General features: G+C 62.9%; 58 protein-coding genes (2 of these 58 running past the window's edge). 18 read left to right on the forward strand and 40 right to left on the reverse strand.

The genetic code is table 11. The features are described 5' to 3' along the window. The 8 genes from AC07UC_RS25555 to AC07UC_RS25590 form a co-directional block, all read right to left on the reverse strand. Window positions 1–23 carry the 5' portion of an ABC transporter substrate-binding protein gene (locus tag AC07UC_RS25555; protein ID WP_494907802.1) on the reverse strand. The gene continues 931 nt to the left of window position 1, outside the view, so only the first 23 of its 954 coding nucleotides appear in the window; the start codon lies at window positions 21–23; the stop codon falls past the left edge of the window. Between the two features lie 170 nt (window positions 24–193). After that, the gene (gene dapB, locus AC07UC_RS25560) at window positions 194–973 is read right to left on the reverse strand and encodes a 4-hydroxy-tetrahydrodipicolinate reductase (protein ID WP_494907803.1); all 780 of its coding nucleotides are present in this window, start codon (window positions 971–973) and stop codon (window positions 194–196) included. A gap of 8 nt (window positions 974–981) precedes the next feature. Further along, entirely contained in the window at window positions 982–3,075 is a 2,094-nt protein-coding gene (locus AC07UC_RS25565) for an ATP-dependent helicase (RefSeq protein ID WP_494907804.1), read from the reverse strand. A gap of 54 nt (window positions 3,076–3,129) precedes the next feature. After that, window positions 3,130–3,303: a hypothetical protein gene (locus AC07UC_RS25570; protein WP_494907805.1), complete on the reverse strand. Its 174-nt coding sequence runs from the start codon at window positions 3,301–3,303 to the stop codon at window positions 3,130–3,132. Window positions 3,304–3,381: 78 nt separating this feature from the next. Then, window positions 3,382–3,531: a hypothetical protein gene (locus tag AC07UC_RS25575; RefSeq protein WP_494907806.1), complete on the reverse strand. Its 150-nt coding sequence runs from the start codon at window positions 3,529–3,531 to the stop codon at window positions 3,382–3,384. Between the two features lie 332 nt (window positions 3,532–3,863). Next, a complete protein-coding gene (locus tag AC07UC_RS25580) occupies window positions 3,864–5,024 on the reverse strand; it encodes a M20 aminoacylase family protein (protein ID WP_494907807.1) in 1,161 nt (386 codons plus the stop codon). A 4-nt stretch (window positions 5,025–5,028) separates the two neighbouring features. Beyond that, a complete protein-coding gene (locus AC07UC_RS25585; RefSeq protein WP_494907808.1) occupies window positions 5,029–6,261 on the reverse strand; it encodes a Zn-dependent hydrolase in 1,233 nt (410 codons plus the stop codon). Next, window positions 6,258–7,466, reverse strand: coding sequence for a diaminopropionate ammonia-lyase (locus AC07UC_RS25590; protein WP_494907809.1), 1,209 nt, complete (start codon window positions 7,464–7,466; stop codon window positions 6,258–6,260). Before AC07UC_RS25590 ends, AC07UC_RS25585 begins: the two co-directional genes overlap by 4 nt. Window positions 7,467–7,570: 104 nt before the next feature. Between AC07UC_RS25590 and AC07UC_RS25595 the strand changes: the two genes are divergently transcribed. Together AC07UC_RS25595 and AC07UC_RS25600 are read left to right on the forward strand one after the other, a co-directional pair. Next, on the forward strand, window positions 7,571–8,050 hold the full coding sequence (locus AC07UC_RS25595; RefSeq protein ID WP_494907810.1) for an Lrp/AsnC family transcriptional regulator: 480 nt from the start codon (window positions 7,571–7,573) through the stop codon (window positions 8,048–8,050). An 82-nt stretch (window positions 8,051–8,132) separates the two neighbouring features. Next, window positions 8,133–9,275, forward strand: coding sequence for a flavin-containing monooxygenase (locus AC07UC_RS25600; RefSeq protein WP_494907811.1), 1,143 nt, complete (start codon window positions 8,133–8,135; stop codon window positions 9,273–9,275). 22 nt (window positions 9,276–9,297) lie between these two features. Here the strand turns inward: AC07UC_RS25600 and AC07UC_RS25605 are convergent, their stop codons facing one another. From AC07UC_RS25605 to AC07UC_RS25630, 6 genes are all read right to left on the reverse strand, one after another. Further along, on the reverse strand, window positions 9,298–11,406 hold the full coding sequence (locus AC07UC_RS25605; RefSeq protein WP_494907812.1) for a molybdopterin-containing oxidoreductase family protein: 2,109 nt from the start codon (window positions 11,404–11,406) through the stop codon (window positions 9,298–9,300). Window positions 11,407–11,618: 212 nt separating this feature from the next. Further along, a complete protein-coding gene (locus tag AC07UC_RS25610) occupies window positions 11,619–13,496 on the reverse strand; it encodes an ABC-F family ATP-binding cassette domain-containing protein (protein ID WP_140768333.1) in 1,878 nt (625 codons plus the stop codon). 137 nt (window positions 13,497–13,633) lie between these two features. Then, window positions 13,634–14,092 carry a Ros/MucR family transcriptional regulator gene (locus AC07UC_RS25615; RefSeq protein WP_181179516.1) on the reverse strand — a complete coding sequence of 153 codons (459 nt, stop codon included), beginning with the start codon at window positions 14,090–14,092 and terminating at the stop codon, window positions 13,634–13,636. Window positions 14,093–14,244: 152 nt separating this feature from the next. Continuing rightward, a complete protein-coding gene (locus tag AC07UC_RS25620; RefSeq protein WP_140768334.1) occupies window positions 14,245–14,448 on the reverse strand; it encodes a hypothetical protein in 204 nt (67 codons plus the stop codon). Then, window positions 14,441–15,367, reverse strand: coding sequence for a DMT family transporter (locus AC07UC_RS25625; RefSeq protein ID WP_494907813.1), 927 nt, complete (start codon window positions 15,365–15,367; stop codon window positions 14,441–14,443). Before AC07UC_RS25625 ends, AC07UC_RS25620 begins: the two co-directional genes overlap by 8 nt. A 45-nt stretch (window positions 15,368–15,412) precedes the next feature. Further along, entirely contained in the window at window positions 15,413–16,249 is an 837-nt protein-coding gene (locus AC07UC_RS25630) for a hypothetical protein (protein WP_202323135.1), read from the reverse strand. A gap of 111 nt (window positions 16,250–16,360) precedes the next feature. Between AC07UC_RS25630 and AC07UC_RS25635 the strand changes: the two genes are divergently transcribed. Beyond that, entirely contained in the window at window positions 16,361–17,320 is a 960-nt protein-coding gene (locus AC07UC_RS25635; RefSeq protein ID WP_202323136.1) for a LysR substrate-binding domain-containing protein, read from the forward strand. A gap of 62 nt (window positions 17,321–17,382) precedes the next feature. On the opposite strand, the gene AC07UC_RS25640 is transcribed toward AC07UC_RS25635, so the two are convergent. Next, a complete protein-coding gene (locus AC07UC_RS25640; RefSeq protein WP_140768339.1) occupies window positions 17,383–17,895 on the reverse strand; it encodes a DinB family protein in 513 nt (170 codons plus the stop codon). 166 nt (window positions 17,896–18,061) lie between these two features. Here AC07UC_RS25640 and AC07UC_RS25645 point away from each other — a divergent pair, with 166 nt between their 5' ends. Continuing rightward, window positions 18,062–18,754 (forward strand): glutathione S-transferase family protein, encoded by a 693-nt coding sequence (locus AC07UC_RS25645; RefSeq protein ID WP_494907814.1) that lies wholly within the window; start codon window positions 18,062–18,064, stop codon window positions 18,752–18,754. 82 nt (window positions 18,755–18,836) lie between these two features. Here AC07UC_RS25645 and AC07UC_RS25650 read toward each other — a convergent pair whose 3' ends face one another. Beyond that, window positions 18,837–19,232, reverse strand: coding sequence for a DUF2934 domain-containing protein (locus AC07UC_RS25650; protein ID WP_244735173.1), 396 nt, complete (start codon window positions 19,230–19,232; stop codon window positions 18,837–18,839). A gap of 174 nt (window positions 19,233–19,406) precedes the next feature. Between AC07UC_RS25650 and ndk the strand changes: the two genes are divergently transcribed. Next, the gene (gene ndk, locus AC07UC_RS25655) at window positions 19,407–19,829 is read left to right on the forward strand and encodes a nucleoside-diphosphate kinase (RefSeq protein ID WP_010915217.1); all 423 of its coding nucleotides are present in this window, start codon (window positions 19,407–19,409) and stop codon (window positions 19,827–19,829) included. Window positions 19,830–19,890: 61 nt separating this feature from the next. Here the strand turns inward: ndk and AC07UC_RS25660 are convergent, their stop codons facing one another. From AC07UC_RS25660 to AC07UC_RS25685, 6 genes are all read right to left on the reverse strand, one after another. Continuing rightward, a complete protein-coding gene (locus AC07UC_RS25660) occupies window positions 19,891–20,655 on the reverse strand; it encodes a YbaY family lipoprotein (RefSeq protein ID WP_494907815.1) in 765 nt (254 codons plus the stop codon). A 105-nt stretch (window positions 20,656–20,760) separates the two neighbouring features. Next, window positions 20,761–21,240 (reverse strand): molybdenum cofactor biosynthesis protein MoaE, encoded by a 480-nt coding sequence (locus AC07UC_RS25665; RefSeq protein ID WP_494907816.1) that lies wholly within the window; start codon window positions 21,238–21,240, stop codon window positions 20,761–20,763. Between the two features lie 5 nt (window positions 21,241–21,245). After that, window positions 21,246–21,503, reverse strand: coding sequence for a molybdopterin converting factor subunit 1 (gene moaD, locus AC07UC_RS25670; RefSeq protein WP_494907817.1), 258 nt, complete (start codon window positions 21,501–21,503; stop codon window positions 21,246–21,248). A gap of 1 nt (window position 21,504) precedes the next feature. Further along, window positions 21,505–22,101 (reverse strand): CDP-diacylglycerol--glycerol-3-phosphate 3-phosphatidyltransferase, encoded by a 597-nt coding sequence (gene pgsA / locus AC07UC_RS25675; protein WP_140768350.1) that lies wholly within the window; start codon window positions 22,099–22,101, stop codon window positions 21,505–21,507. A gap of 97 nt (window positions 22,102–22,198) precedes the next feature. Further along, window positions 22,199–24,268, reverse strand: a complete 2,070-nt coding sequence (uvrC, locus tag AC07UC_RS25680) for an excinuclease ABC subunit UvrC (RefSeq protein ID WP_494907818.1) — start codon at window positions 24,266–24,268, stop codon at window positions 22,199–22,201. Further along, entirely contained in the window at window positions 24,265–25,026 is a 762-nt protein-coding gene (locus tag AC07UC_RS25685) for an SDR family oxidoreductase (protein ID WP_494907819.1), read from the reverse strand. The genes uvrC and AC07UC_RS25685 overlap by 4 nt, the downstream gene beginning before the upstream one ends. A gap of 413 nt (window positions 25,027–25,439) precedes the next feature. Between AC07UC_RS25685 and AC07UC_RS25690 the strand changes: the two genes are divergently transcribed. Beyond that, complete coding sequence (locus tag AC07UC_RS25690) at window positions 25,440–26,096, forward strand: outer membrane protein (protein WP_140768356.1); 657 nt, start codon at window positions 25,440–25,442, stop codon at window positions 26,094–26,096. Window positions 26,097–26,158: 62 nt separating this feature from the next. On the opposite strand, the gene AC07UC_RS25695 is transcribed toward AC07UC_RS25690, so the two are convergent. Then, window positions 26,159–26,755: a glutathione S-transferase gene (locus tag AC07UC_RS25695; RefSeq protein WP_140768358.1), complete on the reverse strand. Its 597-nt coding sequence runs from the start codon at window positions 26,753–26,755 to the stop codon at window positions 26,159–26,161. A gap of 450 nt (window positions 26,756–27,205) precedes the next feature. Between AC07UC_RS25695 and AC07UC_RS25700 the strand changes: the two genes are divergently transcribed. Together AC07UC_RS25700 and AC07UC_RS25705 are read left to right on the forward strand one after the other, a co-directional pair. Beyond that, window positions 27,206–27,664 carry a hypothetical protein gene (locus AC07UC_RS25700; RefSeq protein WP_494907820.1) on the forward strand — a complete coding sequence of 153 codons (459 nt, stop codon included), beginning with the start codon at window positions 27,206–27,208 and terminating at the stop codon, window positions 27,662–27,664. Between the two features lie 502 nt (window positions 27,665–28,166). Then, window positions 28,167–28,478 carry a transcriptional regulator gene (locus AC07UC_RS25705; protein WP_202323144.1) on the forward strand — a complete coding sequence of 104 codons (312 nt, stop codon included), beginning with the start codon at window positions 28,167–28,169 and terminating at the stop codon, window positions 28,476–28,478. Between the two features lie 78 nt (window positions 28,479–28,556). Here AC07UC_RS25705 and AC07UC_RS25710 read toward each other — a convergent pair whose 3' ends face one another. From AC07UC_RS25710 to AC07UC_RS25725, 4 genes are all read right to left on the reverse strand, one after another. Continuing rightward, entirely contained in the window at window positions 28,557–29,393 is an 837-nt protein-coding gene (locus AC07UC_RS25710) for an EamA family transporter (RefSeq protein WP_494907821.1), read from the reverse strand. Further along, window positions 29,390–29,971 carry a TetR/AcrR family transcriptional regulator gene (locus AC07UC_RS25715; protein ID WP_494907822.1) on the reverse strand — a complete coding sequence of 194 codons (582 nt, stop codon included), beginning with the start codon at window positions 29,969–29,971 and terminating at the stop codon, window positions 29,390–29,392. Before AC07UC_RS25715 ends, AC07UC_RS25710 begins: the two co-directional genes overlap by 4 nt. A 283-nt stretch (window positions 29,972–30,254) precedes the next feature. After that, the gene (locus tag AC07UC_RS25720) at window positions 30,255–30,707 is read right to left on the reverse strand and encodes a hypothetical protein (RefSeq protein ID WP_494907823.1); all 453 of its coding nucleotides are present in this window, start codon (window positions 30,705–30,707) and stop codon (window positions 30,255–30,257) included. A 137-nt stretch (window positions 30,708–30,844) separates the two neighbouring features. Further along, entirely contained in the window at window positions 30,845–31,267 is a 423-nt protein-coding gene (locus AC07UC_RS25725) for a VOC family protein (RefSeq protein ID WP_494907824.1), read from the reverse strand. A 187-nt stretch (window positions 31,268–31,454) separates the two neighbouring features. Here AC07UC_RS25725 and AC07UC_RS25730 point away from each other — a divergent pair, with 187 nt between their 5' ends. Next, complete coding sequence (locus AC07UC_RS25730) at window positions 31,455–32,234, forward strand: helix-turn-helix domain-containing protein (protein WP_494907825.1); 780 nt, start codon at window positions 31,455–31,457, stop codon at window positions 32,232–32,234. A gap of 21 nt (window positions 32,235–32,255) precedes the next feature. Here the strand turns inward: AC07UC_RS25730 and AC07UC_RS25735 are convergent, their stop codons facing one another. Genes AC07UC_RS25735 through AC07UC_RS25745 form a run of 3 tightly spaced genes read right to left on the reverse strand, consistent with a single transcriptional unit; the run spans window position 32,256 to window position 34,435 of the window. After that, window positions 32,256–33,119 carry a 23S rRNA (adenine(2030)-N(6))-methyltransferase RlmJ gene (locus AC07UC_RS25735; RefSeq protein WP_140768373.1) on the reverse strand — a complete coding sequence of 288 codons (864 nt, stop codon included), beginning with the start codon at window positions 33,117–33,119 and terminating at the stop codon, window positions 32,256–32,258. Then, window positions 33,116–33,724, reverse strand: coding sequence for a hypothetical protein (locus AC07UC_RS25740; RefSeq protein ID WP_494907826.1), 609 nt, complete (start codon window positions 33,722–33,724; stop codon window positions 33,116–33,118). The genes AC07UC_RS25735 and AC07UC_RS25740 overlap by 4 nt, the downstream gene beginning before the upstream one ends. Window positions 33,725–33,757: 33 nt before the next feature. Next, window positions 33,758–34,435 (reverse strand): TetR/AcrR family transcriptional regulator, encoded by a 678-nt coding sequence (locus AC07UC_RS25745; RefSeq protein WP_494907827.1) that lies wholly within the window; start codon window positions 34,433–34,435, stop codon window positions 33,758–33,760. Window positions 34,436–34,520: 85 nt separating this feature from the next. On the opposite strand from AC07UC_RS25745, the gene AC07UC_RS25750 reads away from it, so the two are divergent. After that, window positions 34,521–34,991, forward strand: a complete 471-nt coding sequence (locus AC07UC_RS25750) for a carboxymuconolactone decarboxylase family protein (RefSeq protein ID WP_494907828.1) — start codon at window positions 34,521–34,523, stop codon at window positions 34,989–34,991. 189 nt (window positions 34,992–35,180) lie between these two features. On the opposite strand, the gene AC07UC_RS25755 is transcribed toward AC07UC_RS25750, so the two are convergent. Together AC07UC_RS25755 and AC07UC_RS25760 are read right to left on the reverse strand one after the other, a co-directional pair. Then, the gene (locus AC07UC_RS25755; RefSeq protein WP_494907829.1) at window positions 35,181–35,630 is read right to left on the reverse strand and encodes a DNA polymerase III subunit chi; all 450 of its coding nucleotides are present in this window, start codon (window positions 35,628–35,630) and stop codon (window positions 35,181–35,183) included. 9 nt (window positions 35,631–35,639) lie between these two features. Continuing rightward, window positions 35,640–37,151: a leucyl aminopeptidase gene (locus AC07UC_RS25760; protein WP_494908989.1), complete on the reverse strand. Its 1,512-nt coding sequence runs from the start codon at window positions 37,149–37,151 to the stop codon at window positions 35,640–35,642. A 364-nt stretch (window positions 37,152–37,515) separates the two neighbouring features. Here AC07UC_RS25760 and lptF point away from each other — a divergent pair, with 364 nt between their 5' ends. From lptF to rsmA, 6 genes are all read left to right on the forward strand, one after another. Then, window positions 37,516–38,718: an LPS export ABC transporter permease LptF gene (lptF, locus tag AC07UC_RS25765; protein WP_140768396.1), complete on the forward strand. Its 1,203-nt coding sequence runs from the start codon at window positions 37,516–37,518 to the stop codon at window positions 38,716–38,718. Then, entirely contained in the window at window positions 38,715–39,800 is a 1,086-nt protein-coding gene (gene lptG / locus AC07UC_RS25770) for an LPS export ABC transporter permease LptG (protein ID WP_181179651.1), read from the forward strand. The genes lptF and lptG overlap by 4 nt, the downstream gene beginning before the upstream one ends. Then, window positions 39,800–42,220 (forward strand): LPS-assembly protein LptD, encoded by a 2,421-nt coding sequence (locus AC07UC_RS25775; RefSeq protein WP_494907830.1) that lies wholly within the window; start codon window positions 39,800–39,802, stop codon window positions 42,218–42,220. Before lptG ends, AC07UC_RS25775 begins: the two co-directional genes overlap by 1 nt. Window positions 42,221–42,308: 88 nt before the next feature. Then, window positions 42,309–43,244: a peptidylprolyl isomerase gene (locus AC07UC_RS25780; RefSeq protein ID WP_181179536.1), complete on the forward strand. Its 936-nt coding sequence runs from the start codon at window positions 42,309–42,311 to the stop codon at window positions 43,242–43,244. 13 nt (window positions 43,245–43,257) lie between these two features. Further along, the gene (gene pdxA / locus AC07UC_RS25785) at window positions 43,258–44,274 is read left to right on the forward strand and encodes a 4-hydroxythreonine-4-phosphate dehydrogenase PdxA (RefSeq protein ID WP_494908990.1); all 1,017 of its coding nucleotides are present in this window, start codon (window positions 43,258–43,260) and stop codon (window positions 44,272–44,274) included. A gap of 25 nt (window positions 44,275–44,299) precedes the next feature. After that, the gene (gene rsmA, locus AC07UC_RS25790) at window positions 44,300–45,139 is read left to right on the forward strand and encodes a 16S rRNA (adenine(1518)-N(6)/adenine(1519)-N(6))-dimethyltransferase RsmA (RefSeq protein WP_494907831.1); all 840 of its coding nucleotides are present in this window, start codon (window positions 44,300–44,302) and stop codon (window positions 45,137–45,139) included. A 140-nt stretch (window positions 45,140–45,279) separates the two neighbouring features. Here the strand turns inward: rsmA and gmk are convergent, their stop codons facing one another. The 3 genes from gmk to mltG form a co-directional block, all read right to left on the reverse strand. Beyond that, window positions 45,280–45,936 carry a guanylate kinase gene (gmk, locus tag AC07UC_RS25795; protein ID WP_140769699.1) on the reverse strand — a complete coding sequence of 219 codons (657 nt, stop codon included), beginning with the start codon at window positions 45,934–45,936 and terminating at the stop codon, window positions 45,280–45,282. 21 nt (window positions 45,937–45,957) lie between these two features. Further along, window positions 45,958–46,848, reverse strand: a complete 891-nt coding sequence (locus tag AC07UC_RS25800) for a YicC/YloC family endoribonuclease (protein WP_494907832.1) — start codon at window positions 46,846–46,848, stop codon at window positions 45,958–45,960. A 157-nt stretch (window positions 46,849–47,005) separates the two neighbouring features. Next, window positions 47,006–48,115 carry an endolytic transglycosylase MltG gene (gene mltG / locus AC07UC_RS25805; RefSeq protein ID WP_494907833.1) on the reverse strand — a complete coding sequence of 370 codons (1,110 nt, stop codon included), beginning with the start codon at window positions 48,113–48,115 and terminating at the stop codon, window positions 47,006–47,008. Here mltG and AC07UC_RS25810 point away from each other — a divergent pair. Beyond that, window positions 48,114–48,386, forward strand: a complete 273-nt coding sequence (locus AC07UC_RS25810; RefSeq protein WP_483124240.1) for a hypothetical protein — start codon at window positions 48,114–48,116, stop codon at window positions 48,384–48,386. The genes mltG and AC07UC_RS25810 overlap by 2 nt on opposite strands. Here the strand turns inward: AC07UC_RS25810 and fabF are convergent. From fabF to fabD, 4 genes are all read right to left on the reverse strand, one after another. Next, entirely contained in the window at window positions 48,374–49,636 is a 1,263-nt protein-coding gene (fabF, locus tag AC07UC_RS25815; RefSeq protein WP_140768412.1) for a beta-ketoacyl-ACP synthase II, read from the reverse strand. The genes AC07UC_RS25810 and fabF overlap by 13 nt on opposite strands. A gap of 34 nt (window positions 49,637–49,670) precedes the next feature. Continuing rightward, window positions 49,671–49,907, reverse strand: coding sequence for an acyl carrier protein (locus tag AC07UC_RS25820; protein WP_006203723.1), 237 nt, complete (start codon window positions 49,905–49,907; stop codon window positions 49,671–49,673). Window positions 49,908–50,106: 199 nt separating this feature from the next. Then, entirely contained in the window at window positions 50,107–50,844 is a 738-nt protein-coding gene (gene fabG / locus AC07UC_RS25825) for a 3-oxoacyl-[acyl-carrier-protein] reductase (RefSeq protein ID WP_140768414.1), read from the reverse strand. A 59-nt stretch (window positions 50,845–50,903) separates the two neighbouring features. Beyond that, the gene (gene fabD / locus AC07UC_RS25830) at window positions 50,904–51,851 is read right to left on the reverse strand and encodes an ACP S-malonyltransferase (RefSeq protein WP_494907834.1); all 948 of its coding nucleotides are present in this window, start codon (window positions 51,849–51,851) and stop codon (window positions 50,904–50,906) included. A 279-nt stretch (window positions 51,852–52,130) separates the two neighbouring features. On the opposite strand from fabD, the gene AC07UC_RS25835 reads away from it, so the two are divergent. Further along, window positions 52,131–54,059, forward strand: coding sequence for an LTA synthase family protein (locus tag AC07UC_RS25835; protein WP_446720262.1), 1,929 nt, complete (start codon window positions 52,131–52,133; stop codon window positions 54,057–54,059). Window positions 54,060–54,104: 45 nt separating this feature from the next. Here AC07UC_RS25835 and AC07UC_RS25840 read toward each other — a convergent pair whose 3' ends face one another. Next, window positions 54,105–55,064 carry the 3' portion of a pilus assembly protein gene (locus tag AC07UC_RS25840; protein WP_202323157.1) on the reverse strand. Its footprint extends 678 nt past the window's final position, so 960 of the gene's 1,638 nt are visible here — the last part of the coding sequence; its start codon lies beyond the right edge, outside the window; its stop codon occupies window positions 54,105–54,107.

Raw genomic sequence — 55,064 nt, forward strand, 5'->3', positions numbered from 1 at the left:
CGTTTCGAGATGAAACCGGTCACTTTATTTCCTCCACCTGGGCGGCGCGCCATCCCGGCTGTGCCGCATTCCTCCTTGCCGGCCGCTCCCGCACCGGTCACACGGCGAACGCCGCAATGCCGTCATTGCACGCCCAAGCTTTCAGCTGGCTTTCAGTCGTTTTGACGGTTGTTGAAAGGGAAGCCGCCGTGGGTCACGAGGCGGCAAAACCAAGCACGTCGCGCATATCGTATTCGCCGGGTGACCGATCGGCGACCCAAAGTGCCGCGGCGATCGCGCCACGGGCGAACATGACGCGGTCGCCGGCCGCATGCGACAAGGTAACGAGTTCACCCTCGGTACAGAAGCTGACGCTGTGCTCGCCGATTATGCTGCCGCCACGTGCCACCGCAAAACCGATCTCGCCGGCCGGACGTGCGCCGATGAGCCCGTCGCGAACGCGCCTTGCGACCGCGTCCAGTTCGACGCCGCGTCCACCGGCAACGGCCTGGCCCAGCATCAGTGCGGTGCCCGACGGCGCATCGACCTTGTGGCGATGATGCGCCTCGAAAATCTCGGCATCCCAGTCATCGGCATCGAGCGCTCTCGCCGCCTGTTCCACCAATCCGACCAGCATATTGAGCCCGAGCGAAAAACTGCCGGAGCGGACAATGGGAATCGTTTTCGCGGCGTCGGCGATATCAGCCAGTTCGGCGGCATCGAAACCCGTCGAACCAACCACCAAAGCGGGGCCGCCCCCGTTCGCGCAAAACCGCGCCAGGTCGGCCGAAGCCGCCGGCGTGGTGAAATCAATCACCACGTCGGCCATGGCAAGCGCGTCGTCGCGGCTCACCAGCCCGTCGCCGACACTATCCGGGCGATGAAAGCGTGCAACGAGCGCCAGCCGCGGATCGGCCTGCACGGCCTCCACCATCTGGCGGCCCATGCGGCCCAACGCGCCGGCGATGGCGATCCTGACCGGTGGCCGCGCCATGATTTCAGCTATTTCCACATGCCGCGCATGCGCGCGCCGATGTCGACGCGCACTTCCGGTCGGGGTGCCCTGCCCTGCGCCGCTTGCACGCCAGGCCACGACATCTGCTGGAACGCGGCGAGGATCGAGGCCGGGATAAAACGCGTGCGCGAGGCGTAGAGATGGTGGTCGCCGCGCGCCGCCTGGCCATGCGGAAAGAAGCGCTGCGGCATGACCAGGTTGAGGCTGTCCTTGGCCCGCGTCATTGCCACGTAGAGCAGCCGGCGCTCCTCCTCGATATCCTCCTTTGTGCCGACACCGAGATCGGCCGGAATGCAGCCATCAACCGTGTTGAGCACGAAGACGTTCTTCCATTCCTGGCCCTTGGCCGAATGGATGGTTGACAGGATCAGATAGTCCTCGTCGCGATGTGGCGGTCCGGCCTGGTCGCTGGTGGCGTCCGGCGGATCGAGGGTCAGCTCAGTCAGGAACCGTTCGCGCGAGGCGTAGCCCGAGCCGATCTGCTCGAGCTGCAGCAGGTCGGCACGGCGCGTGATGACATCCTCATGGATGCGCTCCAGATGCGGCTCGTACCAGAGCCTGACCTGTTCGAGATCCGCAGGCCATTTGGCGCCGGCCCGCAGGCCGGAATAGAGCGCGACGAAGCTCGGCCAGTCATCCGCCGCGCGTTGTGGCGGCCGCCAGCCGGCCAGCCCCATCGCCTCATCAAGTGCTGTCGTCATCGTCTCGACGATCTGTGCCGCGGCTGAAGGGCCGATCCCCGGCATCAGCTGCAGCACGCGGAAGCCGGCGACGCGGTCGCGCGGATTTTCGGCGAAGCGCAACACCGCCAGCACGTCCTTGACATGGGCGGCATCGAGGAATTTCAGCCCGCCGAACTTGACGAAGGGAATGTTGCGCCGCGTCAGCTCGATCTCCAGCGGCCCGCTATGGTGCGAGGCGCGAAACAGTACCGCCTGCGATTTCAGTGCCGTGCCGGCCTCACGCTCGGCAAGGATCGTATCGCAGACGAAGTTCGCCTGCTCGACCTCGTCGCGCACGGTGACCAGCCTTGGCTTGTCGGTGGATTTGCGCTCCGACCACAGGTTCTTGGTGAAGCGCTCCGAAGCCTCGCCGATCACCGCATTGGCGGCCGCCAGAATGGTCTCGGTCGAGCGGTAGTTGCGCTCCAGCATCACCACATCGGCGGCCTGCGCGAACTGTTTTGGAAAATCGAGGATATTACGCACCTCCGCGGCGCGGAAGGAATAGATCGACTGCGCATCGTCGCCGACCACCGTCAGCCCGGCACCGTCGGGTTTCAACGCCATGAGGATCGACGCCTGCAGCCGGTTGGTATCCTGGTATTCGTCGACCAGCACATGGTCGAAACGCCCGCCCAGATGCGCCGCGATTTCCGGCTCGGCCGCCATCTGCGCCCAGTAGAGCAGCAGATCGTCGTAATCGAGCACGTTCTGCGCCTGCTTGGCCTCGACATAACCGGCGAACAGCTGCTTCAGTTCTCCCGCCCAGCCGGCGCACCAGGGGAAGGCCGCCCCCAACACTTCGCCGAGCGGCGCCTGCGCGTTGACGGCGCGCGAGTAGATGGCAAGGCAGGTGCCCTTGGTCGGGAAGCGAGCCTCGGTCTTGGAGAAGCCGAGCTCGTGACGCACGAGATTCATCAGGTCGGCGGAATCCTCGCGATCATGGATGGTGAAGGCCGGGTCGAGGCCGATCTCCAGCGCATAGTCGCGCAACAGCCGCGCGCCGATGCCGTGAAAGGTCCCGGCCCAAGTCAGCGCATCGGTGATGACAGCGGCGTCGCGGCCGAGCACCTCGCCGGCGATACGCTCGACACGTTTTGCCATTTCGGATGCGGCGCGGCGCGAAAAGGTCATCAGCAGGATGCGGCGCGGGTCGGCTCCCCTGACGATGAGATGGGCGACGCGATGCGCCAGCGTGTTGGTCTTGCCCGAGCCCGCGCCGGCAATGACCAGCAAGGGCCCGGCGATCTTGCCGTCACCATGCTCGACGGCCTGACGCTGAGCGTCGTTCAGCCGGGCGAGATAGGCAGGCTGGGCAGTCGGCTCCAGAAAAGTCGAATCATGGGCGGCAAGGTTCATCGCCCATCAAGCATCGTTTCCGCTTTGTTCGCAACAAGGAAGCGGCACGACGAATTAGCGTATGGGATCGACACCCATGGCCGCCGATTGGCGGCGCAGAGCGTCGCGGTCACTTCTCGATGCGGGGAGCAACAGGGGATCGATGTCGCCGGGCACGTCATCGATCATCTTGCGCGCGAGGCGGTAGGCAAGAAAGGCAAAGGTACCTGCCAGAAGCAAACGGATCATGTGACGGTTCTCCTGTGATCAGCATCAACCGGAGAGATGGTGCTTGGTTCCCACAACGCGGTTCGCGCAGATTGAACCTCAAGGCATTGACGCGATGCATTCCTCAAGGCGCTCGAGTCGGAACTTGGCATTGCGCAGTTCGTGCCCGGCCTCCTGCCGCTGCTGACGGGCTCGGGTCGGGGACGCCGCCGTCAGGTTTCTCTCCAGTTCGGCGATGCGTGCGCGCACCTGCCGTGCCTCCTCCTGACGCAACGCCTTTATCCAGCTCCGCCCGCGCATCTGTCTTCCCGCAACACCCCAAAGACCTGCGGCTTGCATGCCAGAAAGACCCTAATTTCCTGCAAGTGCGAATATTCTAAATTTAATTAGTGCTAATTTAGCAGGCGTTCGCCGCGAAGAAGAAGGCCGGCGCCGCTTGGGAGGTGTCTGATAGCGCCGGCCAGGCGGATATCAGGTCCGCCGCAGGGTAAGGCTAGCTGAGTCTTGCCGCTACGTCATGCGGGATCGCGGATCTCGGCCTTTTCGAGGCGTTTTCCCCCGCCAAATGCATCCGTAGCCTGTCAAACCTCAAGCCGTAGCCGGGCGATGGCGACATGGAAATTGGCGCCGAACAACAGCCCGTCATCGTTGAAGTCATAGCTGGAATTGTGGAGCGGTGCCGAAGCCTCGCCATTGCCGAGGAAGACGAAGCAGCCCGGCACGTGATCAAGGAAACGGGCAAAGTCCTCCGATGCCGTCATCGGCTCCCGGGCGACCGCGATATTGCCGGGCTCGAAGACATTTCCCGCGGCGGCGAAGGCCGCATCAACCAGTTCGGCATCGTTACGCAAAGGCACGAATTCGCGCGTATAGGTAACCTCCGCGGCAACATTGTAGGCAGCAGCGGTGCCCTGGGCGATGACGCGCATCTGGCGTTCGATCCCGGCGCTAACCTCGGGATGGAAGCTGCGGGCATCGCCAAGGATGCGGGCAAGACCGGGCAATGCATTGCGCGTGCCGTCGGTGATCAATTCGGTCACCGAAACCACCGCTATGTCGGCCGGGCTCAGCCGGCGTGAGACGATGGTCTGCAGATTGGTGACCAGCGCGCAGGCGGCGACAAGTGTCTCGTTGCCCGAATGCGGCCGCGCCGCGTGGCCGCCGAGCCCCTTCAGCACGATCTCGAAATTGTCCTCCGCCGACATCGCGGGACCGGCGCGGGTCTCGAAGTGCCCGACGGGAAGGCCGGGCATGTTGTGCAGGCCAAATATCTCGTCGAAGGGGAAGCGCTGCATCAGGCCATCGTCGAGCATGGCCAGGGCGCCCCTGCCCCACTCCTCTGCCGGCTGGAAGATAAAGCGCACGGTGCCGTCGAAACCGCCCTCGCTTGCCAGCAGCTTGGCCGCGCCAAGCAGCATGGCGGTGTGGCCGTCATGACCGCAAGCATGCATTATTCCTGCATTGCCGGAGCGATAGGGCGCGCTCGATTGCTCTGATATGCGCAGCGCATCCATGTCGGCCCGCAGCGCGATGGCGCGGTTGCCGCTGCCGCGCTTCAACGTACCGACGACGCCGGTGCCACCGACACCCTCGGCGACATCGTCGAGGCCGAATTCGCGCAGTTTGGCCGCGACGAAGGCAGATGTGCGTTTCTCCTCGAAGCCGAATTCCGGGTGCGCGTGCAGGTCGCGCCGCCAACCGGTCATCTCGCGCTTCAGCGTTTCGGGATCGAGTTCAGCCATGTCCTCACCCTTCGAGTTCGGCAAGCTCAGTGATCACATCAAGCAGGATGTTGGCGCCGGCAACAAGCTCTGCATCCTCGGTGTGCTCAAGCGGGCTGTGGCTGATGCCTCGGGCGCTCGGCACGAAAATCATCGCCGCCGGGGCGATGCGCGCGATCATCTGCGCGTCATGGCCGGCGCCCGAGGTCATGCGCCTTGAAACGAGCCCGCGCTTCCTCGCGGCGGTCTCGATCAGCTCGACCACTCGGCCGTCGAAGACAACCGGCTCGAAGCGCGCGAGCCTTTCGACCGTCACGGTGATGCCATCGAGAGTGAGGTGTTCCAGAAAGGCAGCCAGTGCCGCCTCCTGCGCCTGCAAGCGCTGCTCATCGGGATCGCGCAGATCGACAGTGAAGACGGCGCGCGAGGGGATGACGTTGATGGCGTTCGGCTCGAAGCGCATCGTGCCGACAGTGGCAACCGTTGGCGAATTGGAGGCCGCTGCCCGGTCATGCAGGAAGGTGACGACGCGTGCCGCGGCATATCCGGCGTCGCGGCGCATCGACATCGGCGTGGTGCCGGCATGGTTGGCGACGCCATCGAGGGTGATGCGTTGCCAGGAGATGCCTTGCAGCGTCTCCACCGCGCCGATTGGAATGCCTTCGCGCTCCAGGACCGGCCCCTGTTCAATATGCAGCTCGACATAGATGTGCGGCTTGAGAAATCCCGGTTCGCGGTCGCCGGCATAGCCGATGCGGGCGAGCTCCTGCCCAAGCGTGCTGCCGTCGGTCCCGACAGCGGCGAGTGCCGCCTCGACATCGACGTCGCCGGCATGGACCAGCGAGCCCATCATGTCGGGAGAGAAGCGTACGCCTTCCTCATTGGTGAAGGCCGCGACGGCGAGCGGGCGCGACGGCGAGAGGCCCGACGCCTTCAGCGTCTCGATCACCTCCAGCCCGGCAAGCACGCCGTAGCAGCCATCATAGATGCCGGCGTCGATGACAGTATCGATATGCGAGCCGATCAGCAGCGGCGCCTTGCCTGCGTTGCCGGCGCTTTGCCAGATGCCGAAAATGTTGCCGATACGGTCGATGGCAACATCGAGCCCAGCCTGGCGCAGCCAGCCGACGAAAAGATCGCGGCCTTGCCTGTCGGTGTCGGAAGCGGCCAGCCGGGTCAGCCTGCCCTCACTGTCGCGGCCGATCGCGCCCAGTTCTCGGATGCGGCCAAGCAGGCGCTGTGCATCGACGGCGATCATGGTGTTGCCTCGGCGGCAAGCTTGCCGGCCAGCACATCGGCCGGGCTCATGCCGACCAGTTCGGCATAGCGACGCGGGTCGGTGGCGCCTTCGGTGTTGATCACCAGCACCCGGGATTTGCCGTCAAGGCCGAGGTCGGTCTTGTTTTCGGCCATCGCCCGGATCAACCCGGCAAGGCCGACGCCGCCGCTCTCGCCGGCGACGATCACCGGATCGTCGCCGGCCGGCCGTGCCAGCCGCCGCATCACCGCGACGGCGTCGTCCTCGTCCACTGTCATGAAGGCATCGGCGGCGCGCGCCAGCACACGCCAGGCGACCTGCGAGGCCTCGTAGCATTCAAGCATCGCCATGACAGTTGGCTGATCGTGCGCCACCTTGACCACACGCCCAGCCACAGCGGCTGCGACGATGCATGCGGCACGCGCGGGCTCGACGACAGTGAAGGTTGGCCTGGCTTCGCCAAGCACGATGGCGAGATGGCCAGCCACCGCGGCGGCAATGCCGCCAACGCCGGCCTGGACGAAGACGTGGGTTGGCGGTTCGCTGAGCTGGCGCAGCGCTTCGCGCACGATCGCCGTATAGCCCTGCATCACAAGGCCAGGAATGCGTTCATAACCCGGCCATGACGTATCCGACACCACGGTCCAGCCCTTCTCGGCCGCGACTTCGGCGGCTTGCCTGACCGAATCGTCATAATTGCCGTCGACACGAACCATCTCCGCGCCATAGCGCGCTATTGCCGAGATGCGCTCGTCGCTGACCCCGGCATGGACAAAGATCACGGACCTGGCGCCGGCAAGCTCGGCGCCTTGCGCGACAGAGCGGCCATGATTGCCGTCGGTGGCGCAGGCAAAAGTCATCTTTGCGGCGACCGAGCGAACATCGGCTCGATCGAGATCACTGACATCGACAGAGCGGCCAAGGCGCTTGCCTGCCTGTTCCAGCACCAGTTGGAAGACCGCATAGGCGCCGCCCAGCGCCTTGAAGCTGCCAAGGCCGATACGAAAGCCCTCATCCTTGACATGCAATGCGCCAAGGCCGAATTCACTCGCCAGCGCCGGCAGCGCGTGCAGTGGCGTCATTGTGTGATTTTCACGGTGGGCAAGGAAGCGCTCGACCGTGTCCGCGCCCGTGACCCCGAGGATTTCGGCATCGGCCACATCAAGCGGCTTACCGTGCAAGGCATTGCGATTGAGTAGGAACACTGGCGGTCTCCTTGGCAGTCAGCGAGAATATATTGCAAGGCAGGCGCAAAGAGCGCTGTAATTAGGCCTTCAAAATGCAAGTTTCTTTCGCCGGGATAGCTCCATTGCCTCCATCGCCGCCCCCGCTCGACAGTTTCGACCTCGCCATCCTTGCCATCCTGCAACGGGACAATACCACGCCGCAGAGGCTGATCGGCGAAGCAGTGAACCTGTCGGCGCCAGCGGTACAGCGGCGCATCAAGCGCATGGAGCAGACCGGCGTCATCGCCGCCAATGTCGCGATCATCGAACCCGCGACAGTCGGCCAACCCATCACCATCTTCGTCGAGGTGGAACTGGAGAGCGAACGCACCGAACTGATCGACGCCGCCAAGCGGCAATTCTCCGAAACGCCTGAAGTGCAGCAATGCTATTACGTCACCGGCGAAGCCGACTTCATCCTCGTCATCACCGTGGCCGACATGGGCGCCTATGAGGCGCTGACGCGAAAACTGTTTTTCGGCAGCAACAATGTCCGGAAATTCCGCACCTTCGTCGCCATGGACCGCGTCAAGGTCGGGCTGACGGTGCCGTTGCCGGACTGAGCCTTGCCGGCAGGCAGGACTCCAGCCAGGCCCGCCATGCTTTTGACATTCTAAGGAAGCGAACTGAGCGGCGGAGGCGCGCTTGGACGACACCATCCCAGTTGCTATCATCGGTGCCGGGCCGGCGGGCTTGGCTGTTGCCGCATGCCTGCGCCAGGCCGGTGTCGACTTCATAATCATCGAAAAAGAGCAGCAGGCCGCACCCGCATGGCGGCGGCACTACGAGCGCGTCCACCTGCATACCACCAAGCGCTATTCGTCCCTGCCCTTCGCGCCCTTCCCGAAGCATTATCCACGTTATGTGCCGCGCGATCTCTTCGTCGACTATATCGATGCCTATGCGCAACGCTTCGACCTGCGACCCCAATTTGGGGAAACGGTGGAAGCGATCGCCCGCGAGAACCACGGCTGGCGTGTGGAGGCGACATCCGGCCCGGTGCGCGCCAGGCATGTGGTGATTGCGTCAGGCTACAATGCAGAGCCCTTGCGGCCCGGATTTGCCGGCATCGACGCCTTCACGGGCAAGACCTTGCACAGCGCCGACTATCGCAATGCCACGCCTTTCGCCGGTCAGTCGGTGCTGGTCGTCGGCATGGGCAACACCGGCGCGGAGATTGCGCTCGACTTGGCCGAAAACGGCGCACGACCGACGATTTCCGTGCGCGGCGGCGTTCATATCGTGCCGCGTGAACTGTTCGGCGTGCCCATCCAGATGGTTGGCATGGCGGCGCGGCTGGGGCCGCAACGCGTCAATGACGTTCTCTTCCCCATCATCCTCGACCTGGTGCTGGGAAGGCCGGAAAAATATGGGCTCAAACGGCCGAGACAAGGACTGCTGCAACAGATTGCGGTCGCATCGCGCATTCCCGTGATCGATGTGGGCACCATCGACAAGATCCGCGAAGGCGCGATCAAGGTCGCGCCCGATATCGCCGAGATCTCGGAACGCGGCGCCCGTTTCGCCGACGGCAAGCACGGCGAATTCGACGCGATCATCTTCGCCACCGGTTTCCGGCCGGGCTATGCCAAATTTCTCGAGCCCGGCATCCAGCCGGGCCGCAGTGGCGTCACCGCACAGGCCTCGGATCTCGGCCTCTACCTCGTTGGCTTCCACAATGCGGTCACCGGGTTGTTGCGCGAGATCGCGATCGAAGCCCAGGCGATCGCCGACGACATCCATCACCGGCTGAACAGAAAAAAGGCCACCGAAATCCTGCCGGTATAGTCGGCCCAGCGCTTCGCCCGGCTCAACTTGCCTTGCGCAGCCAGACCTTGTTGTCGTGGAAGGCGGCGCCGCCATAGGGCGCCGGCGCATCAGCGCCGGTCAGCACATTGATGCCCTCGCCGCGCTCATGCGCGCTGTTTGGCCAGATGCCTTCGGCGATCACCACGCCGCGCTTGATGCCGTCGAAGAATTTCGCGTGCAGCACCAGGTCGCCCCGCCGGTTGCCAACCTCGACACGATCGCCATCGGCAAGTCCAAGGTCCGCCGCATCGTCGGGGTGCAGGAGCAGTGCGGGCCTGCCTTCCTTTTCCTTCGACACCGGCGTCTCGGCAAAGGTCGAGTTGAGGAAGTTGCGCGCCGGCGAGGTCGCCAGCCGGAACGGATGCGCCTCGTCGGCGACCTCGATCAGATCGACATGGTCGGGAAATTCGGGCAGGCGCTCCACCGGTCCGAACAGGCCCATGCTCTTCGGCGGCCGGTTGGGAGCCGCCTGACCGGTCCAGTCGGCACGGAAACGGAATTTTCCATCCGCGTGGCCAAATCCTCTAATGAAATGCGCGGTCTCGAAATCAGGCTGCAAATCGACCCATTTCTGCTCCTTCAAGCTGTCGAAGCTGCCCAACCCGCGCTTGCCGAGAATGATGTCGATGTGCTGCTGTTCGGTCAGGCCAAAACCCGGCCGATCGGCGACACCCAGGCGCTCGGCCAGCTGCTCGATAACGAAATGGTTGGTTCGCGGCCCTTCCGGCGGGTCGATCAGCTTCGGACCGAGCGTGATGTGCTGGTTGCCGCCGCCCCTGTAAACATCGTCATGCTCGAGGAACATCGTCGCCGGCAGCACCACATCGGCGAGCTTGGCCGTGTCGGTCATGAATTGCTCGTGCACGCAAGTGAACAGGTCTTCGCGGAGAAAGCCCTGCTTCACCAGCCGCTGCTCCGGCGCGACATTTACCGGATTGGTGTTCTGGATCAGCATGGCCGTCACCGGCGGTCCGCCATAGAGCGCGTCGCTGGCACCGGTCAGCACCGGGCCGATGCGCGAATGGTCGAGATAGCGGATCGAGGGATCGCGCATCCTTGAGCCTTCCAGCACGTCCTGATTGAGCTTGAAGATGCCGGAATTGGAATGGAAGGCGCCACCGCCCTCATATTGCCAGCTGCCGGTGACCGCGGCGATGCAGGACGCGGCATGCATGTTCACCGCGCCATTGCGCTGACGGGCAAAGCCATAGCCGAGGCGGAAATAGGTTTTCCTGGTCGTGCCGACCAAGCGGGCAAAGGCCTCGATTTCGGCCACCGAAAGGCCGGTGATCGCGGCTGCCCATTCCGGCGTGCGCGTCCTCAGATGCTCTTCCAAACCCTTCGGGTCGTCGGTGTATTTTTCGAGATAGGCACGGTCGGCCAAGCCTTCCCTGAACAGCACATGCATGACCGCGCAAGCCAGCGCGCCGTCAGTGCCGGGCTTCAGGACCAGGCCCATATCGGCCTGCTTCATGGTCGCGTTTTCATAGACGTCGACGACGACGATTTTAGCGCCGCGTTCCTTGCGCGCCTTGATGGCATGGGTCATCACATTGACCTGGGTAACCACCGCGTTGGTGCCCCAGATCACCACGCAGTCGGATTTGGCCATCTCGCGCGGGTCGGGCCCGCGCAAGGCGCCCGCCCCCATCATCCAGCCGGTCCAGGCCAGATTGGTGCAGATCGACCCGAAGAAGCCCGAATACTTTTTGGCGTGGCGCAGCCGGTGGATGCCGTCGCGCTGAACCAGTCCCATCGTGCCGGCATAGAAATAGGGCCACACAGTCTCCGAGCCGTATTTCTCTTCGGCCGCGATGAACTTTTCGGCGACGAGGTCGAGTGCCGCCTCCCAGCTCGCTTCCTTCCACAGCCCGTCGCCCTTGGCGCCGGCCCGCACCAGCGGCTTCAGCAACCGGTCGGGATGATGGACGCGGTCGGCGTAGCGGGCGACCTTGGCGCAGACCACCCCCGATGTGTAGCTGTTGGCCTTGGCGCCATGGACTCGGCCGATGCGGTTGCCATCGAGCAGCTCGACCTCGAGCGCGCAGGTCGACGGGCAATCATGCGGACAGGCCGAATGGCCGATGCGAAGCTTGGCGTGCTGGTTCATGGGGGGTGTTTAGCGGGTTTTGCGGGTGGCGTGTAGGGCCAGAAGGAGCCTTCCCTTCTCCCCTTGCGGGAGAAGGTGGATCGGCGCGCAGCGCCGAGACGGATGAGGGGTGTTCCAGCGGAGTGAGGCGTTGGCGTTCCCTGGAACACCCCTCATCCGACCTCGCTTCGCGAGGCCACCTTCTCCCACAAGGGGAGAAGGAAAGAACGCTCCTACTCCGCCGTGCCTTCCTCATATTCAGCCGACATGGTCAGCCATTTTTCCTCGTGGCCGGCCAGCGTCTGGGCAAGCTGCGATCGTTCCTTGGCCAGGCGTGTCGCGGTCGACGGGTCCTTTTCGTAGATCGCCGGATTGGCCAACTCGTCCTCGATGCCGTCGATGCGCTTGCGGATGCGGTCCATCAGCGCCTCGGTGGCGCGGATTTCCTTGGCCAGCGGCTCGAAAGCGGCGCGGCGCGCGGCCGCGTCGCGGCGGCGGTCGGCTTTTGACGCCTTGTCGGCCTCGCGCTTGCCGCGGCGGTCGCCGGACACGCCGGTGACCAGCGTCTTGTAGTCCTCAAGGTCGCCGTCATACGGGTTGACCGCGCCGTCCTTGACCAGCCACAGCCGGTCGGCGGTCGCCTCCAGCAGGTGGCGGTCGTGCGAGATCAGGATGACGGCCCCGGGAAACTCGTTGAGCGCATGGATCAGCGATTCACGGCTGTCAATGTCGAGGTGGTTGGTCGGTTCGTCGAGGATGAACAGGTTCGGCCCCTCGAAGGCCGACAGGCCCATAAGAAGGCGCGCCTTCTCGCCGCCGGACAGGTCCTTGGCGGGCGTATTCATCTTCTCGGTGGTGAGACCGAACTGGGCGACGCGGCCGCGCACCTTCGATTCCGGAGCCTCCGGCATCAGCCGGCGGACATGCTCATAGGCGTTTTCCTCTGGACGGAGATCGTCGAGCTGATGCTGGGCGAAGATCGCCACCTTCAGCCCGGGCGCTACCGTCATCGTGCCGCTCTCCTGCTTGAGCCGGCCGGACAGCAATTTGGCGAAGGTCGACTTGCCGTTGCCGTTGGCGCCGAGCAGCGCGATGCGGTCGTCCGCGTCGATGCGCAGCGTCATCTTCTTCAGGATCGGCTGGCCTTCGGTGTAGCCGACATTGACGTTGTTCAGCGCAACGATCGGCGAGGCAACCGTCTTCACCGGTTCGGGGAAGGAGAACGGCCGCACCGAATCGTTCACGATGGCCGCGATCGGCTTCATCTTTTCCAGCGCCTTTATGCGCGACTGCGCCTGCCTCGCCTTGGAGGCCTTGGCGCGGAAGCGCTCTACGAAGGATTCCATATGCTTGCGGGCGGCTTCCTGCTTGACCCTGCCCTTTTCCTGCAATTCCTTCTGCTCGGTATACTGGCGCTCGAACTGGTCGTAGCCGCCGCGCCAGAAGGTCAGCTTCTTCTGATCGAGATGAACGATCGAATTGACGGCGCGGTTGAGCAGGTCGCGATCGTGCGAAATCAGAAGCACCGTGTGCGGATACTTCGATACATAGTTCTCCAGCCACAGCGTGCCTTCGAGATCGAGATAGTTGGTCGGCTCGTCGAGCAGCAGCAGATCGGGCTCTGAAAACAGCACGGCGGCGAGCGCCACGCGCATGCGCCAGCCGCCGGAGAAGGATGAGGCCGGACGGCGCTGCGCCGCATCGTCGAAGCCGAGGCCGGCCAGGATGGTGGCCGCACGGGACTCGGCCGAATGCGCGTCGATGTCGGCCAGCCGCATGTGGATGTCGGCGATGCGATGCGGATCGGTGGCGGTCTTTTCCTCTTCGAGCAGCGCCGTACGCTCAAGGTCGGCCTTGAGCACGATCTCGATCAGCGGCTCCTCGGTTCCCGGCGCTTCCTGCGCCACCTGGCCGATGCGCGTGTTCTTGGGCAGGCTGATCGAGCCTGTCTCGGAGGGAAAATCGCCGGTGATCGCCTTGAACAGCGTCGTCTTGCCGGTGCCGTTGCGACCGACAAGGCCGGCCTTGGTGCCGGCCGGCAAGGTCAGCGAGGCATGGTCGAGAAGCAGGCGCCCGGCCATGCGGAGCGAAAGGTCATTGATGATCAGCATGGCCGCGCTTTTGCACCGGACATCGACGCTTCGCAAGACCTTGCGGACCGGTTGGCCGCACAAGGTCTGAAAACGGCGCATGCAATTGCGCCGTCACAGCCGCCGATCAATGGCTCGCCGAGCCGGCCAGCAAGGCCTCAGGCCGTGGCCTTGCCACGCTTTGTCGCCTTGGCGACGGTGGCCGGTGCCGCCGGCTTGCGGCCAAGTCCCGTCGACTTCGCCAGCGCCGACCGGGTCGCCGAGTAGTTCGGAGCAACCATCGGATAGTCCGGCGGCAAGCCCCATTTGGCCCGGTAATCGTCCGGGCTCAAACCATAGTCTGTCCTGAGGTGTCGCTTGAGCGACTTGAATTTCTTTCCATCCTCAAGGCAGACGATGTAATCGGGAAACACCGACTTTTTCGGATTGACAGCCGGAACCAGGCTCGGGCTTTCCACGACGGCCGCGCCAGCCAGCTTTCGAACCGAGGCGCTGACGCTGGCAATCAGGTCAGGCAGGCCGGAGGCCGGAAGCGGATTGTTGCCTACATAGGCCGAGACAATATCGGCCGTCAGCTCGATAACGGTCTTATCCTCGATATTTGACAAATCTTTCATCCTATTTGCGACAAAGTCATCCACCCCAGCGAAGACTTTTGTCGATGTATCTCTTTAACCTCGTCCCCCAACGGGCCGCCAAGTTCCAAAACGAATCAAGACTTGGCGTCAACTACTTTTATGGAAAATCGACGTCACGCAAATTAGAAAATCTAATACTTGGAAGCGGCAGACTTGGTCGTCCGGCCGTCGGCCAATATCTCAAGAATACGCTTCCAGCGGGCACAGCGCCCGAAATCCTTCTGTTCAATCGCCTTTTCGGCCTTCATCGCTGCGTAAAGCGGTGCCTCGATGCCGAATTCCTTGATCAGCCAATGCGCTTCCTGCCTGGCGAGACGTTCATTTTCGTCAAACATGGTCTTGTGCCTCCGAACGTTCCAGGCCGATCGCTATACAACTGCCGATGACAAGGACGGCTCCGGCGATAGCGGTCGTCGTCAGTCGTTCGCCGGACAGGGTCAGCAGCAACGTCGACGCGATCGGCGTGAGATAGGCGATGACAGCGACCTTGCCGCTGCCTTCGAGCTTCAAGGCGCGTGACCAGAGGTAATAACCCAGGCCCATCGGGCCGGCGCCAAGATAGAGCCCAAGGGCCAGATCCATGCCGGCGGGCCATGCAACGCCTTCGCGAGCCGACCATAAAAGTGTCAAGGCGATGCCGACCAGCGACGAGGGCAGCAACAGGCGCTCGGGCGAAGTGGCGAGCCGTCCCACCATCACCGAATAGAAGGCCATGCACAGCGCGGATCCGAACGCGGCGAAATAGCCGACGAGATCGCCCTGGAACCAGGCGCTCCCACGCCCGCCGGAAATCACCAGTGCGACGCCGACGAACCCAAGGGCCGCGGCAAGCCCCAGCAAAGCCGGACGCCGCGGATTTTCGAAGATGATCACCGCCGCGGCCACCATCAACGGCCAAGTGTAGGCCACGAGATTGGCTTCGATCACCGGCATCGATGCGAAGGCAACATATTGCAGCACCATGGTGCCGACCAGACCGATGAGGCCGACCGCGAGAGCCGCGAGCGCGGCACGGGGCGCCACTGGCGGATCCCTCTCCCGGCTCATGAACCGGATCAGGGCAAAGACCAGTGCGGCGCCCGCAAATTGCAGGAACTGCACCTGCGACACCGGATGGGTCGCCAGCAGGGATTTGCCGACCAACGCATTGGTCGACCACAAGGCCACCGCGCCGGTGGCGAAGACCAGCGCGGATATCGAGCCTGATCCATGCCGAAAGAATCGGCATGGGGCTCTATCTCCAGGCTCGACCATGATCTTGTCCGAAAACCGGGTCCCACTTTTCGGAATCATGGTTCGCTACCACGATTCCCGTGCCCCGCCCGGAACCTGTGCTTCGGCTGTTGGGGCGGGCGTCGGATGCTCCGCCTCGAACCGGCGATAGGCAGGCAACTGGTTGGTCCAGACATCTTCGGCGAGTTCATTGACCCACTCGCGGTCGTGGTCGTTGTCGGCGGCAAGATAGAACATGCGGTTGTCGTCGACATAGGGCTTGGCCACCGAACGCTGGTTGAGCACCAGTGTGACGCGCTCGCCATACTGGATCGGCGCCGTGCGATGCAGGACGCCAAGGAACTGCCCGAGTGTCGCGTAGTTCATCTTGTGATCGATGCGCATGATGCGGTTGCGCGGAATCTCGCGGCCGGATTCGAGGAGGGCCCGACCGGTCTCGGAATCGTCGCAATAGATCTCGAGATGGCCGCCGACCAGCGGATTGCTGATCGACAGCGGAATGAGTTCGGTGACCGGAACGCCGTCGCAATGCCACTCGACGGCGCCGTCCCTTGGATTCATGAAGGTGACGGTCGAGCCGACGATCGATAGCGGATAGGGCTCCAGCTTCGTGCCCATCATGTCTGACAGTCGCTCCAGGCGCAGCTTGTCGTGCAGCAATTCCTTGATTTCGGGGATGAAACGGTCAGCGCCAGTGATAAAGGTCAGGTCGAGGTGCTTGTGCACGGCATGGCTAGCCTTGAGCTTCAGGGCAGCCTCCTCGATTGCGGCAAGCAGGGCCGGATCATAGCCATGCAGATACTGCGCAACGCCGAAACTCGACACTTTCCAGGCGGTTTCATGTCCGATAATGGCCTCACGGCTCATCGCATAGCGCAGTTCGGGTATGGTGTGTGCGTTCATTGTACTTCTCCAAGTGGGGGCAAACACTTGGTTAACAGTCGATTAAATTAGTCCCCCCTGTAAAATTAGGAATGCTAGTGCTACCGTAAGCCCAGCTTAAGGTCGAAAGCCGTGCGTCTGCTCAGTCAGGTCAACCTCAATTCGCTGAAAATCGTGGAGAGTGCTGCAAGGCACGGCAATTTCACGCGTGCGGGCGAAGAGCAGTTCATCACCGCTTCCGCGGTCAGCCAGCGCGTCAAGAGCCTGGAGGACCAGCTGCGCTTCAAGATTTTCCAACGCGGTGGCAATGCGGTGTCGCTGACGCCGGAGGGTGAGACCTATGTCTCGCGCGTTCGCGAGGCGCTGGAGCGAATCGTTGCCGCCAGCATGGAAGCGACCGGGCAATCGCAAGAGCATGTGCTGAAAATATCCGTGCTGCCGACCTTTGCCGCACGCTGGCTGTTTCCGCGCCTGCCGCTGTTTCAGCGGCAATACCCCGATATCGTGATGCGGGTTTCGACTTCCTATGCCACGCATGAATTCACGACCTCCGATTTCGATCTCGAAATCCGCTATGGCGACGGCCACTTCAACGGGCTGCCATCCGATCTGCTGTTTCGGGAAGACCTGACGCCGGTGTGCAGCCGCAAGCTGTTCCATGAGGTACTCGGCGACAAGCCGCTGTCGAAGGTGACACCGGACGACCTCAAGCTCTTCACGCTGTTGCATTCCGATACCTGCACCCAGAACTGGCAATCCTGGCTGGCCTTCGCCGGTGCCAGCTTCGTGCTCAGCGAGACCAAGAGCATCTATTTCGACTCGTGCATGATGTCCTACGAGGCGGCCAATGCCGGAATGGGTTTCGCCGTCGCCAACCGCGCCTACATGGCCAGCGACATCCGCGCCGAAAGGCTGGTCGCTCCCTTTGCCGTCCACCACCCGAACACGGCCGGCTGGTATTTCGTCTCCCCGCACAAGAGCCTTGCCGCACGCAAGGTGCAGTTGTTCAAACAATGGGTCATGGCGGAAGCGGCCCTGACGCAACGTCAATTGGATAGCGAAATCAGAGACTTGGCTGCTGAGGCCGTCTGAAATTCGGATCGACCCTCATTCGTCCCTCGATGACGAGGCGAACCGCCCGCTTTCGAACTGGATCAGGCGAAAGCCCTGCCCTCCTCGGTGCGCTGGAAATGAGCCAGATCGAGCTGCACGGAAGGGCGACCGAGAACCGTCAGGATCATATGCGCCTGACCGCGATGATGGGTCTGGTGGTTGAAGACATGAGCCAGCGCTGGCGCCAGGCGCTGCGAGACGGTGCGCATGTCCGATACGGTCATATAGGTGAAGCGGCCCGACAGCGCCTTGTCGCTCAAGCCGGCGAGCCAGTCGATGATCCGCCGGTCCTCCGCCTCGCGCGCCGTTCTCAAATTCGGCAAGGCGCGGTGCAGCACGGCGTCCAGTGCCGTCGGCGCGTCGCCTTCGCCGGTGAAGCGCTTCATCCAGATGCGATCGGCGGCGAGCAGGTGATTGAGCGTGCCCATCAGCGAGCCGAAGAAGGCACCGACATCGCGATTGAATTCCTCCTCATCGAGATCGGCGGCGGCGGTATAGATGCGGCCATTGGCCCATTGATTGTACGCCGCAAACATCATGAAGTGCTGTTTCATCTTTTCTCCCGCCGCCCCGTCTCGGGGTGTCGGAAGCGATACCTAGAGCAATTCACCGTTTCACGGAAACGGCGAATTGCTCTAGCCTTGTTTTGACGCAATTCCGAACGGAAAACCGCTCGCACTTTTCCTGGAATTGCTCCAGACCGCAAAGGGACCCGCGCCAATGACCATTCTGCTTTATGATCTCGTCGGGCGTGACGAGAGCCGTCCGTTCAGCCCGCATTGCTGGAAGGCAACGATGGCGCTTGCCCACAAGGGGCTCGATGTCTCAACCGCGCCGACGCGTTTTCTCGAGGTCTCCACCATAGAAGGCGGCGCTTCGAAAAGCGTTCCGGTGATCCGCGACGGCGACAAGGTGGTCATCGATTCCTTCGCCATCGCGCTCTATCTCGACGAAGCCTATCCGGACCGGCCTACGCTGTTTGGCGGCGAAGGCGGCAAGGCGATGGCGCGCTTCATCGAGCGCTGGTCGCAATTGACCATCCATCCCTACGTCACCACGGCCGCGCTCACCGACCTCCATGCCATGCAGGACGAAGAGAACGCTGTATATTTCCGGCGGAGCCGGGAACAGCGTCTCGGCAAGCAGTTGGAAGATGTCGTCGCGGCACGCGACGGCGGGTTGGCGGCGTTTCGGGCTTCGCTTGAGCCGCTGCGCTCGATGCTGAGCTATCAGCCCTTCATCGGCGGTGCCTCGCCGCTGTTTGCGGACTATATCGTCTTCGGCGCGTTGCAATGGGCGCGCATTGCCACGCCCTATCAGCTGCTCGAAAACAGCGACGTGGTGGCGCAATGGTTCAGCCGCTGCCTCGACCTGCATGGCGGGCTGGGACGAAAGGTGGCTGCGGCGGCGTGACGGCCGCAAAACACCTGCCCTGCCCTCAAGGCAGATCGGGCGCCGTCAATCCATGGCGAAATCAGCGGCGGGATAGCTGGCCTTACTTGGCCGCCTTCTTTGGCTTGCTGGTTTTCGGCTTGCTGGCTTTCGTGGCGGCCTTTTCTTCCTTGGGCGCGGCCTTTGCCTTGCCAGCGCCAGATGCCTTCTTGGCTGGCGTCTTGGCCGCCGACGTCTTGGCCGCCGACGGCTTGCCCGCGTCCTCCCGATCGATGTCGGCCGCCGCCTGGTGCCAATGGCGTTCGTGGTGACCGGCTGGTTGCCCTTCTTCCTGCCAGATCTGATGTGCGCGATTGCGAATGCGCTCCTGACGATCGTCTGCCATGGTCATGTTGTCTCCATTCGGGCCGACTTCAGCGCGGCGCCGATACGCGACTATAGCAAGCAAAGCGTTGCTGTGCAGCCGTCTGATCCGGCCCAGGGAGCACCCGGCTGACATGGAAGCGTCCCGCAGGCCCGGCCCTTCGCTGTCGCTGCGGGCGTTCGTCGCTCGGAAAGCCAAGCAATTGGCTTTTCGTCCGCTTCGCGGACCGCTCCTCACCCCTTGGCAATGGGTCGGGCGGCTTGTATAGAGCCCGCCACTCTCAATTCCATTCTCAGACAAGGACGACCCATGGCGCTCGAACGCACCTTCTCCATGATCAAGCCGGACGCAACCCGGCGCAACCTCACCGGCGCCATCACCAAGATGCTCGAAGATGCCGGCCTGCGCGTCATTGCTTCGCGCCGTGTGTGGATGAGCCGCCGCGAGGCGGAAGGCTTTTACGCCGTCCACAAGGACCGCCCGTTCTTCGGCGAACTGGTCGAGTTCATGTCCTCGGCTCCGACGATCGTCCAGGTTCTGGAGGGAGAGAACGCCATTGCCAGGAACCGCGAAGTGATGGGTGCCACCAACCCGGCCAACGCCGCCGAAGGCACCATCCGCAAGGTTCACGCGCTGTCGATCGGCGAGAATTCGGTGCACGGCTCCGACGCGCCGGAAACCGCCGCGCAGGAAATCAAGTACTGGTTCTCGGACACCGAGATCGTCGGCTGAGCCGACATCGCCAAGTCCCATGCGAAAAGGCCGGCACCTCGCCGGCCTTTTTCATTGGCGGTCAGCTCGCGGCGCTGAAGCGAAGGATTTCGCGGCCGTCCTTGTCCGATATGGTGAGCTTGCCGGCATCGACCCTGTAGGCAGCCGCCCTGGCCAAGGCATCGAACAACGCCTTTTCCTCGGCCATCACCTCGGGCGCGCAGGCCTTGTAGGTCGAACCGATATTGCTGATCGCGATCGCCTGGCCATCGACCTTCGCCGTGGCAAAATAGGCGTTGCAGGGGCCACTGCCGCCAGCCTTGCCGGCCTCGCTGATCCTGAATGTCGCCTGCGGCGCGGTGATGGCGCCGATGCCGTCGACATAGTCGACCACCCAGAGCTGGCCAAAGACGGAAGCCGTCGGCTCGGTGCCTGACGCGACCATCTTGAGCATGATGCTTTGCGGCGCGTCGGTCAGCGGATCGAGCTGATGGCGCACATCGGAAATGAACATCAACTTGCCGTCGACAGTGATCCGCGCCTGCAGCGCATAGGTCATCTGTGACCGGATCGCCGATGGATCGAATTTGATCTCGAAGCTGATCGGCACCTGGCCGGTCGGCTTGATAGTCTGCTCGCCGATGACCCTGGCCGGCGCGTCGGCCAGCGAGACATCGACAAGCTGGACGGAAAGCACGGCGCTGGGCGGCAGGGCGATGCGCTCGCGATAGATCACCTCGCCCCTCACCGCCTTTTCGGCGGCCACGGACAGTTCCGGCACCGCCAGGATACCGATGATCAGAGGCACGAAACCGAAGACGAAGAACTCCGCGAGCCTGTCCAGCATGACCACCTCCCTTGCCCGGGATCGCCAATCCCCGGGCTGCCAATAGCTGACCACGCCGTCCATCTGGCCAAAGGATTGCGGTCAATGCATGGCTGCGACGGGGATTTATTCTGAAGGCGATTTCCAGCGCCCTGCCGCTTGGGCGTCGGCTTCCTTGGCCTCGACCCAGCCGCCCTCGGAGCCATCGGCGCGGTGCTCCTTCTTCCAGAAGGGTGCACGCGACTTCAGATAATCCATGAGGAAATTCGCAGCCTCGAACGCCGCCTGACGATGGGCGGAGGCGGCCACCACCAGAACAATATTCTGACCCGGGGCGATCTTGCCATGGCGGTGGATGACGGTGAGGCCTTGCAGCGGCCAGCGCTGAACCGCCTCAGCGGCGATACGACCAATCTCGGCCTCCGCCATGCCGGGATAATGCTCGAGCTCCAGTGCGGACAGGGCGCCCTGCTCATCCCGACAAAGACCGGAGAATGTGACCACCGCGCCAATATCGGCGCGGCCTTGCGTCATGCCGGCAATTTCGGCGGCGACGTCGAAATCCTGGCGCTGGATGCGCACGCTCGGCACCAGGACGGCCGACATGGGTATCAGCCCCCGGTCATGGGCGGGAACAGCGCGATCTCGCGCGCGCCCCAAATCTTCTCGCGGTGGTCGACATGTTCCTGATTGATGGCAACACGAATCACGTCGGGATACTGCAACGCGTGCTCGTAGCCCTCGCCACGTGATTGCAGCCAGCGCAACAGGTCGGCGACCGTCTCGATGCCCGCCGGCAATTCAACGTCTTCCTCCGATGTGCCGATCCGTTCGCGCACCCAGGCGAAGTAGATGAGACGGGTCGTCATCTCACTCATCCATGATGTGCTTGAGGCCGGCGCGGAAATAGTCGTAGCCGGTGTAGAGCGTGACGAGCGCCGCGATCCACAGCAGCACCAGGCCGGTTTGTGTGGTCAGCGGGAATATCTTGTCGCCGGCCGGCCCCGCCAGCAGGAAGGCGATGGCGACCATCTGGATGGTGGTCTTCCACTTGGCAAGCTGCGTCACGGGCACCGAGACCTTGAGCGCCGCCAGATATTCGCGCAGGCCCGAAACCAGGATTTCGCGGCACAGGATGATGATTGCCGCCCAGAGCGACCAGCCGGCGATGCCGGCATGGCGATCGGTGTCGGCCGCAAGCAGCAAAAGGCACGTGGCGACCAGCAGCTTGTCGGCGATCGGATCGAGCATCTTGCCGATGTTGGAGGTCTGCTGCCAGGCGCGCGCAAAATAACCGTCGAAATAATCGGTGATGGATGCGAGCAGGAAAATGATCAGCGCCGACCAGCGGGCGAAGTCGCTGGATTTGAGATGGCCTTCGAGAAAAAAGCACAGCACCACCAGCGGCACCGCGATAATGCGGGCGTAGGTCAGTATGTTGGGCAAGTTGAACGCGCGCTGGGCCATGTCAGGGGGACTCTTTCTGCCTGCGTACTCAAATCAGAAGCGAATGTAGGGGGTCAACAGGCCAGATTCGACTGACCAGCTGAAACTGCCGAATTTTTCAACTTTCGTGAAAATGATTGTAGACCAGCTTGGCGACCTGTTCGGAAATGCCGTCGACTTTCCTCAGATCCTCGATTGCCGCACGGCTGACCGCCTTGGCGGTGCCGAATGCCAGCAGCAGCGCCCGCTTGCGGCCGGGACCGATGCCGGCAATCTCATCGAGCGGGCTCTTGACCATTTCCTTCTTGCGCCGCGCCCGGTGCGAACCGATGGCGAAGCGATGGACCTCGTCGCGCAGTCGCTGCACGAAATAGAGCACGGGGTCGCGCACCGGCAGCGAAAACGAGTCCCTGCCCCTGACGAAAAAACGTTCGCGGCCGGCATCGCGGTCCTGGCCCTTGGCGATGCCGATGGCCACGACGCGGTCCTCGATGCCGAGATCGGCGAGAATCTTGCGCACCGCCGTCATCTGGCCCTGACCACCGTCGATCAGGATGACGTCGGGCCAGGCCGGGAAGCTGCCGGAGATGTCGTCATCGATATCATCGGCCGCCTCGCCTGCCGCGGCGTCGTCGGCCACGGCAACATCGCCATGCTCCTTGAGCAGCCGCGAAAAGCGCCGCTCCATCACCTCGCGCATCATGCCGAAATCGTCGCCCGGCGTGATCTCGGTCGAGCGGATGTTGAATTTCCGGTACTGGTTTTTGACAAAACCTTCCGGCCCCGCGACCACCATGGCGCCGACGGCATTGGTGCCCATGATGTGCGAGTTGTCGTACACTTCGATGCGCACCGGCGGTTTGGCCAGCCCGAAGGTCTCGGCGAAACCGGCAAGCAATCGCCCTTGCGTCGACGTTTCGGCCAGCCTGCGGCCCAACGCCTCCCTGGCGTTCTGAAGGGCGTTGTCGGTCAGGTCCTTCTTCTCGCCGCGCTGCGGCACCGAAATCGCCACCTTGCGGCCGGCGCGGGTGGAGAGCGCCTCGGCCAGCAGCTCCTGGTCTTCGACCCCACGCGACAGCAGAATGGTGCGTGGCGTCGGCTTGTCGTCGTAGAACTGCGCCAGGAACGAGCCCAGCACCTCCGATCCCTCCAGTGCCGGGTCGGCCTTGGGGAAATAGGCACGGTTGCCCCAGTTCTGGCCGGTGCGGAAGAAAAAGACCTGGATGCAGACCTGGCCACCTTCCTGATGGATGGCGAAGACATCGGCTTCGTCGACGGTCTGCGGGTTGATGCCCTGATGGCTTTGCACGTGCGACAGAGCCGCCAGCCGATCGCGATAGATGGCGGCGCGCTCGAAATCGAGGTCTTCGGACGCCTGCTGCATGGCGGTCGAAATCTCGGTCTTCACCTTCTGGCTACGGCCAGACAAGAAATCCTTCGCCTCGGAGACCAGTTCGGCGTAGCCCTCATGCGAGATTTCGCCGGTACAGGGGCCGGCGCAACGCTTGATCTGGTACAAAAGGCATGGCCGCGTGCGGTTCTCGTAGAACGAGTTGGTGCAACTGCGCAGCAGGAAGGCACGCTGCAGCGAATTGATGGTGCGGCCGACGGCGCCGGCCGAGGCAAAGGGGCCGAAATAGTCGCCCTTGCGTGACCGCGCGCCGCGATGCTTGTAAATGCCGGGCGAGACGTGATCGCCGGTCAACAGAATGTAAGGGAACGACTTGTCGTCCCGCATCAGCACGTTGAACCGCGGCCGCAAGCGCTTGATAAGGTTGGCTTCAAGCAGCAGCGCTTCGATCTCGGTGCGGGTGACGACGAATTCCATCGTCGACGTCTCGCGCACCATGCGGCCGATGCGGTTGGTGTGGAACCGGCCCTGCGCGTAGTTGGTGACGCGCTTCTTCAGGCTGCGGGCCTTGCCGACATAGAGCACGTCGCCGGCGGCGTTCATCATGCGGTAGACGCCAGGCGCATTGGGCAGCCGCTTGACCAGCGTCTGGATCACCTCGGCGCCGACCATGCCTTCGGCATCGCCGGCATGCGGCGTCCAGTCGATGGCCGTGAAGGCGACATCCGGGCCAGCTGGTTCGATGATCTCCTCCAGCGCCTCATCCTCGAGGTCGATTTCGGGAGGAAGATCATCGGCGCCGCCGCGCGCCTTGTTTTTGTGATCCAGTGGACTCATTCCGCCATGCCTGTCACATCGGGCGTCTGCCATGCAAGATGCTGGCCGCCATCAAGCGCGATCATCTGACCGGTGACCGAGCGCGCATCCCAGAGATAGCGGATGGTGGCGCCGAATTCAGGCAATTCCGGGCCGCGCTTCAGGATCAGGCCGGCGACCTGTGCGTCAAAATCGGAATCATCCTGGCGCATGTTCTTCAACGTCGGACCCGGACCGATCGCGTTGACACGAATGCTTGGGCCCAGCGCCTGCGCCAGCATCTGCGTTTGCGTCCACAGGGCGGATTTGGACAGCGCATAGGAAAAATAGCGCGGCGTCGGCCGCCAGACGCGTTGGTCGATGATGTTGACGATCAGCCCCTCCTGCCCTTCCGGCAAGGCGCGCGCGAAATTCTGCGCCAACAGCGCCGGCGTCCTCACATGAATGGCAAAGTGGCGGTCCCAGGCCTGCCAGTCGAAATCGTCAACGGAATCATCGACAAAGAGCGAAGCATTGTTGACCAGAAGCGAGATGGGTCCCAGCGCGACTTCCGCCTGACCGACGAGGTCGCTGACGGCATCCATATCGGTCAGGTCGGCGCTTACCACCGCAGCGCGGCCGCCGGACTGGTTAATCCCCGCGGCCAAGGCGTCAGCCTCACCGCGCGAGCGATTGGCATGGATGGCGACTGCAAAACCATGGCTGGCGAGGTCTTCGACGATCGCCTTGCCGATCCGTTTCGCCCCGCCGGTCACCAGCGCCGCGGTGGCTTTGCTCATCTTCAGTCAATCCTCAATTTCAGCACGAAAAGACGGCGCCGGCAAAATATGGCCCGCCATCCGTTAAATGGCGTTCGCACCTGGGGCAACATTGTGGCGAAACCGCCTGGCGGGCATTCAGACTCGCCTCATACCAAGGCCAGTCATATCCCCATATAGGGCGCTGGACTCCTTGCACCAAGCGGTGTGCAGCGCAACATGGCCAAGCTGCTGACATTTCGCTGTTGCGAAGATGCAACGTCAAGGTTCTGCCTCATTCGTGCCGGGGAATGACCCAAGTTCAGGTTCGCTTCAGCCGCATTTTGACACGACATTTGGAACCGACGAACGCCAGATCCGTTTCACCCCCCGGACGGGTTGATGGCGATCGTAAGAAACAAGCCTGTGTCCTGTGGCTTAAGGAGTAAAGAACAATGCAAGCCAATCTCAAATTCGCACGGCCGCTGGCCGTCGCGCTCGGGCTCTTCGCCCTCGGTGGAACCGCTTATGCCGCGGACGTCGTTCAGGAAGAGCCGCCGGCACCCGCTCCGGTTGCCGAACTGCCTGTGGCATCCTGGGCCGGCCCCTATGCCGGTATCAACCTCGGCTATGGCTTCTCCGGCCGTACCAAGGAAAAGGATACCGGTTTCGACACCAGCACGAAGGGTTTCGTCGGTAGCGTCTTCGGCGGCTATCAGTGGCAGCAGGAGAACTTCGTGTACGGCGGTGAAGCCGAACTCGGCTACAACGGCGTCAAGGGTGACGACAATGGCATCCACTCCAAGGGTGGCTTCGAAGGTTCGCTGCGTGCCCGTCTGGGCTATGCAGTGACCCCGGAAATCCTGCTCTACGGCACTGGCGGTCTCGCCGGCAGAAGCCTGAAGGTGGAAGACTCCGACCTCCTCGCCAGCGACACCGGCACGATGATCGGCTGGACCGCGGGCGTCGGCACCGACATCAAGCTGACCGACAATGTCTTCGGCCGTGTCGAGTATCGTTACACCGACTTCGGCAGCAAGAGCTTCGATGGTATCGGCAAGGTCAAGGCCACCGACAACCGCGTTACCTTCGGCGTCGGTATGAAGTTCTAAGTCGTTCAAGCCACGACACGAAAAAGCCGGGCCTTGCGCCCGGCTTTTTTTGTGGCCGCCGGTCAACCCGGGATCGCGGACTTCAACTCCGGGAATTTCTCGTCGAAACGCGCCGCCCAGCGGGTCAACCGGCCGCGGCCCTTTTCCCATTTGCCGGTAAAGCGCAGTGAGAGATAACCGAGGCAAGCCCGCAGAGCCATCTGGCCGGCGGTGATCTTCTTCGGCAGTTTCGGCGGGTTGGCGTTGAGCAGGTCGAGAGCGGAGGTGATCTTCGCCCACTGCCGGTCGAGCCAGGGCTGATAGACCATCTCCTCAGGCCGGGTGCGGCGCTCATAGACCATCGACAGCGCGCAATCGCAAATGCCGTCGGCCAGCGCCTCCAGTACTTCCGCCTCCAGCCGCTTGTCGGGATTGCGCGGAAACAACGCGTTCTTCGAAATCCGGTTGAGGTGCTGGGTAATAGCGCGGCTGTCGTGGATCGAACGGCCGTCATCAAGCACCAGCACCGGGATCTTGCCGAGCGGATTGGCACCGATCAATTCGGCCGGTCGGTCCTCGGTCTTGACCGGCACCAGATCGATCTCGATCCCGGCATAGGCCGCAGCCATCCTGACCTTGGAGCTGTAGGGAGAGGTGGATGCGTAGAGCAGCTTCGACATGATCGGTTTCCTGTTGCGGACGTCCAGTGTTGACTGGACGGGCACTTGCGATCAACCGCCAGAGCGCAAAAAAAGAGCTGCCAGAAACCGATTGCGGTTTCGCCCCAAGCATAGCCTACAGAGTGGTACGTTGGAAACACGAGCAAGCTACGGCAGCAGGCTGATTATCTTCAAACCTGCATTCGCATCTCACCAACCAGGCACTGCGCCGGGGCCTTCGCCAAGCGCGACAAGGAGACAGTTCAACGGGCGAGCGAGGCAGCCAACCGGCGCCTCGCTTTGCTTGCCCCCTCGGTCTGATCCCGATGTTCAGCCCCGAGGGCTGAACCCGCTGCCGGACTTGCTTCGATCCAGTTCGTCAGAGCGTCCTTGCCGAGCCCCGAAGGACACGCGACGCCCCAACGACCGGTCTACTTCTTGGCCGGAGCCTTCGCCTTTGCAGGCGCTGCCTTGGCCTTCGGCGCGGCGGCTTTCTTCACCGCGGGCTTTGTAGCGGCCGCTGCTGCTTTCGCAGCCGGCTTTGCCGCTGCCTTCGCGGCGGGCTTTGCCGCAGCCTTGGCGGGCGCTGCCTTCTTGGCCGCGGGTTTTGCCGCCGCCTTGGCCGCAGGCTTCTTCGCCGGTGCTGCCTTCGCTGCAGGCTTTGCCGCTGCCTTGGCGGGCGCCGCCTTCTTCACTGCGGGCTTCGCCACAGCCTTGGCCGCTGCCGGCTTCTTGGCCGGTGCTGCTTTCGCTGCGGGCTTTGCTGCGGGCTTTGCCGCCGCCTTCGCAGGCGCTGCTTTCTTCACTGCCGTTGCGGCCTTCGCCGCGACTGCTTTTGCGGGTGCTTTCTTTGCCGGTGCTTTGGAAGCCGGCGCTTTAGATGACTGCTTAGCCATGTCATGCCCCTTCACGTTATGCCGATGGCCGTGAATGACCCCGGCGCGCAATGCATATCTGACTCGCGGCTCGCTAGCCAGCGAAGCAATGGTATGATTTTCTCAGCTTAAATTTTCGTTGAGATCGAGACGCGATCGCACTCATCATCGCAAAAATCCGTCGCTGATCTTCTGATACCACCGGCAATTTGACACCGGCATTCTCGATGCGAGCCCACCATCGAACTCCGAAGACTAGCGAGCAACTTTACGCATGATCGTCGGCCGTGAATATCATGACCTGCCACCTCACCGAGGCGATCATCTTCCGCAAGCGAACGGTCTATGTGGATCACGAGGGCGATACGGCGACCGATCTGAGGATCACCTTGTCAAGCATGCATCCATACCTCCAATTGACAGATAACTCTGCATAACAGAGTATTCTGCAAAGATGCGATTGCGCTTTGTCGATCGCGCAAGAAGCAAGTGGCGCTGCCGCTTTCCGAGAGCGCCGTACCACATGACGACAGTCCTTGCCGCATTGGAGCCCATCGATGAGCGCCGACGACATCATCCATCAAAGTAAGCGACTCAGGATCATGGCCATCCTCAACACGCTGGAAAGGCGCGAGGCGCTGGAGTTCACCCAGTTGAAGATCATGGTCGAAGCCACCGATGGAAATCTCGGGGCACACCTCGATACGCTGGCCAGGGCGGGCTATGTCGATATTGAAAAGCTTTTCGTCGGGCGACGGCCGCAGACACGGGTCAAGGCAACAACGATCGGGCGGCGGGCCTTTCGCGGTCACATTGCCTTTCTTCGCAAGATCATCGATCAGGCGGAGGCAACGCGGCGCGGGAAATAACACTGCAATTTAGCGAACACCGTTGGCGCGTCGCGATGACGGCGGCGCCCCGCGTATAAGGCAGGCGCATGGATTTCGTCACGGCTGATAGCCGAGGCAGATGGCGCCGAGCGCCACGACGGCGCAGGCGCCGACCCGCCGGGGTGTCAGCGTCTCGCCGAGAAACAGCCGGCCGATGAAAGCCGCGAAGACGACACTGGTCTCGCGGATCGCGGTGATCGGACCGGCAGGTCCGAGCGCGAAGGCCGCCACCACGACGCCATAGGCCAGAAGCGCGAACAGGCCGCCGCCCAGTGCCTTCCAGGTCTCCGGCGCCCGCGGGTCGATAGCAAGCCGGCCACGGCTGGCGATGAAGATCGCCGGCATCAACGCGCCATAGGCCAGCAGGACCCAGGCGGTGTAGGCGCCGACATTGCCCGCCGCGCGAACGCCGATTGCATCGACCGTCGCATAGGCGGCAATGATAGCTCCCGTTGCCAGCGCATAGAGGATCGATGTCGTGGCGGCTCTTCCTCGTCCGAGCGAAAGACCCATGATGCCACCGCCGACCAGGGCGACGCCGACGGTCTCCAGAACGGTGAGCTGCTGGCCGGCCAGCAGGAAGCCGCCAAGGGTGACGAGCAGAGGCACGCTGCCGCGAACAATCGGGTAGACCTGTCCCAATTCGCCATGTTTGTAGGCGGCCACCAGGAACACGCTGTAGCCGACCTGCAGGCAGGCCGAGAGCCCGACATAGGGCCAGGCCGACGTGGCTGGAAAACCGTTGAAGACTGCCAGGGGAATGGCCAGCACCGTGCTGGAGAAGCTCATGACGGTGACGGTCCACAACCTGTCGGCGCCTGTTCGCAGGAAAGCGTTCCAGCTTGCGTGCAGAATCGCCGCGAACAGCGCGAGGCCGACGACCAGCGGACTCATTGCGGCCTGCGCGAGGCAGCGATGATGTCCAGGGCCGCCTTGCGGGCTTCACGAAGAGCGGTACCCGCCTGCCCCATCTGCGCCATCAGGGTGGCCCCTTCGATCAGCATCAACAGCGTCGCCGCCACGTTCTCGGCGCGCCCGCGCGGCATCACCTGCGCGAGGATCGATCGCATGCGCTGCCTGAAGCCATTCTTCTGCCTGGCGACAGCCTCGAACACGGGATGCCCGGGATCGCCGAACTCGGCCAGCGCATGCGCGAATAGGCAGCCGTGGAAATCCGGGCTACGGAACCAGCGGCCATGCCAGTCGAAAATCCTCGCGATCTTCTGCTCCGACGTCATGCTCTCCCGCGCAAGTTGGTCGAGCTGATCGTCAAAACGCCTGGCGCGATAGTCGAGCACCGCGACGATCAGTTCATCCTTGCTGGGGAAATGGCGATACATCGTCATCTTGGCCACATCGGCCTCGGCGATGATCCGGTCGATCCCGGTGGCATGGAAGCCGGCACGCTTGAACAGCGCATAAGCGGTTTCGACGACGTGCTGGCGTTTGTCGGAGACAGGCGACGGCGTCATGATGCGCACCAAGTGATGAGACAGGTCTGTCTCATACCTATGTGATGGATCTCACCGTCTGTCAACACGGCACGGAAAAGGCCTGCAGCTGATTAAGCCGCAGGCCTTAAACAGAATCGAGAATTTGGAAGATCGCGCTTGGGGTGTGCTGAGATTCAGGTCAGGCCGAGTCGAAAACGGTAGCTTCCGAGAACCGGAGCGGAGCGTACTCAAAGTACGAGAGCACCGGAAGCGCAGGAAGCTACCGTTTGCAGGCCGGCCTCACCTGAATATCAACACACCCTTAGCGCAGGACGCGGCAGCGGCCGTTGTAGACCATCCAGCGGTCGAAGCCTGAGACGCAGAATTCGACATTGTCGCCGATCGAGGCAAAGCCCTGGCCTTCCTCGATCAGGTACCAGATGGACCGGTCGCGCCCGTCGGACAGGCTGACAGTGGCCCCGCAATAGCGGCGGCCGATCGGCCAAGTGTCGTCGGCCGGCAGATAGCGGTGCTGATGGATGCGCCGGAAGTCGGTGATCTGCACATCCGGCAGATGCGGCACATGATGCACCTGGTAGGAGAAGCGGGAGGTGATCTTGCTCAGCACCCAGGGCTGGCCGCAGACGCCGCCATCGTCGTCCGAATAGACGCCAAGGTCAGCCGCCTGGACCGCATGGGTAAAGCCAAGAGGCGCGGCGAGCGGGGTACAGAGCGAAATCAAGGCAGCAAGTGCGGATTTGGCGAAGCGAGTCATGACAGCCTCTCAAGGTCGATTACGCGCACTGTGCGGATTCGCTTGGCGTCGGTCAAGCGGTTGCTCAGACAATGGTTTCCAGAAACCAGCTGGAGCGTCTACCAACGTACCTACCGGCTACGCGTTCCTCTCCAGTATCAGTCTTCCGGAAGAAAGGCGGGGTTGAAGACGACCTCCCAGAGATGGTCGTCCGGGTCCTGGAAATAGCCGGCATAGCCACCCCAGAACGTATTCTGGGCCGGCTTGACGAGACGGGCGCCTGCCCTGACGGCCTGCGCCATCACGGCATCAACCTCGGCCTCGCTCGTGACGTTGTGACCGATGGTGAACTCGGTCGGGCTGCGGCCGGTCTGGCCGATGCCAGCGTCTCGGGCGATGTTGGGACGTTCGAAGATCGCGAACTTCAAGCCGCCCTGCAGATCGAAGAAGGCCACAGCGCCATGCTCGAACTCCCTGCCGATGATGCCCTCGGTCGGAAGCCCAAGTCCGTTTCGGTAGAATTCGAGCGAAGCTTCCAGACTATCGACACCAAGGGTGATGACACTGATGCGAGCTTTCATTTTGACTTCTCCTTTCTATATTCGGGACTTGCGCGGTGACGTCAGCGCGGATGTGGTCGCTAATGCCAGCGGGAGGCTTCATGTGATTTGCCATGGCTGGAGCGGTGCGCATTGAAGATTTCGGCCAAAATGGCGGAGAGCGCGAGCCGAACGGCGAGCTTATGATTGCTGGCCAAGCAGACGGATGATGGCTGAAGGGATGGAAGCGGTACTGGCGCAGACCACCGGCTTTTTCCAGGAACGCCCGGCAGACAGGCGGCTGGGTGCCGTCTTCGCGTCCGTCTGGATCCACCGCATGCAGGACCAGGACGCTCCACCTGTCGTGATAACGCCGGATGCGACGATCGACCTGCAGTGGATCGACGGCCGGTTCCGGGTCGCGGGGCCGGACCGGGAGCCGCAGATCGAGGTATTGCCGTCAGGAGCGACGATTGTCGGATTCAGATTCCGGCCAGGAGCGGCCGCCGCGTGGCTGGGCGTGCCGGCCAACCGGATCGTCGGAGAACGCCTCGACCTCGTTGACCTTTGTGGCACCATGGCGCGCCATCTGGCATGCCGCGTGCGGGACACGCCCGATCTTGCCTGGCTGGCGGGGCAATTGGAGAAGGCAATCGGGGAATACACGCAAGAACACCGTGCGCCCGATGTGGTCATGGGCAATGCATTCGACGTCATCGACCGGGGGCTGCCGGCCGGCAAGCCGCTGGTGCCGTTCCTGCTGCGCAGCTTGCATATGAGCGAGCGGTCGCTGCGTCGCCGTTTCGAGGAGAGTTTCGGCTATGGCCCCAAGACGCTCGACCGCATCCTTCGCTTCCATCGTTTCCGGCGTCTGCGGCAGGCATCCGGCAATGCCTCGACCGCTGTCTTGGCGGTCGAGGCCGGCTATGCGGATCAGGCCCATTTGATACGCGAAAGCAGGCGGCTGTCCGGCATCACGCCGTCGGCACTGGCCGCCACCGGAGCATAGCAGCGCCTCGGGCGACAGCGTTCAAGCCGTGCCCGCCTGCTCCCCGGCCAGCCACTCCAGCGACCAGTGCGCCGGCTTTTCCACCGCAAGCAATTTGTGGAGGGCCGGCAACAGCGTTCGCAATTCGCCCTCCAGCGTGAAGGGCGGATTGACCACCACCATGCCACTGCCATCAAGGCTGGGTTCCGAAGAGGCCGGCCGGATCTCGAATTCGATGTCGAGGATTTTCGGGATGCCGGATTGCTTCAGCGCCTTCCTGAAGGCGATGATCGCCTTGCGGTCCTTGATCGGATACCACAGCGCGTAAATGCCGCCGGGCCAGCGCTTGTGCGCCCTTATGAGCCCGTCGACCAGGCGGCCGAACTCGCCCTCCTCCTCGAACGGCGGATCGATAAGGACCAGGCCGCGCTTCTCCTTCGGCGGCAGATGCGCGCCCAGCGCCAGCCAGCCATCGAGTTCCATCACCCTCACCTGGAAGTCGCCGGCGAATTCCGCTTTCAGCTTGGCGGCGTCTTTCGGGTGCAGTTCGATCGCGGACAGCCGGTCCTGCTTGCGCAGGAGATGGCGCGCCAGCATCGGCGAACCCGGATATTTCTTCACGCCATCCCCGGGATTGAGCGACCGCACAGCCTCCAGATAGGGCGCCAGCAACGCGCCAGCCCTGGCGTCGAACGAGGCATCGATCAGCCTGCCGATGCCGCCTTGCCATTCGCCGGTCTTCTGCGCCTCGAGCGACGACAGATCGTAGCGGCCAATGCCGGCATGGGTATCGACGACGCGAAAAGCCTTGTCCTTCTGCTTGAGATAGTCGAGCAGCCGCGTCAGCACGACATGCTTGACGACATCGGCGAAGTTTCCGGCGTGGTAGGCGTGGCGGTAGTTCACTTGGATCCCCTGCCCCAGCGCGGCGGCGGTTGCGAGTTCGGATTGTCCGGCCGGCCGCCACCGGAACGCCGGGACAGCAGGAAGCCGATCAGGCCGATCGCCATCAGCGAGAGGCCGACCGGCCGCGCACGACGGTCGGCCTCGCCGACACCGGAGCGCAGCACAAGGTCCACCGCCCGCATCGGTATGTCCTCGGCATCGCCCGGACCGACAGTGAAGACATAAGGGCCGGGACTGACGGTCGCGATGACGCCCGCCTCGTCGCGAAAGATCTTGTCGGGCAGTTGCGGGCTGGCCTGGCGCGGGTTGTCGACATGGTTGAACTGCAACGTCGATGCAAGCACCGTGCGGCCATTGGTGGCGGCGGTCAGCGTCAACACCGTGCGTTGCTGCGAAACGATGCGCTCGGCTCTCGCGGTCAAGTCGACCAATGCCCGCACCGGCGCGTCGCGGCCCGAGAGCGACACGGTCACTGGTTTGAAGCGGCCTTGTTCATAGACCCGCCAGGTGCCGATTTCGCGGCCGGAAAAATTGGTCATCGCCCAGGGATAGATGAGGCCTATACCGGTGCCGGCCAGCAGGATCAGGACAAACAGAAAGCGCATTCAGACAGTCACCTTGTAATCATGCCTTGGCAATCATGCCTTGCCGGGCAACTGGCCAGTACCGGCACCGTCGCGCAGGCGTTCCATTTCATCCAGCAGCATGTCGAGGCCGAGTTCGAATGTCTTGTCGAATTCGGCGGTGCCGAAAAAGCGACCGGCCGCCGTGACATTGGGAAAATCCCGGGCCAGTTGCTCGTCGTTGACCGTGTTCACAGCCGACGGACCCCTGGCATAGCCCGCGTTCTCGTCCAGCACCGCGCCCATCAGATAATAGCCGACGGCGCGAAACAGCCGCGCGCTGAGTTCGGTGTCAAAGCCGGCATCCCTGAACAGGCCGATAATGCCGTCCAGCCAGGCAAGGCAGATGGGCGAATTCATACGGTAGGTGACGAAGAAAGCAGCATAGGCTGGATGGTCGCGGCCGATGCGACGAAAATCCTCGATGGCGATGCGCATCCTTTGCCGCCATGGGAGGCTGGCGTCGGGCATTTCGAGCACACCGATCAACCGGTCGACGAGGGCTTCGTGCAAATGCGCCACCGAAGGAAAGTGGTGGTAAATGCTCATCGCCTCGCAACCGAGTGCCGCCGCCAGCTTGCGCATGGAAAAGCCGGCGAGCCCCTCCTTCTCGATCACCTCGAAGGCCGCGTCCTCGATCATTTCGCGCGACAGGCGGCCACGCGTTCCGGCTTTTTTTATCGATGTGTCCATGGCGCCGCTTGACAACTTACACTGTAAGGTTCATTTTTTGCATTACCTTACACCGTAAGGCTTGGAAAAACCAGAGGAGAATGTCATGTTCGACTATCGCATTCTTTCATCCGTGCCTTCTTCCATCCGCCGGACCTGCCTGGTCGCCGCTACCGGCTGTGCACTGACGCTGGCCGCGGCACCTGCCCATGCCGACGACTATGATGCGACCCTCAAGGACATCCAGTCGACCATGGGTGGCGTACCGAGCTTTGTGAAGCAGTTTCCCAAAGCCGGTCTGCCCGGTGCCTGGGCCGAGGTCAAGGCCATCGAACTCAGTGACAAGACGGCGCTGCCCCCAAAGGTCAAGTCGCTGATCTCGCTGGCGGTGGCGGCGCAAATTCCGTGCAGCTATTGCATCTGGTCGGACACGCAGGACGCCAAGCGCGCCGGCGCCACCGACGAGGAGATCCAGGAAGCCGTGACAATGGCTGCGCTGACCCGCCACTGGAGCACCATCTTCAATGGCATGCAGGTCGATTTCGACAAGTTCAAGAAGGAAATGGGCGGGCAATAAGCCCGTCGGCAAGAAGGAAATGGGCGGGCAACAGGCTTGCCGGCAAGAAGGAATCAGTGAGGTGGCGAACCAGACGATGACGGTTGTGATCGTCTAAGAGACCCGCCAAAAGGCGGGTCTCGTCATGGGAGCCCATCCAACCGACACCCGATTGCGACCTGGTCGCCATGTCGGCCATTTCGCCGACGCCTAGGCCTTGCGCTCCCAGCGGCGGTCTGATGTCTGCTGCCAGTAGGTCACGGCATGGCCTGCGTCCTTCATCGTCTTCCAATGCGCGCGGGCCGCCTCGACCTGGCCGGCGTCATGGCCGTCGAACAGGAACACGGCGCGCTCGTAACCGGCAAGATCGGGCGCCGCCGCGCCGTCGACCAGGAACCTTATCTTGGCTTGGTTGGGATTGCCGTCGCCGGTGGTCAACAGGATAGGCTGCTCCCCGGGATAGGCCTCGCGATCGGTCGCGTGCGCCAGGAACGAATCATCGCGGAAGGTCCACAGATGCTGGTCGAGCGCGTCGCGCCGTTCCTCGGTGCCGGTCTGCACCACGGCGCGCCAGCCGCGATCGACGCTGCGCTCGAGCAGGCCCGGCAGCGCATCCTCCAGCGTCGATTCGGTCAGATGGTAGAACAGCACGTCGGCCATGGATCGAGGTCAGCTTTCGTAGTGATCGCGCACCAGCCGGTCGAGCAGTCGGACGCCGAAGCCCGAACCCCATGACTGGTTGATCTCGCTCGACGGCGAGCCCATGGCCGTACCGGCAATGTCGAGATGCGCCCACGGCGTATCCTTGACGAAGCGCTGCAGGAACTGCGCGGCGATGATGGCGCCGCCATAGCGGCCGCCGATGTTCTTCATGTCGGCGTTCTTGGAATCGATCAGCTTGTCGTATTCGGCCCCGAGCGGCATGCGCCACAGCCGCTCCTGAGTCGCCTGCCCCGCCCCCGTCAGTCTCTCCGCCAATTCGTCATTGTTGGAAAACAGGCCGGCATAGTGCAGGCCGAGCGCGACCATGATGGCGCCGGTCAGCGTCGCCAGATTGACCATGAATTTCGGCTCAAAGCGGTCGTTGCAGTACCACAGCGCGTCGGCCAGCACGAGACGCCCCTCGGCGTCGGTGTTGAGAACCTCTATGGTCTGGCCCGACATGGAGGTGACAATGTCGCCGGGACGCTGGGCATGGCCGTCGACGGCGTTCTCGACAAGACCGATGATGCCAACGACATTGGCTTTCGCCTTGCGCGCGGCCAGTGCGTGCATGAGTCCGGTTACCGCGGCAGCGCCACCCATATCGCCCTTCATGTCCTCCATTCCCGACGCCGGCTTCATCGAATTGCCGCCGGTGTCGAAGGTGACGCCCTTGCCGACAAAGGCGACCGGGCTGTCCTTGGGCTTGCCGCCGTTCCACTGCATGATCGCCATGCGCGCGCCACGTGGCGAGCCTTGCGCAACGCCAAGCAGCGAGCCCATGCCGAGCTTCTTCATCTCCTTCTCGGCCAGGATCTCGACCTTGACGCCGAGCGCCTCGAGCTCCTTGGCCCGGGCGGCGAACTCGACCGGTCCCAGAATATTTGCCGGTTCATTGACAAGGTCGCGCGCCAGAAGCACGCCGTCGACCACCGCCTCGGCATCCGCGAAGGCCTTCCTGGCGCCTGCCGGGTCGGCGGTGTGGATGGTTATCTTGACCGACTTCTTCGGATCGGCCTTTGCGTCATCCTTGTCCTTCCTGGTCTTGTACTTGTCGAAGGAATAGCCGCGCAGGAGGATGCCCGCCGCAAGATTGGCGGCGTCCTTGCCATCAGGCGAGGCGCCGGCAAGGTCGAGCACGACGGCAACGTCGGTTGCCTTGCGCAATGAGGCTGCAATGGTACCGCCGAGTTTCAGCCAGGCATATTCGTCGAGCCCCGACGCCTTGCCGGCGCCGATCGCGACCAGCCTGTCGAGCGACGTTGCCTGCGGCGCCAGAACCTCGACGACGCCGGCGAACTTGCCCGTGAACTCGGCCACCGGGAACGCCCGTTCCAGCGTCTTGCCTTGATCGTACGCCGAGGCGATGTCGCTCAGGCTTCCGTCATCCGCCGACAGCACGAAGACCGTGCCCTTCCTGTTCGCCGCCGTCTGAGGCGCGGCAAATTTTGCAAAGGCGATCGACGGTCTCGGATTCATCATGTCCTGCTTTCGGGGATTGCGCGATGATGCGCGAAGCGGTTTGAAACGATCCGCGACATTTGGTCGTTTTCCGGCATTTGGCAAGACTTTGCCAAAATGGCTACCCATATGACACACGGAATCGATGGCGATTCGTCGCGGCACGGCCCCGCTTCATGCCGCAACATGTTGTTAACCATCGATGTTCGCCCTTTCTTATCCATTCCCTCCGACACTCCGGTCCACTGCGGCACGCGACGTGGGACGGGAACCGGATCGCCTGCCTGATCGAGCCCATCGGAGCCAGTTGTGCGGTCGTCGCCGGACAGCTACCCTGAGCGTGGTGGCATGATGCCGTTCGAGAAAATCGAGTAAAGCCTTCATGAAGGTCGTTGAACGCTACATCATGCGCCGCGCTTTCGTGGTCTTCCTGGCAGCGCTGGTCTGGACACTGGCCATCGTGTGGACCACGCAGGTGCTGGCCAAGATCGACCTCGTCACCGACAGTGGCCAGTCGTCGCTGACCTTCTTCGAGGTCGCCGCCCTCATTCTTCCCTCGATCATACCGATCGTCGTGCCTTTCGCGCTGGTGGTGGCGGTTGCCCAGACACTCAGTGTCATGAATTCGGATTCCGAGCTCGCCGTCGTCAACGCGGCTGGCGCCTCGCGCTGGACGATCGTGCGGCCAATCATGCTTCTCGCCCTTGCGGCCAGCGTTTTTTCCTTTGCCGTCGACAATGGCATCGACCCCTATGCAAGGCAGAAGAATCGCGCCCTGGTGGCGCAGTCGCGCGCCGACCTGTTGTCGCTGATCATCCAGGAAGGCACTTTCCGCAAGATCGAGGACGGCCTTTTCCTGCAGATTGGCGAGCGGCTTCCGGACAATCGGCTGGGCGGCATCTTCGTCGCCGATTCGCGCGAGGAAGGCGTCAATCTCGTCTATTATGCCAAGACGGGCAGCATCGTAGAACGCGGCGGCGAAAAGGTGCTGATGATGAATGACGGCGTCATCCACCGCAAAACGCTGACCGGCGACCTCAGCGTCATCCGGTTCACCTCCTATGCCTTCGACATGTCGGCGTTCATGGCGGCGGCCTCCGAGGTGACGCTGCTGCCGAAGGACCAGACAACCCAGTACCTGCTCAATCCAAGCCCCAACGACAAGAATTTCCAGCAACGACCGCAGGAATACAGGGCCGAGATCGACCAGCGATTTTCGGAATGGACCTATTCCATGGTGTTCGCGCTGATCGCGCTCGCGGTCGCCGGCGACGCGCGCTCGCATCGCGAGGCGCGCGTCAATCCCCTGATCACGGCGATCACCATATCCCTGTTCGTGCGCTGGCTGGGTTTCTTTGCCGCCAGCAAGGCGGATGAGATTCCGCAATATGCCTATATGGTCTATGGTGTGCCCATCGTGGCTTCCGCCGTTGCCATCTGGTTCATCGTGTCGAACCGCACCATGGAACTGCCGGTGGCCTGGGCTGACTGGATGACGAACCTGGCCAGCCGCTTCGGTGACGGCTGGAACGCCCTCAAGCTGCGTTGGTCACGGCGCGGCACTTCAGGTCAGGGGATCGGCTGATGGGCTGGACACTGGGCCGCTATTTCTTCTTCCGTTACGTGACGATCACGATCTGGTTCTTCCTGGGCCTGCTGGCGCTGGTGTTCCTGATCGATTTCACCGAACTGTCCGGTCGTACCACCGGCCTGCCCGGCTTCACCTATGGAACGGCCGTGGCCATTTCGGGCCTTCGCATGCCGATGATCATGCTGCAGACAGTCCCGTTTGTCGGCCTGTTCTCGGCGATGGCAACGCTGGTGTCGCTCAACCGCCGCTACGAGCTGGTCATCGCGCGTTCCGCCGGCGTTTCGGCCTGGCAATTCCTTTTGCCATGCTGCATCGGAGCACTGCTGTTCGGCTTCGTGTCGGTCGGGCTCATCAATCCGCTGGCCGCACACGCCTTCTCCTTGTCCGAACAGATCGAGACCCAGTTGCGCTCCGGCAAATCGAACACGGTTTCGGCCGATGCCGCCCCCTGGATTCGTCAGAAAACCGGCGATGGTGACACCATCATCGGCGCACGGGCCATTCTCAACCAGGGCCTGGAGATGGCCGACGCCGTCTTTTTCGTCCTCGACCAGCAAGGCAATATCGTCGAGCGCAAGGATGCCGCGCGCGCCTACTTGCGGGACGGCTATTGGGACTTGCAGGACGTAAAGACCTTCAAGAACGGCACCATCCAGCCCGCCGCAAGCGATCGTGTGCCGACCAATCTGAAGCCGGAATTCGTGCAGGAGCGGCTGGCGCGCCCGGAAACCATTCCATTCTACGACCTGCCCGGAAAAATCGAGGTTGCCCGTTCCTTCGGCCTCAAGGCAAATGCCTTTGCCATGCAGTTTGATTCGCTGGTGGCGTTGCCGTTCCTCCTCGTCGCCATGACGCTGATTGCGGCAACAGTTTCAATGCGATTTGCGAGGATGGGACAATCAGCAACGATGATTCTGGGTGGCGTCGTTGCCGGCTTTCTGCTTTATGTCGTTTCGGTGCTGGTGAAGGCATTCGGCGTGGCGGGGTTCGTGCCGACTGCCATAGCCGCCTGGGTACCAGTTGTGGTAGCTATGTTCTTCGGGGTGACTTTCCTGCTATACAAGGAAGACGGCTAGTGAGGGAGGCGTTTTTGCCCAGCAACAGGCAGGCCAGTTTGGCGCGCCTCTATGCGGCGAGCGCCTTGGCGTGCCTGCTTGCCTGCGGCGTTCCATTGCCTGCGTTCGCGCAGGAAGTCGGCGATGTGGCGACCAAGGTTCCGTCCGGCTCGCAGATGCTGCTCGCGGCCGATACGCTCGAGTACAACAACGACAACCAGACCGTGACCGCTGTCGGCGGGGTTCAGATCGACTATGGCGGCAACCGCCTCGTCGCCCAGAAGGTCGTATACAACCGCAACACCAAGCGGATGGTTGCCAGCGGCAATGTCGAGATCGTCAACAGCGACGGCACCAAGATCAATTCGCAGCACATCGATATCACCGACGATTTCGCCGACGGCTTCGTCAACGCGCTTCGCGTTGAAACCGTCGACAAGGCCTATTTCGCCGCCGAAAGCGCCGAACGCATGGGCGGCGTGCTGACCACCTTCCACAATGGTGTCTACACCGCCTGCGAGCCGTGCGAGGACAAGCCCGACAAAGCGCCTACCTGGCGCGTGAAGGCCAGGAAGATCATCTGGAACGGCGAGAAGAAGACGGTTCGCTTCGAGAATGCGAATTTCGAGTTCTTCGGCTTTCCGCTCGCCTACCTGCCGGCTTTCGAGATCGCCGACCCGACGGTGAAGCGCAAGAGCGGCTTCCTGATCCCCAGCATCAGCTACAACAGCCACCTGGGGTACAGCGTCAAGGTTCCCTACTATTTCGCACTTTCGCCGACCTATGACCTGACGGTGTCGGGAAGCGGCTACACCAAGCAGGGCTTCCTCGGAGAGGCCGAGTGGCGGCAGCGCTTCAACAATGGCCAATACAGTTTGAAGATCGCCGGCATCCAGCAGCAGGATCCCGATGCCTTCATCGACAGCGCGGGCCGCAACGTCGATTCCGGCGCCGCGGGCGACCCGAACAAGTTCCGCGGCATGATGGGCACGCAGGGACAGTTCGCGATCAACGAACGCTGGAATGTCGGCTGGGACGTGCTCCTGCAGACGGACAAGAACTTCTCCAACACCTACAACATCGACAAGTACAATGCCGCCGTCCACCAGTCGTCGGTCTACCTGACCGGTCTCAATGGCCGTAACTATTTCGACGTGCGCGCCATGCATTTCGAGGTCCAGGAAGATACGCTCAACAGCAATCTCGCGGCGCGAAGCGGCCAGCAGCCCTGGGTGCTGCCTTCGCTGGATTATGCATACATCCCCGATGCGTCCATCGCGGGCGGTCAATTGTCGATGAACGTCAATACGCGGGTCATCCGCCGCGATGATCTCGATGAAGCTTTCAAGACTCCATACGACGACACCACACCCGTGCAGCGCGTGCGTGGCATCGCAGGTGACTCCAGCCGTCTCACGGCCGAAGCGGAGTGGAAGCGGACATTCGTCACCGACGACGGCCTAGTGCTGACACCGCTGCTGGCGCTGCAGGGCGATGTCGACTACCTCAACGCGTCATCGGGTTCGCTCGCCGCAGTCAACCAGATGGCGACGAATTTGGGGCAGCAGGACGATATGCGGTCGTCGTTTGCCCGTTACATGGCAACAGCGGGCCTCGAAATGAGTTGGCCGATGCTGTTTTCGATGGCCAGCGGGTCGAGCCATGTCATCGAGCCGATGGCGCAGGTATTCGTGCGTCCGAACGAACAGTATGTCGGCGGTCTCGCCGTCCCGAATGAAGACGCCCAGAGCATGGTGTTCGATGCGACCACGCTCTTCGAACGCGACAAGTTCTCCGGTTACGACCGCGTGGAAGGCGGCTCGCGCGCCAATGTCGGCTTCCGCTATTCCGGCTCCTATATCAACGGCTGGGGCACTAACGCGATTTTCGGCCAGTCCTACCAGATTGGCGGGGACAACTCCTTCGCCGCGCCGGATCTGGTCAATGTCGGTGCCTATTCGGGCCTCCAGAACACCAAGTCCGACTATGTCGGCCTGTTTGGCATCAACAGCCCGAATGGATTCGCGGCTTCCGTCAGCGGCCGCTTCGACGAGCAGAGCTTCGAGATTCGCCGCGCCGAGGTGAAGGCCGCCTATTCGGGCCTGCCGGTGTCGTTGAGTGCCAAATACGCCTTCATCCAGGCCCAGCCGCTCTATGGTTTCACGACCGACCGTCATGAGGTCACGCTGGGTGCGTCCACCCATCTTGCCGAGAACTGGCGCGTGTTCGGGACAGGAACCTACGACCTGCAGGAAAGCCTGCTGGTCAAGGATGGCGTCGGCTTCGCCTACAACGATTCCTGCTTCACCTATCTGATGACGTACTCGCAGTCGCGTGACCTGAACACCAGGGAAGTGACGCAGAGCATCGGCTTCAATCTGTCGTTCCGCACCCTCGGCGACTTCGGCTCGTCGACCAGCGCGATCGACACCATCCAGTAGCCGGCGACATCGTTTCGCCGCATAGGGCTGGCACGGATTCGCGCACCCGGTAGAGGACGAAATTGGGCGGAACCGGGATAGAATTGGGATGCTAATGATGAGGAAATACCTCTTTTCAGCAGGGTTCGCGCTGCTTGTGGCGGCAACATCCGTGTCAATGACCGTCATGACGCCGCCGGCCTTCGCCAGCGAGATCAAGTACGTCGTCAACGACATACCAATAACGTCAGGCGATATCGCGCATCGTGCCGCCTTCCTGAAATTGCAGCACAAGAAGGGTGGCGACGCCGCCCAGGAAATGATCGATCAGACGCTGCGCCTTGCCGAGGCCAGGCGGCTTGGCATCCGCATCAGCGACGCGCAGGTCGAGGCTGCCTATCAGCGCTTTGCTTCCGGCAACAAGATGCAACTCAGCCAACTCGACGGCGTCATGGAAAAATCCGGAGTCACCAAGGAACACTTCAAGGAGTTTATCCGCGCCCAGATGGCCTGGAACCAGGCCTTGAGCGCGCGCTACCGTTCCGGAGAAGGCGGCAGCGTGACCGAGCAGGACGCGGTCCGGCGCATGCTCGACAAGGGCGGCGCCAAGCCAAGCGCCACCGAGTACATGCTGCAGCAGGTCATCTTCGTCGTGCCGGCCGCCGAACGCAGCGCGACGCTGGCCAAGCGCAAGCGCGAGGCCGACGCCATGCGCGCCCGCTTCAACGGCTGCAACACGACGCGCGAGTTCGCCAAGGGCCTGATCGACGTGACCGTTCGCGATCTGGGCCGGGTGCTGGCGCCGCAACTGCCGCCGGACTGGGCCGAGCAGATCAAGGCCACCAAGGTTGGCGGCGCCACCGTCACGCGCGAAACCGAGCGCGGCGTCGAGTTCATCGGCATCTGCTCGTCGCGCGAAGTGTCCGACGACAAGACCGCCCAGATGGTGTTCCAGAGCGAAGGCTCCAATGACAAGGCGGCCGACGATCTCAGCAAGAAATATGTCGAAGAGCTGAAGGCGAAAGCCCGCATCGTCAAGCGCTGACGTGAGCAGCGCGATGAAGGCGCTGGCGCTGAGCGTTGGCGATCCGTCCGGCATCGGCCCCGAAATCGCTGTCGCCGCCTTCCTGGCGCGCGAGACAGCCGGTTTGCCCGCCTTTTATCTCCTGGCTGATCCGGCGCTGATCGCATCGCGGGCAAGCCGCCTCGGCGTGTCGGTGCCGATCGTCGAGACGACGCCGGGGCAAACGGCGCAAGTTTTCGTCAACAGCCTGCCGATCGTTCCACTGGCGGCCCGGTTCATCGACAGCCCCGGCAAGCCGGATCCGGCCAATGCGGCCGGCACGATCGAGGCGATCGACCGCGCTGTCGCTGCCTGCCTCGCCGGCGACGCCGCTGCCGTGGTCACCTGCCCTATCGCCAAGAAGCCGCTCTACGATGCCGGGTTCCGCTTTCCCGGCCATACCGAATATCTGGCGCATCTGGCGACCCGGCACAGCGGTGTCGAGGTGAAGCCGGTCATGATGCTGGCGGGCCCTGATCTGCGCACCGTTCCCGTCACCATCCACATCGCGCTGGCCGAGGTGCCGAAGTCGCTGACCGCCGAATTGATCGTGGCGACGGCGCGCATCACCGCCACCGATCTCGCCAGCCGTTTCGGCATCGCCAGGCCGAGGCTTGCCATTGCCGGCCTCAATCCGCATGCCGGCGAAGGCGGCTCCATGGGCCAGGAAGACGAACGTGTGGTGCGCCCGGCGGTCGACATCCTGCGCGCCGAGGGCATCGATGCTTTCGGGCCTCTGCCGGCCGACACGCTGTTCCATGCCAGGGCGCGGGCGGGCTACGATGTGGCGCTGTGCATGTATCACGACCAGGCCTTGATCCCGGCCAAGGCGCTGGCCTTCGACGAAGCGGTCAACATCACGCTCGGCCTGCCCTTCATCCGCACGTCGCCCGACCATGGCACCGCCTTCGACATCGCCGGCAAGGGCATTGCGCGGCCCGATAGCCTGATCGCCGCATTGAAGCTCGCCAGACGGCTCGCCGACATCGACAGCAAGGCCGCCGCCGCATGAGCGCTCCCGTTTCGGGTCCGAACGCATGAGCCTCGACGGGCTGCCGCCGCTGCGCGATGTCATCGAGCGCCATGGGCTGCAGGCGAAAAAGGCGCTCGGCCAGAATTTCCTGCTCGATCTCAATTTGACGGGCAAGATCGCACGCAGCGCCGGCGACCTGACAAACACTGCTGTGATCGAGGTTGGTCCTGGGCCTGGCGGCCTGACAAGAGCGCTGCTTGCCAACGGCGCCCGCCGGGTTGTCGCCATCGAGCGCGACGAGCGCTGCCTGGCGGCGCTTGCCGAAGTATCCGCTCACTATCCCGGCCGGCTGGAGCTGATTTCCGGCGACGCGCTGAAGACCGACTTCGCCGTCCTCGCCGAGGCAGCGGCCGGAGATGGTGGGATGGTGAGGATCGTGGCCAACCTGCCCTACAATATCGGCACGGAATTGCTCGTCCGCTGGCTGACTGTGATGGACTGGCCGCCGTTCTACGCCTCGATGACGCTGATGTTCCAGCGTGAGGTGGCCCAGCGCATCGTCGCCGCGCCTGGCAGCGATGCCTATGGCAGGCTTGGCGTGCTGGCCGGCTGGCGCACGCAAGCCAGGATTGCCTTCGACGTGCCGCCCCAGGCCTTTACGCCGCCGCCCAAGGTCACCTCTTCGGTGGTGCATCTGGAGCCGCGCGCGACACCCCTGCCCACTGACGTGAAGAAACTCGGCCGTGTCACCGAAGCCGCCTTCGGCCAACGCCGAAAGATGTTGCGGCAGAGCGTGAAAAGCCTCGGCGGCGAGGCCTTGCTCGAGCGCGCGGGCATCGACCCGACAAGACGTGCCGAAACGCTCAGCGTCGAGGAATTTGTGCGGCTGACGAACGCTGTTTAGCTCGCTTCTCCCCGTTCACGGGGAGAAGATGCCGGCAGGCAGATGAGGGGCGGCACGAACTTTTCGCAGGTTTGGCGCTGCCCCTCATCCGGCCCTTGGGGCCACCTTCTCCCCGTGAACGGGGAGAAGGAAAAAAGACCTCACGCCGTCTTCTCGTCCAACAGACCGGAGACGAAATCGAACAAGCCGGGCCGGCGGTCCCGCCGCAATCGTTCGGCGACGACGATGCCGCGCACCTCGGCGAAGGCGCGGTCGAGATCGTCATTGACGATGACGAAATCATATTCCTTCCAGTGCTCGATCTCATTGCGGGCGTTCTTCAGCCGCGTCTCGATCACCGCTTCCTGGTCCTCGGCGCGGCGCTTCAGCCGAGCCTTCAATTCCTTCATCGATGGCGGCAGGATGAAGATCGAGACGATATCGGCCCGCATCTTCTCCTTGAGCTGCTGGGCGCCTTGCCAGTCGATGTCGAACAGCATGTCGCGGCCTTGCGCCAGCGCCAGTTCGGCAGGTTCACGCGGTGTCGCATAGCAATTGCCGTGCACTTCCGCCCACTCGAGCAGCGCATCGGAATCACGCAGCCGCTCGAAGTCGCGCATGGTGCGGAAATGGTAGTGAACACCCTCGATCTCCGAGCCGCGCCGCGGCCTGGTGGTGACCGAGACCGACAATTCGAGGCTGGAATCGCTTTCCAGGAGGTTGCGCGCGATCGTCGACTTGCCGGCACCGGATGGCGACGACAGGACGAGCATCAGCCCCCGGCGGCGGATGCGGCCCCCCAAATCCCTGGGAACCATCGGTTCCTTGGCAACCATCGGCTACTCCAGATTCTGGACCTGTTCACGAAACTGGTCGACCACGGCCTTCAGTTCCAGCCCGATCGCGGTGACGGCTGCGGCGTTCGACTTCGAGCACAGCGTATTCGATTCGCGGTTAAATTCCTGTGCCAGAAAATCGAGCTTGCGGCCGACGGCGCCACCACCCCCAAGCAGGGCCCGGCCAGATGCCACATGCGTTTTCAGCCGGTCGATCTCTTCGCGGATATCAGCCTTGGTCGCAAGGAATGCTGCCTCCATGTGCAGCCGGCTGGCGTCCAGATTGGCGGACGCGTCCATCAGCAGCCTGACCTGCTCGGCGATGCGTTCACGGATCGCCGCGGTGTCGCGTGAGGGATCCGCCTCCGCGCGCAACGTCAGTGCCTCGATGGCATCGATGTGACCGGACAGCAGCAAAGCCAGTGCCGCACCCTCGCCCTGCCGCGCCTGTTCCAGCCCTTTCAGCGCGACGTCAAGCGCAACCGTGATGGCGGAGTCGAGCGCGGCGCGCGCCTCCTCGGTTTCGACGGTTTCAGGAATGTCGAGCACGCCTCGCAGCGACAGTAATCCGTCGGCTGTCGCCGGGGCAACGCCGAATTGTTCCTGCAGACGTTTGGCGAGACCCGCAAGGTCTTTCAGAAACGCCTCGTTGACGACGGGTTGCGCCTGCGCGCCGGCGGCGCGGCCGATTGTGAGCGTCGCCTGGAAATTGCCGCGGGCGAAACGCTTCTGCAGCGTCTGTCGCACCGCCGGCTCCAGCCGCTCGAAACCTTGCGGCAGCCGCAGCCGCACCTCGACGCTCTTGCCGTTGACGGACTTGACCTCCCAGGCGATCGAGGTGCCGTCATGCTCGGCGACGGCACGTGCAAATCCGGTCATGCTCTGCAAATTCATGTCGCCTGCACATCCCTGGCGCATCACCCCGAAACCAGTTTTCCGGACAGGGCAAGTGCTGCTTGAAAACAACCACGCCGCGGGCGCGTCGAAATCGGACGCGCGGCGTTCTTTCAAATGTCAGGCTGTCGCCTTCCGGGCAACGCCTTTCTTCGTCTTACTGGGCATCACCCGCATCGCCGCCGGCATCGCCATTGTCGCCACCGGTGCTGTCGGCGCCATCGGCAGGCTTGTCGGCAGCAGGCTTGTCCGCATTGCCGTTGGCACCAGCGGCAGCGGCCTTGGCCGCGTCATCGGCCTGCTTCTTCTGCAGCGCACGATAACGGGCGACGTTCTCATTGTGCTCGTCCAGCGTCGCGGCAAAGACATGACCGCCCGTGCCGTCGGCAACGAAATAGAGATCGTCGGTCTTCGATGGATTGGCCACGGCCTCAAGCGCCGCACGACCCGGATTGGCGATCGGCGTCGGCGGCAGGCCGTTGATCACATAGGTGTTGTAAGGCGTCTGCTTTTGGATGTCCGACTGGTAGATCGGGCGGTCGGCAGGCTTTCCCTTGCCACCGAACAGACCATAGATGATGGTCGGGTCGGATTGCAGGCGCATGCCCTTGGCCAACCGGTTCAGGAAGACGGCGGCGACGCGCGAACGCTCGTCACCCCTGCCGGTTTCCTTCTCGACGATCGACGCCAGGGTGACAAAGTCCTCGACATTGGCGAGCGGCAGATCCGGCGCGCGCCGCTGCCATACCTCGTCGACCAGCTTCTTCTGGTCGGCCAGCAGCTTGTCGATCATCTGCTGGCGCGTCGCTCCACGCGTGAAGCGCAGCGTGTCGGTGGCAAGGCTGCCTTCGGCAGGCGTTGTCGAAGGCATGTCGCCACTCAGGGCGGGTTCGTCGGCGATACGCTGCAGGGCCTGCTCAACCGTCAGCCCTTCCGGAATGGTCAGCGAGTACATCACCGACTTGCCGCTTTTCAGGAGCTCCATGATGTCGCGCATGGATGCCCTGGGCTTGATCTCGTATTCGCCGGCCTTGAGCGCGGAATCATTGCCGAAGGCACGCACGCCAAGGCGGAAGACGCGGGCGTCGCTGATCAGTCCGCGACGCTCAAGCTGGTCGGCGATATCCTGGACGCCAGTGTTCGCCTTGACCAGGAAGGTGTCGCCATTGGCCGAAGGGCCGGGTTCGGTGAATTCCTGCTTGCCGAAATAGACCGCCACGCCAGCCGCCAGAACCAACAGCATCACCGAGGAGATGACGAAGTTCATGAACACCACGACCTGGCTGCGCGAAGCGCGCGAGCGTTTCGGCGGCGGGGTTCCGGCTTCCGGCCGCAAGGCCTCGCTGGCTGTCTTCGGCACGATCGGCCCGGTGTTCGCCGGCCGTTGCCCGAATTCTCCGTTGCCCACCGGATTTGTGTTCATTTTGCCCTACCGTTTGATCGCCCAACGAATCCCCTGCGGCAGAGTAGGGGCGAATATGGCAAAATTGACGGCACGCCGAAGCATCGTCCGGCGGCCGGACGATCAGCCATTGTAGCGCTGGAACACAAGCGAAGCGTTTGTGCCGCCGAAGCCGAAGGAATTGGATAGCGCCACGTCGATCTGGCGGGAGCGAGGCTTGTTCGGCACCAGGTCGATCGCGGTTTCACGCTCCGGATTGTCGAGGTTGATGGTCGCCGGAGCAATATTGTCCCGGATTGCGAGGATCGAAAAGATCGCCTCGGCGGCACCCGCCGCGCCCAGCAGATGGCCGATCGACGACTTGGTTGACGACATCGAAATCTTCGACGCGGCATTGCCGACAAGCCGCTCGACGGCGCCGAGCTCAATCGTGTCGGCCATGGTCGAGGTGCCATGCGCGTTGATGTAGTCGACGTCGGAAGGCGTAAGCTTGGCCCGGTTCAACGCCGCCGTCATGCAACGGAAAGCGCCGTCGCCGTCTTCAGCCGGTGCGGTGATATGATAGGCGTCGCCCGTGAGACCGTAGCCGGTCACCTCAGCGTAGATTTTCGCCCCGCGCGCCTTGGCATGTTCGAGTTCTTCGAGCACCACGACACCGGCGCCCTCGCCCATGACGAAGCCGTCTCGGTCACGGTCATAGGGACGCGAGGCCGTCTGCGGCGTGTCATTGCGCTCGGTCGACAGTGCCCGACAGGCGGCGAAGCCCGCGATCGACAGCCGCGTCACCGGCGCTTCGGCGCCACCGGCGACCATCACGTCGGCATCACCCCACATGATCAGCCGGGCAGCATCGCCAATGGCGTGCGCGCCGGTCGAACAGGCCGTGACGACGGCATGGTTCGGGCCTTTCAGCCCGTGCCGGATCGAAACCTGGCCAGAGACAAGATTGATGATCTGGCCAGGGATGAAGAAGGGGCTGATGCGGCGCGGACCGCGCTCCTTGAGGATTATCGCATTCTCGGCGATGCCCTCGATGCCGCCAATGCCGGACCCGATGAGCACGCCGGTGGCGCACTGCTCCTCATGCGTCTTGGGCTCCCAGCCGGAATCCTTCAGCGCCTCGTCGGCGGCGGCAATCCCGTACAGGATGAAGTCGCCGATCTTGCGCAATTCCTTAGGCTCGAGCACGGCCTCGGGATTGAAGGTAGCATTGCTGCCGTCACCACGCGGAATGACGTGGGCGACCTTGCAGGCAAGATCCTCCACCTCGAACTCGGTGATGCGCTTGGCGGCGCTGCGGCCGGTCAGAAGTTCCTTCCAGCTGTGCTCAAAGCCCATGCCGAACGGCGACAACAACCCAAGGCCCGTGACGACGACACGCCTCATCGCAGGTCCTCCCCGGTGATGACTGCGGAAAGCGTCAGGCCGAAGCCTTGTCGATGTACTTCACGGCATCGCCGACGGTCAGGATGGTCTCGGCCGCGTCGTCGGGAATCTCGACGCCAAACTCTTCTTCGAACGCCATGACGAGTTCGACCGTATCGAGGCTGTCAGCGCCCAGATCATCGATGAAGCTCGCCTGCTCCGTCACTTTGTCGGCATCGACGCCAAGGTGCTCGATGACGATCTTCTTGACGCGCTCTGCGGTGTCACTCATTTGGGCATCCTCGTCTTTTGTTTGTCTGTCTTCGTTAGCGGGCAGAATGCCGCTAATCAAGCTGAAAGATGGTCCTGCCGGAAACGCAACGGCCACGGACCGGTTTTTGCCCGAACCGCCGGGTTGCGGGCCGCATTACACGAAAAATGGCCGAGGTCCAAGGTGAAATGGTCTCTTTTCACAACCCCGCCATGTCTGGTCAAATCATGGCCATGCCACCGTTGACATGGATGGTCTGCCCGGTGACGTAGGCGGCTTCGTTGGAGGCGAGGTAGGCGACGGCGGACGCCACTTCAACACTCGATCCCATGCGGCGCGTCGGGATCGCCGCCATGATCGCCTCTTTCTGCTTGTCGTTGAGCTTGTCGGTCATCGCCGATTCGATGAAGCCCGGGGCAACGCAGTTGACGGTGATGTTGCGGGTGGCGATCTCCTGCGCCAGCGACTTGGAGAAGCCGATCATGCCGGCCTTGGAGGCGCAGTAGTTGGTTTGGCCGGGATTGCCCGTGACACCAACCACCGAGGTGATGTTGATGATGCGGCCATGGCGGCGGCGCATCATCGGATGGGTGAGTTCGCGCGTCAGCCGGAAAACGGCGGTCAGATTGACTTCGATCACGCTATCCCAATCGGCGTCCGACATGCGCACGAACAGCCCGTCCTTGGTAATGCCGGCATTGTTGACCAGGATGTCGACGCCTTCGAGATCGGCCTCCGCCTTCTGGCCAAGCGCCTTGACCTCGTCGCGATTCGCCAGATTGGCCGGAAACAGCTTTACCCGGTCGCCGAGTTCGGCGGCCAGTGTCTCGAGTTTCTCGATGCGGGTGCCATGCAGGCCGACAATGGCGCCTTGCGCATGCAGCACGCGGGCGATCGCCTCGCCGATGCCTCCCGATGCGCCGGTGACGAGCGCCTTGCGGCCGGTCAGTTCGAACATTTTTGTCTCCTGATCTGAGAAAACACCCTTCACACGGAAGGGGTCAAATCGCCAGTGTATTATGCAAGTGCGGCCAGTGCCGCCTCAACATCGGCCGACGTGCCGACAGCCGATGTAGCGATATCGCGGTTGATGCGCCGTGCCAGGCCCGACAGCACCTTGCCGGCGCCGATCTCGTAAAGCGTCGCAACGCCGTTGGCGCCGAACCATTCCACCGTTTCGCGCCAGCGCACGCGACCGGTTATCTGCTCGACCAGGCGCCGGGCGATCTCATCTGGATCGCCGGTCGGGGTCACGGTGACGTTGGACACCACGGGGACCGCCGGCGCGTTCTTCGCCACCCCGGCGAGCGCGTCGCGCATGACGTTCGCCGCCGGCGCCATCAACGCGGAATGAAAGGGCGCCGAGACCTGCAGCATCAGCGCCCGCTTGGCGCCCTTTTCGGTGCACAGTTTCGCCGCCAGCTCGACCGCGGCCTTGGCGCCGGAGATGACCAGCTGGCCGCCGCCATTGTCGTTGGCGATCTGACAGACCTTGCCGGACCCTTGCACGGCCTCGGCGCAAGCGGCTTCGACATCCGCCTGCTCCAGTCCGATGATCGCCGCCATGGCGCCCTCGCCGGCCGGCACCGCCGCCTGCATGGCGTTGCCGCGAATGCGCAGCAGGCGGGCGGCATCGGCGACGGAAACAAAGCCGGCGGCGGCAAGGGCCGAATATTCGCCCAGCGAATGGCCGGCGACATAGGCGACCTTGTCCTTCAGCGAGAAACCGCGCGCTTCCAGCGCCCTCACGGCAGCCAGCGAAACCGCCATCAGTGCCGGCTGTGCATTGGCGGTCAGCGTCAACGTCTCTTCCGGACCTTCCCAGATCAGCTTCGACAGGTTTTCGCCAAGCGCGTCGTCGACTTCCTGGAATATCCTGCGCGCCTCCGGAAAGGCATCGGCAAGATCCTTGCCCATTCCGACAGCCTGGCTGCCTTGTCCCGGAAAGGTGAATGCGACGGCCATGCTAGGGCTCCCGAAGACTGGTTGTGCTTGCCTGATAATACGAATTTTTCCTGCCTGTGGCGCAAGGCAGCCCGCCAAGTCAAGCCCGGCTGGACCCGTGTCCAAATCCGAACCATGCGCCGAGTGCCTGTTCCGAAAGGGCTTTTTGGCGATCACACCTGATGAAAACCGCTCACGAATCGTTTGCTGGCTCTTCTTATTTCCGCCACAGGCGCTAGCTTTGCGTGACAATTATATGACAATCGCGTGACTTGGGTTGTCGCTGGGTGGGAAGTTAAAGTGGCAAAGAGTTCGAAACGCGCCGGTAAAGCCGCGCCTCAGTTCCTGGAAGACGATCCGTCCACCGGCTATCTGCCGGGCCGGACATGGCCGGTCGTCCGTTACGGATTGATCAGCCTGGCGATCTCAACCATCCTGGTGTTCGCCATCGAATTGATCGTGCGCGGTGACTTTGCCGGGACCGTCTCCTTCTTCCTGCAGCCGCTCAAGCCGGGATGGACGACCATCGTCGTGTTCGCGCTGATCCTGATCGGCCTCGACGCTGTGTTCGGCCGCAGCCACCAGAGCCTGATGATCGTCGCGCCATTGACGCTCTCGCTGGCCTTTGTCGGCCACCAGAAATCGCACTATCTCGGCGATCCGCTCTACCCGACGGATTTCCTCTACGCCCGCCAGATCTTCGCCCTGTTGCCGCTCCTGGTGCGTGAACGGCCGATGACCGCGCTCGCCATGGTCGTCGGCATCGTCGCCGGCCTGTCGCTGCTCGTCTATGGCTGGCGGCTGTGGCGCCGCAAGGTTCCCGCGCTCAGCCACAAGGGTCGCCTTGCCCGGCTGACGCTGGCGGTGCCGCTGCTCGCCTTCTTCGTCTCGATCATGGACTACGCCACTTTCTCATGGACCAGGGATCGGCTGCAGATCATCCCGATCATGTGGGACCAGAAGGAAAACTACGCCTCCAACGGCTTTGCGCTGGCCTTCGCGCTCAACGTGCCGATGGCCCATGTCTCGGCACCCCCGGGCTATACGGAAAAGGCGATCGCGGCGATCGACCGGCCGCAGATAACGGCCTCGGTGCCCGATGAAAAGCCAGACATCATTATCGTCATGAGCGAATCCTTCTGGGATCCGACCAAGCTGCCCGGCGTCACCATCACACCGGATCCCATTCCCACCGTGCGGGCATTGCGTTCCGGTTCGATGTTCTCGCCTGAATTCGGCGGCATGACCGCAAACATCGAATTCGAGGCGCTGACCGGCTTTTCCAACGCTTTCCTGCCGGCCGGCAGCATCCCCTACCAGCAATATGTGCGCACGCCGACACCATCGATGGCGACCTTCCTGAAGAGCGAGGGCTACCGGGCGCGCGCCATCCATCCGGGCACCAACTGGTTCTGGAACCGAGGCGCGGTGTACGCCGATTTCGGTTTCAACGATTTCAAGTCGGAAGAGACGCTGCCGCCCATGGAAAAGCGCGGACCGCTGGCATCGGACGCGGCGATGACGGATGAGATCATCCGGGAAGCCGACGCCAGTGACGATCCGGTGTTCTTCTTCGCGGTCAGCCTGCAGAACCATGGCCCGTATGAACCGAACCGCTACTACAACCCGACCCACGCCGTGCAGGCGCCGATCAGCCAGTGGGCGCGCGATTCGCTGCTGAGCTACGCGGAGGGTTCAGCCGACGCGGACCACGGCCTTGAACGGCTGATCGAATGGGCCAAGAAGCGCGATCGGCCGACGATTGTCGCCTTCTTCGGCGACCATCTGCCGCCGCTGGGGCCGGTCTATGTCGAGACCGGCTTCCTGAAGGACAACGTCGCGCCACGCAAGGAGCCGACACCGCAAGCCGCCCTTGAGCATCACGAGACACCGCTGATCATCTGGTCGAACCGCTCCGGTCCGGTCGCGGATCTCGGCACGGTCAGCCCGGCATTCCTGCCCTATCATATCCTCACTGCGGCCGGCATCAGCCATCCTTACTACACGGGCTTCCTGGGCGGGATGCGGGAGCGCTACCGCGTCGTCGACCGCAACCTGCTGCTGACCCCGGCCGGCGAGGCCACGCCCGATTGGTCACGTCAAAAGGAGATCGACCCGGCAATCCGCGATTTCCGGCTCATCCAGTACGACATGATGTTCGGCAAGCGCCATGCCGCACCCGACTTCTTCCCCGAGACGGTCGACAAGGTCGTCGCCCATACGAGTTGAAGGTTCCGATCCTTCAGATGCGGCAGCCCTCTCGATATCGAGCACTCAGTTCGTGAGTTGCAGCTTCGAGAACTTGTTGGCGATTTGCTGAAAGACGTTCGGCAGTTTGGCCGGGTCGTTGACGGCATAATAGTCGCTCGGGTTGGAAGCACAGGCGCTGTAGAGCGTGCGGTTGGCGGCGGTGTCGGACTGCAGCACCATCGTGTAGATTTGCACGCCCTCGTTCTTCAATTGCGTGCACACGCTTTTGGTCCAGCCGTCGACGTTGCGGGCCGCCGTCGTCTGATTGTCCGACCCGAAGCGGCCACCCGCCAGGTAGCCATAGGACGTGTAGTCGGACTTGGTCGGCTGATTGCTGGCGCCATAGACGACGTTCTCGCCGTCGGTAAGCAGCATGACGATCTTGCTGACGCCCGGCGTCTTGAATGGCACCCCATCGGTATAGGGCGCGCCTGGGGAAAGCACCCGCATGCCCCACGACAGGCCCTCCGAGACATTGGTGCCGGAACCGTTCCACTCCGTCATCTGGCTCGCGGCCTTGCGCAATTTGTCGAAGTCGTCGGTCAGGGGAACGACAGGGGTCGGGCAGGAGCGATTCGGCCCAACGGTGATGGCGGTGCCGGTCTCGGTGACGAGCTTGTTCGTCGAGGCGACATATTTGGCGATCTTTTCCAGATCAGCGCCCAACAACGCGTCGATCACACCTCCGAGCAGGCCGCTGAGGTCGATACCCAGCACATTGATGCCGGACTGCTTGAGTTTGTTCTTGTCTATGGTGTCGTCGAGGTACGAATTGTTGTAGCCGGTCGCCGAGTTGCCGTAGGAGCCGGACGGCTTGGTGGCAGATGATGGATCGTCGGGAGCGAAATAGGGCACGAACAGCGTGTCGGGCTTGTTCGGATCCGGTGGCGTATCGGAAATGTTGTAGGTGCCGGGGCGAGCCTCGACGCAGCCTTTCCACCCGGTGTCTTTCCATCCGCCCTTCAGCCCCAGTTGCTTGAACAG

It is taken from the genome of Mesorhizobium sp. GW821-FHT04C10 (assembly GCF_059420305.1).

What these genes read in the sequence shown, in the direction of transcription:
- dapB (WP_494907803.1), bottom strand. Translation starts at nt 973, where the DNA reads ATGGCGCGGCCACCGGTCAGGATCGCCATCGCCGGCGCGTTGGGCCGC.
- AC07UC_RS25565 (WP_494907804.1), bottom strand. Translation starts at nt 3,075, where the DNA reads ATGAACCTTGCCGCCCATGATTCGACTTTTCTGGAGCCGACTGCCCAG.
- AC07UC_RS25570 (WP_494907805.1), bottom strand. Translation starts at nt 3,303, where the DNA reads ATGATCCGTTTGCTTCTGGCAGGTACCTTTGCCTTTCTTGCCTACCGC.
- AC07UC_RS25580 (WP_494907807.1), bottom strand. Translation starts at nt 5,024, where the DNA reads ATGGCTGAACTCGATCCCGAAACGCTGAAGCGCGAGATGACCGGTTGG.
- AC07UC_RS25585 (WP_494907808.1), bottom strand. Translation starts at nt 6,261, where the DNA reads ATGATCGCCGTCGATGCACAGCGCCTGCTTGGCCGCATCCGAGAACTG.
- AC07UC_RS25605 (WP_494907812.1), bottom strand. Translation starts at nt 11,406, where the DNA reads ATGAACCAGCACGCCAAGCTTCGCATCGGCCATTCGGCCTGTCCGCAT.
- AC07UC_RS25610 (WP_140768333.1), bottom strand. Translation starts at nt 13,496, where the DNA reads ATGCTGATCATCAATGACCTTTCGCTCCGCATGGCCGGGCGCCTGCTT.
- AC07UC_RS25615 (WP_181179516.1), bottom strand. Translation starts at nt 14,092, where the DNA reads ATGAAAGATTTGTCAAATATCGAGGATAAGACCGTTATCGAGCTGACG.
- AC07UC_RS25620 (WP_140768334.1), bottom strand. Translation starts at nt 14,448, where the DNA reads ATGTTTGACGAAAATGAACGTCTCGCCAGGCAGGAAGCGCATTGGCTG.
- AC07UC_RS25625 (WP_494907813.1), bottom strand. Translation starts at nt 15,367, where the DNA reads ATGGTCGAGCCTGGAGATAGAGCCCCATGCCGATTCTTTCGGCATGGA.
- AC07UC_RS25630 (WP_202323135.1), bottom strand. Translation starts at nt 16,249, where the DNA reads ATGAACGCACACACCATACCCGAACTGCGCTATGCGATGAGCCGTGAG.
- AC07UC_RS25640 (WP_140768339.1), bottom strand. Translation starts at nt 17,895, where the DNA reads ATGAAACAGCACTTCATGATGTTTGCGGCGTACAATCAATGGGCCAAT.
- AC07UC_RS25645 (WP_494907814.1), top strand. Translation starts at nt 18,062, where the DNA reads ATGACCATTCTGCTTTATGATCTCGTCGGGCGTGACGAGAGCCGTCCG.
- AC07UC_RS25650 (WP_244735173.1), bottom strand. Translation starts at nt 19,232, where the DNA reads ATGTCAGCCGGGTGCTCCCTGGGCCGGATCAGACGGCTGCACAGCAAC.
- ndk (WP_010915217.1), top strand. Translation starts at nt 19,407, where the DNA reads ATGGCGCTCGAACGCACCTTCTCCATGATCAAGCCGGACGCAACCCGG.
- AC07UC_RS25660 (WP_494907815.1), bottom strand. Translation starts at nt 20,655, where the DNA reads ATGCTGGACAGGCTCGCGGAGTTCTTCGTCTTCGGTTTCGTGCCTCTG.
- AC07UC_RS25665 (WP_494907816.1), bottom strand. Translation starts at nt 21,240, where the DNA reads ATGTCGGCCGTCCTGGTGCCGAGCGTGCGCATCCAGCGCCAGGATTTC.
- moaD (WP_494907817.1), bottom strand. Translation starts at nt 21,503, where the DNA reads ATGACGACCCGTCTCATCTACTTCGCCTGGGTGCGCGAACGGATCGGC.
- pgsA (WP_140768350.1), bottom strand. Translation starts at nt 22,101, where the DNA reads ATGGCCCAGCGCGCGTTCAACTTGCCCAACATACTGACCTACGCCCGC.
- uvrC (WP_494907818.1), bottom strand. Translation starts at nt 24,268, where the DNA reads ATGAGTCCACTGGATCACAAAAACAAGGCGCGCGGCGGCGCCGATGAT.
- AC07UC_RS25685 (WP_494907819.1), bottom strand. Translation starts at nt 25,026, where the DNA reads ATGAGCAAAGCCACCGCGGCGCTGGTGACCGGCGGGGCGAAACGGATC.
- AC07UC_RS25690 (WP_140768356.1), top strand. Translation starts at nt 25,440, where the DNA reads ATGCAAGCCAATCTCAAATTCGCACGGCCGCTGGCCGTCGCGCTCGGG.
- AC07UC_RS25695 (WP_140768358.1), bottom strand. Translation starts at nt 26,755, where the DNA reads ATGTCGAAGCTGCTCTACGCATCCACCTCTCCCTACAGCTCCAAGGTC.
- AC07UC_RS25705 (WP_202323144.1), top strand. Translation starts at nt 28,167, where the DNA reads ATGAGCGCCGACGACATCATCCATCAAAGTAAGCGACTCAGGATCATG.
- AC07UC_RS25710 (WP_494907821.1), bottom strand. Translation starts at nt 29,393, where the DNA reads ATGAGTCCGCTGGTCGTCGGCCTCGCGCTGTTCGCGGCGATTCTGCAC.
- AC07UC_RS25715 (WP_494907822.1), bottom strand. Translation starts at nt 29,971, where the DNA reads ATGACGCCGTCGCCTGTCTCCGACAAACGCCAGCACGTCGTCGAAACC.
- AC07UC_RS25720 (WP_494907823.1), bottom strand. Translation starts at nt 30,707, where the DNA reads ATGACTCGCTTCGCCAAATCCGCACTTGCTGCCTTGATTTCGCTCTGT.
- AC07UC_RS25725 (WP_494907824.1), bottom strand. Translation starts at nt 31,267, where the DNA reads ATGAAAGCTCGCATCAGTGTCATCACCCTTGGTGTCGATAGTCTGGAA.
- AC07UC_RS25730 (WP_494907825.1), top strand. Translation starts at nt 31,455, where the DNA reads ATGGCTGAAGGGATGGAAGCGGTACTGGCGCAGACCACCGGCTTTTTC.
- AC07UC_RS25740 (WP_494907826.1), bottom strand. Translation starts at nt 33,724, where the DNA reads ATGCGCTTTCTGTTTGTCCTGATCCTGCTGGCCGGCACCGGTATAGGC.
- AC07UC_RS25745 (WP_494907827.1), bottom strand. Translation starts at nt 34,435, where the DNA reads ATGGACACATCGATAAAAAAAGCCGGAACGCGTGGCCGCCTGTCGCGC.
- AC07UC_RS25750 (WP_494907828.1), top strand. Translation starts at nt 34,521, where the DNA reads ATGTTCGACTATCGCATTCTTTCATCCGTGCCTTCTTCCATCCGCCGG.
- AC07UC_RS25755 (WP_494907829.1), bottom strand. Translation starts at nt 35,630, where the DNA reads ATGGCCGACGTGCTGTTCTACCATCTGACCGAATCGACGCTGGAGGAT.
- AC07UC_RS25760 (WP_494908989.1), bottom strand. Translation starts at nt 37,151, where the DNA reads ATGAATCCGAGACCGTCGATCGCCTTTGCAAAATTTGCCGCGCCTCAG.
- lptF (WP_140768396.1), top strand. Translation starts at nt 37,516, where the DNA reads ATGAAGGTCGTTGAACGCTACATCATGCGCCGCGCTTTCGTGGTCTTC.
- AC07UC_RS25780 (WP_181179536.1), top strand. Translation starts at nt 42,309, where the DNA reads ATGCTAATGATGAGGAAATACCTCTTTTCAGCAGGGTTCGCGCTGCTT.
- pdxA (WP_494908990.1), top strand. Translation starts at nt 43,258, where the DNA reads ATGAAGGCGCTGGCGCTGAGCGTTGGCGATCCGTCCGGCATCGGCCCC.
- rsmA (WP_494907831.1), top strand. Translation starts at nt 44,300, where the DNA reads ATGAGCCTCGACGGGCTGCCGCCGCTGCGCGATGTCATCGAGCGCCAT.
- gmk (WP_140769699.1), bottom strand. Translation starts at nt 45,936, where the DNA reads ATGGTTCCCAGGGATTTGGGGGGCCGCATCCGCCGCCGGGGGCTGATG.
- AC07UC_RS25800 (WP_494907832.1), bottom strand. Translation starts at nt 46,848, where the DNA reads ATGAATTTGCAGAGCATGACCGGATTTGCACGTGCCGTCGCCGAGCAT.
- AC07UC_RS25810 (WP_483124240.1), top strand. Translation starts at nt 48,114, where the DNA reads ATGAACACCACGACCTGGCTGCGCGAAGCGCGCGAGCGTTTCGGCGGC.
- mltG (WP_494907833.1), bottom strand. Translation starts at nt 48,115, where the DNA reads ATGAACTTCGTCATCTCCTCGGTGATGCTGTTGGTTCTGGCGGCTGGC.
- fabF (WP_140768412.1), bottom strand. Translation starts at nt 49,636, where the DNA reads ATGAGGCGTGTCGTCGTCACGGGCCTTGGGTTGTTGTCGCCGTTCGGC.
- AC07UC_RS25820 (WP_006203723.1), bottom strand. Translation starts at nt 49,907, where the DNA reads ATGAGTGACACCGCAGAGCGCGTCAAGAAGATCGTCATCGAGCACCTT.
- fabG (WP_140768414.1), bottom strand. Translation starts at nt 50,844, where the DNA reads ATGTTCGAACTGACCGGCCGCAAGGCGCTCGTCACCGGCGCATCGGGA.
- fabD (WP_494907834.1), bottom strand. Translation starts at nt 51,851, where the DNA reads ATGGCCGTCGCATTCACCTTTCCGGGACAAGGCAGCCAGGCTGTCGGA.